General features: G+C 68.4%; 54 protein-coding genes, 1 tRNA gene, 1 pseudogene and 1 riboswitch (2 of these 57 cut by a window edge). Of the genes and pseudogenes, 35 read left to right on the top strand and 21 right to left on the bottom strand.

The window, feature by feature from the left end; translation table 11 throughout:
- The 3 genes in view from sdhA to sdhC are tightly spaced (at most 60 nt apart) and all read right to left on the bottom strand, a layout consistent with a single transcriptional unit that may run on beyond the window.
- Positions 1-1,097: the 5' portion of a succinate dehydrogenase flavoprotein subunit gene (gene sdhA / locus AB4Y75_RS09620; protein WP_441435640.1), read on the bottom strand. The gene continues 691 nt to the left of window position 1, outside the view; 1,097 of the gene's 1,788 nt are visible here — the first part of the coding sequence; its start codon is at positions 1,095-1,097; its stop codon lies off the left edge, out of view.
- Positions 1,098-1,157: 60 nt separating this feature from the next.
- Entirely contained in the window at positions 1,158-1,631 is a 474-nt protein-coding gene (locus AB4Y75_RS09615; protein WP_441435639.1) for a succinate dehydrogenase hydrophobic membrane anchor subunit, read from the bottom strand.
- Positions 1,632-1,634: 3 nt separating this feature from the next.
- Complete coding sequence (gene sdhC / locus AB4Y75_RS09610) at positions 1,635-2,015, bottom strand: succinate dehydrogenase, cytochrome b556 subunit (protein WP_441435638.1); 381 nt, start codon at positions 2,013-2,015, stop codon at positions 1,635-1,637.
- A 290-nt stretch (positions 2,016-2,305) separates the two neighbouring features.
- On the opposite strand from sdhC, the gene AB4Y75_RS09605 reads away from it, so the two are divergent.
- The 9 genes from AB4Y75_RS09605 (at position 2,306) to AB4Y75_RS09565 (ending at position 13,005) form a co-directional block, all read left to right on the top strand.
- Entirely contained in the window at positions 2,306-3,403 is a 1,098-nt protein-coding gene (locus AB4Y75_RS09605) for a mannose-1-phosphate guanylyltransferase (protein WP_441435780.1), read from the top strand.
- A gap of 51 nt (positions 3,404-3,454) precedes the next feature.
- On the top strand, positions 3,455-4,663 hold the full coding sequence (locus AB4Y75_RS09600; protein WP_441435637.1) for an amidohydrolase: 1,209 nt from the start codon (positions 3,455-3,457) through the stop codon (positions 4,661-4,663).
- Positions 4,664-4,807: 144 nt separating this feature from the next.
- On the top strand, positions 4,808-5,929 hold the full coding sequence (locus AB4Y75_RS09595) for a BMP family lipoprotein (protein ID WP_441435636.1): 1,122 nt from the start codon (positions 4,808-4,810) through the stop codon (positions 5,927-5,929).
- A gap of 192 nt (positions 5,930-6,121) precedes the next feature.
- Positions 6,122-7,714, top strand: a complete 1,593-nt coding sequence (locus tag AB4Y75_RS09590) for an ABC transporter ATP-binding protein (protein WP_441435635.1) — start codon at positions 6,122-6,124, stop codon at positions 7,712-7,714.
- On the top strand, positions 7,707-8,918 hold the full coding sequence (locus tag AB4Y75_RS09585; protein ID WP_441435634.1) for an ABC transporter permease: 1,212 nt from the start codon (positions 7,707-7,709) through the stop codon (positions 8,916-8,918). Before AB4Y75_RS09590 ends, AB4Y75_RS09585 begins: the two co-directional genes overlap by 8 nt.
- Entirely contained in the window at positions 8,915-10,198 is a 1,284-nt protein-coding gene (locus AB4Y75_RS09580) for an ABC transporter permease (protein ID WP_441435633.1), read from the top strand. The genes AB4Y75_RS09585 and AB4Y75_RS09580 overlap by 4 nt, the downstream gene beginning before the upstream one ends.
- A gap of 2 nt (positions 10,199-10,200) precedes the next feature.
- A complete protein-coding gene (locus AB4Y75_RS09575) occupies positions 10,201-10,680 on the top strand; it encodes a cytidine deaminase (protein ID WP_441435632.1) in 480 nt (159 codons plus the stop codon).
- On the top strand, positions 10,677-12,008 hold the full coding sequence (locus AB4Y75_RS09570) for a thymidine phosphorylase (protein WP_441435631.1): 1,332 nt from the start codon (positions 10,677-10,679) through the stop codon (positions 12,006-12,008). Before AB4Y75_RS09575 ends, AB4Y75_RS09570 begins: the two co-directional genes overlap by 4 nt.
- A 274-nt stretch (positions 12,009-12,282) precedes the next feature.
- A complete protein-coding gene (locus tag AB4Y75_RS09565; RefSeq protein ID WP_441435630.1) occupies positions 12,283-13,005 on the top strand; it encodes a DedA family protein in 723 nt (240 codons plus the stop codon).
- A gap of 68 nt (positions 13,006-13,073) precedes the next feature.
- Here AB4Y75_RS09565 and AB4Y75_RS09560 read toward each other — a convergent pair whose 3' ends face one another.
- Positions 13,074-14,396 (bottom strand): hypothetical protein, encoded by a 1,323-nt coding sequence (locus tag AB4Y75_RS09560; RefSeq protein WP_441435629.1) that lies wholly within the window; start codon positions 14,394-14,396, stop codon positions 13,074-13,076.
- Between the two features lie 36 nt (positions 14,397-14,432).
- A complete protein-coding gene (locus AB4Y75_RS09555) occupies positions 14,433-15,164 on the bottom strand; it encodes a class I SAM-dependent methyltransferase (protein WP_441435628.1) in 732 nt (243 codons plus the stop codon).
- 174 nt (positions 15,165-15,338) lie between these two features.
- Between AB4Y75_RS09555 and AB4Y75_RS09550 the strand changes: the two genes are divergently transcribed.
- The 11 genes and pseudogenes from AB4Y75_RS09550 to AB4Y75_RS09500 all read left to right on the top strand — a co-directional run bounded on the left by AB4Y75_RS09550 (position 15,339) and on the right by AB4Y75_RS09500 (position 25,909).
- Positions 15,339-16,472, top strand: coding sequence for an adenosine deaminase (locus tag AB4Y75_RS09550; protein WP_441435627.1), 1,134 nt, complete (start codon positions 15,339-15,341; stop codon positions 16,470-16,472).
- 22 nt (positions 16,473-16,494) lie between these two features.
- Positions 16,495-17,172 (top strand): MazG nucleotide pyrophosphohydrolase domain-containing protein, encoded by a 678-nt coding sequence (locus AB4Y75_RS09545; RefSeq protein ID WP_441435626.1) that lies wholly within the window; start codon positions 16,495-16,497, stop codon positions 17,170-17,172.
- A gap of 170 nt (positions 17,173-17,342) precedes the next feature.
- Positions 17,343-18,623, top strand: a complete 1,281-nt coding sequence (gene eno, locus AB4Y75_RS09540) for a phosphopyruvate hydratase (protein WP_441435625.1) — start codon at positions 17,343-17,345, stop codon at positions 18,621-18,623.
- 146 nt (positions 18,624-18,769) lie between these two features.
- Entirely contained in the window at positions 18,770-19,537 is a 768-nt protein-coding gene (locus AB4Y75_RS09535; RefSeq protein WP_441435624.1) for an FtsB family cell division protein, read from the top strand.
- A gap of 59 nt (positions 19,538-19,596) precedes the next feature.
- Positions 19,597-20,247, top strand: a pseudogene (locus AB4Y75_RS09530) (DUF501 domain-containing protein); the annotation flags it as partial.
- 15 nt (positions 20,248-20,262) lie between these two features.
- On the top strand, positions 20,263-21,228 hold the full coding sequence (locus AB4Y75_RS09525) for a Ppx/GppA phosphatase family protein (protein WP_441435779.1): 966 nt from the start codon (positions 20,263-20,265) through the stop codon (positions 21,226-21,228).
- A 69-nt stretch (positions 21,229-21,297) separates the two neighbouring features.
- Positions 21,298-22,785, top strand: coding sequence for a S8 family serine peptidase (locus AB4Y75_RS09520; protein ID WP_441435623.1), 1,488 nt, complete (start codon positions 21,298-21,300; stop codon positions 22,783-22,785).
- Positions 22,786-22,839: 54 nt separating this feature from the next.
- The gene (locus AB4Y75_RS09515; RefSeq protein WP_441435622.1) at positions 22,840-24,252 is read left to right on the top strand and encodes an NAD(P)/FAD-dependent oxidoreductase; all 1,413 of its coding nucleotides are present in this window, start codon (positions 22,840-22,842) and stop codon (positions 24,250-24,252) included.
- A gap of 231 nt (positions 24,253-24,483) precedes the next feature.
- Positions 24,484-24,560 (top strand) — tRNA-Leu (locus AB4Y75_RS09510).
- Between the two features lie 29 nt (positions 24,561-24,589).
- A complete protein-coding gene (locus AB4Y75_RS09505) occupies positions 24,590-25,153 on the top strand; it encodes a pyridoxamine 5'-phosphate oxidase family protein (protein ID WP_441435621.1) in 564 nt (187 codons plus the stop codon).
- A 162-nt stretch (positions 25,154-25,315) separates the two neighbouring features.
- A complete protein-coding gene (locus AB4Y75_RS09500; protein ID WP_441435620.1) occupies positions 25,316-25,909 on the top strand; it encodes a dihydrofolate reductase family protein in 594 nt (197 codons plus the stop codon).
- A 70-nt stretch (positions 25,910-25,979) separates the two neighbouring features.
- Here AB4Y75_RS09500 and AB4Y75_RS09495 read toward each other — a convergent pair whose 3' ends face one another.
- Positions 25,980-26,807 carry an aldo/keto reductase gene (locus AB4Y75_RS09495; protein WP_441435619.1) on the bottom strand — a complete coding sequence of 276 codons (828 nt, stop codon included), beginning with the start codon at positions 26,805-26,807 and terminating at the stop codon, positions 25,980-25,982.
- A 37-nt stretch (positions 26,808-26,844) separates the two neighbouring features.
- The gene (locus tag AB4Y75_RS09490) at positions 26,845-28,041 is read right to left on the bottom strand and encodes an MFS transporter (RefSeq protein ID WP_441435618.1); all 1,197 of its coding nucleotides are present in this window, start codon (positions 28,039-28,041) and stop codon (positions 26,845-26,847) included.
- A gap of 116 nt (positions 28,042-28,157) precedes the next feature.
- Between AB4Y75_RS09490 and AB4Y75_RS09485 the strand changes: the two genes are divergently transcribed.
- Together AB4Y75_RS09485 and AB4Y75_RS09480 are read left to right on the top strand one after the other, a co-directional pair.
- The gene (locus AB4Y75_RS09485) at positions 28,158-28,610 is read left to right on the top strand and encodes a MarR family winged helix-turn-helix transcriptional regulator (RefSeq protein ID WP_441435617.1); all 453 of its coding nucleotides are present in this window, start codon (positions 28,158-28,160) and stop codon (positions 28,608-28,610) included.
- Positions 28,611-28,762: 152 nt separating this feature from the next.
- A complete protein-coding gene (locus tag AB4Y75_RS09480; protein WP_441435616.1) occupies positions 28,763-29,791 on the top strand; it encodes an FUSC family protein in 1,029 nt (342 codons plus the stop codon).
- Between the two features lie 3 nt (positions 29,792-29,794).
- Here AB4Y75_RS09480 and AB4Y75_RS09475 read toward each other — a convergent pair whose 3' ends face one another.
- Entirely contained in the window at positions 29,795-30,130 is a 336-nt protein-coding gene (locus AB4Y75_RS09475) for a DMT family transporter (RefSeq protein WP_441435615.1), read from the bottom strand.
- A complete protein-coding gene (locus AB4Y75_RS09470) occupies positions 30,131-30,445 on the bottom strand; it encodes a DMT family transporter (protein WP_441435614.1) in 315 nt (104 codons plus the stop codon).
- A 12-nt stretch (positions 30,446-30,457) separates the two neighbouring features.
- A riboswitch (guanidine-III (ykkC-III) riboswitch) is annotated at positions 30,458-30,521 on the bottom strand.
- Between the two features lie 122 nt (positions 30,522-30,643).
- Here AB4Y75_RS09470 and AB4Y75_RS09465 point away from each other — a divergent pair.
- Positions 30,644-31,570, top strand: coding sequence for a Bax inhibitor-1/YccA family protein (locus tag AB4Y75_RS09465; RefSeq protein WP_441435613.1), 927 nt, complete (start codon positions 30,644-30,646; stop codon positions 31,568-31,570).
- Positions 31,571-31,751: 181 nt separating this feature from the next.
- Here the strand turns inward: AB4Y75_RS09465 and galK are convergent, their stop codons facing one another.
- Entirely contained in the window at positions 31,752-32,957 is a 1,206-nt protein-coding gene (gene galK / locus AB4Y75_RS09460; protein WP_441435612.1) for a galactokinase, read from the bottom strand.
- Complete coding sequence (gene galT, locus AB4Y75_RS09455) at positions 32,954-34,141, bottom strand: galactose-1-phosphate uridylyltransferase (RefSeq protein ID WP_441435611.1); 1,188 nt, start codon at positions 34,139-34,141, stop codon at positions 32,954-32,956. Before galT ends, galK begins: the two co-directional genes overlap by 4 nt.
- 148 nt (positions 34,142-34,289) lie before the next feature.
- Between galT and AB4Y75_RS09450 the strand changes: the two genes are divergently transcribed.
- From AB4Y75_RS09450 to ilvA, 5 genes are all read left to right on the top strand, one after another.
- A complete protein-coding gene (locus tag AB4Y75_RS09450) occupies positions 34,290-35,222 on the top strand; it encodes an aldose 1-epimerase family protein (RefSeq protein ID WP_441435610.1) in 933 nt (310 codons plus the stop codon).
- A gap of 113 nt (positions 35,223-35,335) precedes the next feature.
- The gene (locus AB4Y75_RS09445) at positions 35,336-36,820 is read left to right on the top strand and encodes a WXG100 family type VII secretion target (RefSeq protein WP_441435609.1); all 1,485 of its coding nucleotides are present in this window, start codon (positions 35,336-35,338) and stop codon (positions 36,818-36,820) included.
- Between the two features lie 161 nt (positions 36,821-36,981).
- Positions 36,982-37,485 (top strand): hypothetical protein, encoded by a 504-nt coding sequence (locus tag AB4Y75_RS09440; protein ID WP_441435608.1) that lies wholly within the window; start codon positions 36,982-36,984, stop codon positions 37,483-37,485.
- A gap of 80 nt (positions 37,486-37,565) precedes the next feature.
- Positions 37,566-38,861: an AI-2E family transporter gene (locus AB4Y75_RS09435; protein ID WP_441435607.1), complete on the top strand. Its 1,296-nt coding sequence runs from the start codon at positions 37,566-37,568 to the stop codon at positions 38,859-38,861.
- Positions 38,851-40,089 carry a threonine ammonia-lyase gene (gene ilvA / locus AB4Y75_RS09430; protein ID WP_441435606.1) on the top strand — a complete coding sequence of 413 codons (1,239 nt, stop codon included), beginning with the start codon at positions 38,851-38,853 and terminating at the stop codon, positions 40,087-40,089. Before AB4Y75_RS09435 ends, ilvA begins: the two co-directional genes overlap by 11 nt.
- Positions 40,090-40,189: 100 nt before the next feature.
- Here the strand turns inward: ilvA and AB4Y75_RS09425 are convergent, their stop codons facing one another.
- Positions 40,190-40,723, bottom strand: a complete 534-nt coding sequence (locus AB4Y75_RS09425) for a hypothetical protein (RefSeq protein WP_441435605.1) — start codon at positions 40,721-40,723, stop codon at positions 40,190-40,192.
- 207 nt (positions 40,724-40,930) lie between these two features.
- Here AB4Y75_RS09425 and AB4Y75_RS09420 point away from each other — a divergent pair, with 207 nt between their 5' ends.
- Positions 40,931-41,503, top strand: coding sequence for a hypothetical protein (locus AB4Y75_RS09420; RefSeq protein WP_441435604.1), 573 nt, complete (start codon positions 40,931-40,933; stop codon positions 41,501-41,503).
- A gap of 165 nt (positions 41,504-41,668) precedes the next feature.
- Here the strand turns inward: AB4Y75_RS09420 and greA are convergent, their stop codons facing one another.
- Together greA and AB4Y75_RS09410 are read right to left on the bottom strand one after the other, a co-directional pair.
- On the bottom strand, positions 41,669-42,163 hold the full coding sequence (gene greA, locus AB4Y75_RS09415) for a transcription elongation factor GreA (protein WP_441435603.1): 495 nt from the start codon (positions 42,161-42,163) through the stop codon (positions 41,669-41,671).
- Between the two features lie 151 nt (positions 42,164-42,314).
- Complete coding sequence (locus AB4Y75_RS09410) at positions 42,315-42,755, bottom strand: DUF4307 domain-containing protein (RefSeq protein WP_441435602.1); 441 nt, start codon at positions 42,753-42,755, stop codon at positions 42,315-42,317.
- A 73-nt stretch (positions 42,756-42,828) separates the two neighbouring features.
- Between AB4Y75_RS09410 and mca the strand changes: the two genes are divergently transcribed.
- The 6 genes from mca (at position 42,829) to AB4Y75_RS09380 (ending at position 48,585) form a co-directional block, all read left to right on the top strand.
- Positions 42,829-43,740, top strand: a complete 912-nt coding sequence (gene mca / locus AB4Y75_RS09405) for a mycothiol conjugate amidase Mca (protein ID WP_441435601.1) — start codon at positions 42,829-42,831, stop codon at positions 43,738-43,740.
- Positions 43,741-43,845: 105 nt separating this feature from the next.
- Entirely contained in the window at positions 43,846-44,151 is a 306-nt protein-coding gene (locus AB4Y75_RS09400) for a hypothetical protein (protein ID WP_441435600.1), read from the top strand.
- 139 nt (positions 44,152-44,290) lie between these two features.
- Positions 44,291-44,770, top strand: a complete 480-nt coding sequence (locus AB4Y75_RS09395) for a hypothetical protein (protein WP_441435599.1) — start codon at positions 44,291-44,293, stop codon at positions 44,768-44,770.
- A gap of 117 nt (positions 44,771-44,887) precedes the next feature.
- Entirely contained in the window at positions 44,888-45,430 is a 543-nt protein-coding gene (locus AB4Y75_RS09390) for a type IV toxin-antitoxin system AbiEi family antitoxin domain-containing protein (RefSeq protein WP_441435598.1), read from the top strand.
- Positions 45,427-46,341 (top strand): nucleotidyl transferase AbiEii/AbiGii toxin family protein, encoded by a 915-nt coding sequence (locus tag AB4Y75_RS09385; protein WP_441435597.1) that lies wholly within the window; start codon positions 45,427-45,429, stop codon positions 46,339-46,341. Before AB4Y75_RS09390 ends, AB4Y75_RS09385 begins: the two co-directional genes overlap by 4 nt.
- 75 nt (positions 46,342-46,416) lie before the next feature.
- Complete coding sequence (locus AB4Y75_RS09380) at positions 46,417-48,585, top strand: thioredoxin domain-containing protein (protein WP_441435596.1); 2,169 nt, start codon at positions 46,417-46,419, stop codon at positions 48,583-48,585.
- A 49-nt stretch (positions 48,586-48,634) separates the two neighbouring features.
- Here AB4Y75_RS09380 and AB4Y75_RS09375 read toward each other — a convergent pair whose 3' ends face one another.
- From AB4Y75_RS09375 to AB4Y75_RS09345, 7 genes are all read right to left on the bottom strand, one after another.
- The gene (locus AB4Y75_RS09375; protein ID WP_441435595.1) at positions 48,635-48,964 is read right to left on the bottom strand and encodes a branched-chain amino acid transporter permease; all 330 of its coding nucleotides are present in this window, start codon (positions 48,962-48,964) and stop codon (positions 48,635-48,637) included.
- On the bottom strand, positions 48,957-49,733 hold the full coding sequence (locus AB4Y75_RS09370) for an AzlC family ABC transporter permease (protein WP_441435594.1): 777 nt from the start codon (positions 49,731-49,733) through the stop codon (positions 48,957-48,959). Before AB4Y75_RS09370 ends, AB4Y75_RS09375 begins: the two co-directional genes overlap by 8 nt.
- Positions 49,734-49,878: 145 nt before the next feature.
- A complete protein-coding gene (locus AB4Y75_RS09365; RefSeq protein ID WP_441435593.1) occupies positions 49,879-51,405 on the bottom strand; it encodes an amino acid permease in 1,527 nt (508 codons plus the stop codon).
- Between the two features lie 97 nt (positions 51,406-51,502).
- On the bottom strand, positions 51,503-52,939 hold the full coding sequence (locus tag AB4Y75_RS09360; protein WP_441435592.1) for an aspartate ammonia-lyase: 1,437 nt from the start codon (positions 52,937-52,939) through the stop codon (positions 51,503-51,505).
- Positions 52,940-52,947: 8 nt separating this feature from the next.
- Entirely contained in the window at positions 52,948-54,021 is a 1,074-nt protein-coding gene (locus AB4Y75_RS09355; protein ID WP_441435591.1) for an asparaginase, read from the bottom strand.
- A gap of 86 nt (positions 54,022-54,107) precedes the next feature.
- A complete protein-coding gene (locus AB4Y75_RS09350; RefSeq protein WP_441435590.1) occupies positions 54,108-54,827 on the bottom strand; it encodes a FadR/GntR family transcriptional regulator in 720 nt (239 codons plus the stop codon).
- 352 nt (positions 54,828-55,179) lie between these two features.
- Positions 55,180-56,434 carry the 3' portion of an MFS transporter gene (locus AB4Y75_RS09345; protein WP_441435589.1) on the bottom strand. The gene runs 2 nt beyond the window's last position, so the window shows 1,255 of its 1,257 coding nt (coding positions 3-1,257); its start codon straddles the right edge of the window (only 1 of its three bases is visible, at position 56,434); it ends in the stop codon at positions 55,180-55,182.

Raw genomic sequence — 56,434 nt, 5'->3', positions numbered from 1 at the left:
CCCATGGCGTAGTGCGCCGTGGGGAACACCGGGACGGGCTCGGTGTACGGTTCCACGCCCAGGTAGGTGCGGGCGAACTCGGTGATGTCCGGGAGCTTGGCGTCGATGTGCGCCGGCTCCAGGTGCGTCAGGTCGAGCAGCACGTAGTCCTTGTTCGGGCCGCAGCCGCGGCCCTCACGGACCTCGTTGGCCATGGAACGGGCCACGATGTCGCGGGGCGCCAGGTCCTTGATGGTGGGGGCGTAGCGCTCCATGAAGCGCTCACCCTCGGAGTTGCGCAGGATGGCGCCTTCACCGCGGGCGGCCTCGGAGAGAAGGATGCCCAGACCGGCCAGGCCGGTCGGATGGAACTGGAAGAACTCCATGTCCTCCAGCGGGATGCCGCGGCGGAAGGCGATGCCCATGCCGTCACCGGTGAGGGTGTGGGCGTTGGACGTGGTCTTGAAGACCTTGCCGGCGCCGCCGGAGGCGAACACCACGCTCTTGGCCTGGAAGACGTGCAGTTCGCCGGTCGCGAGGTCGTAGGAGACCACGCCGGCCACGCGCTTCTGCTTGTACGGGGTGCCGTCCTCACGCGTCGCGTCTTCCTCGACGGTCAGCAGGTCCAGGACGTAGTACTCGTTGTAGAACTCCACGTTGTGCTTGACGCAGTTCTGGTAGAGCGTCTGCAGGATCATGTGACCGGTGCGGTCCGCGGCGTAGCAGGCGCGGCGCACGGGCGCCTTGCCGTGGTCACGGGTGTGACCGCCGAAGCGGCGCTGGTCGATCCGGCCCTCGGGCGTGCGGTTGAACGGCAGACCCATCTTCTCGAGGTCGAGCACGGCGTCGATGGCTTCCTTCGCCATGACCTCCGCGGCGTCCTGATCCACCAGGTAGTCACCGCCCTTGACGGTGTCGAAGGTGTGCCACTCCCAGTTGTCCTCTTCGACATTGGCGAGTGCTGCGCACATGCCGCCCTGGGCGGCGCCCGTGTGGGAGCGGGTGGGGTAGAGCTTGGTCAGCACGGCCGTGCGGGCACGCTGGCCAGCTTCGATCGCTGCGCGCATTCCGGCGCCACCGGCGCCGATGATCACAACATCGTACTTGTGGACCTGCATTCTCAGATGCCTTCTCTCTTCCAGGAAAATCTTCTGCTCAGGCCGCGTGCGGCCTGGATGCTACGGGGCCGGGCAGAAGGACGGCGCGCCGTCCATGAGCTGGCCGTTGAGCACCGGGCACGGATCGAAGGTGAAGATCACCAGGGTGCCCAGGATCACGACGACGATGGACGCGACGTAGAGCAGCGTCTTCAGGACGCGACGGGTGCTGTCCTTCTCGGCGTAGTCGTTGATGATGGTGCGGACGCCGTTGCTGCCGTGCAGGAAGGCCAGCCACAGCATGGCCAGGTCCCAGAACTGCCAGAACGGGTCGGCCCACTTGCCGGCCACGAAGCCGAAGTCGATGGCGTGGATGCCCTGGCCCACCATGAGGTTCACGAAGAGGTGCCCGAAGATGAGCACCACCAGGACGACACCGGAGAGCCGCATGAAGAGCCATGCGAACATTTCGAAGTTGCCCTTGGAGCCGGACGTGCGGCGGTACTGCGGGGCGATGCGGCTGTTGCCGCTGCGAGGAGCCTGAATCGTGCTCATGGCTTAGTGACCTCCCAGTGCCAGGCTGAGGTGACGGATGGCGAAGGCTGCGAAGACCACGACCCAGATGATGAGCACGGCCCACAGCATCTGGCGCTGGTACTTGGCGCCCTTCTTCCAGAAATCGATCGCGATGACACGCAGACCATTGAAAGCGTGGAACAGGATCGCGGCCACGAGGCCGGTCTCGCCGATGGCCATGAGGGGGTTCTTATAAGCCCCGATGACGCTGGTGTAGACCTCCGGGGACACGCGGACCAGCGACGTGTCCAGGACGTGCACCAACAAGAAGAAGAAGATCACAACACCGGTGATGCGGTGCCCAACCCAAGACCACATGCCCTCCCGGCCGCGGTACAAGGTGCCAGCTGGTTTCGTCGGCACTGAATAAACCTCCCTGGAACACGGCAGCGCTGGCATGTAGTCCATGCGGGGGAACGCATGCTGTGTGAGCCTGATGGCCCAAGCCAAATCTAGGCTTCGCTCACAGCTTATTCAATTTAGCTTCGCCTTGCCCCCATAGTGCGGGCGCGGAATTCGGGCAAATGCGACTGGGTATGAGATTAATGCCACAAACCGCCGGTGCGCCCGGGCACGCCTCCTCCGTCTTCGGGCGTTGTGTCACCTACCATGTGGGGGTGAGTAACGACAATGTGGACGCCCGCAGCCAGGCGATGTCCCGCTTTTTCGCGGTCATCCCTGCCGGTGGCGTAGGAACCCGTCTGTGGCCCCTCTCGCGGGCGGCCGCTCCCAAGTTCCTGCATGATCTGACCGGCTCGGGAAGCACCCTCATCCGGGCGACGTACGACCGGCTGGAGCCGCTGGCGGAAGGCCGCGTGCTCGTGGTCACCGGCGACGCCCACCGCGCCGCGGTATGCCGGCAGCTGCCCGAGCTCTCGGACCGGGACCTCGTGCTGGAGAGCGAGCCGAAGGACTCGGCCGCTGCGATCGGCCTGGCCGCCGCCATCCTGCACGAACGGGATCCGGAGACCATCATGGGCTCCTTCGCCGCCGACCAGGTCATCAGCCCCACCCACGTCTTCCAGGCCGCCGTGCGCGAAGCGATCCACACGGCCGCCACGGGCAAGATCGTCACCATCGGCATCAAGCCCACCCACCCGTCCACGGGCTTCGGCTACATCCGCGTCGGTGAGCTGCTGAACGTGGAGGAGGCCCCGAACGCCCACGCCGTGGTGGAGTTCGTGGAGAAGCCCAACGAGACCGTGGCCCGCCAGTACCTCGACAGTGGCGACTACGTCTGGAACGCCGGCATGTTCGTGGCGCCTGTGGCCCTCATGCTCAAGCACCTGGAGATCAACCAGCCCGAGCTGCACGCGGGTCTCCTGGAGATCGCCCGCGCGTGGGACACCCCGGAGCGTGACGCCGTCACGGCGCGCATCTGGCCGACCCTGCCGAAGATCGCGATCGACTACGCGGTGGCCGAGCCCGCCGCCGCAGCCGGCGACGTCGCCGTCGTGCCCGGGGAGTTCGGCTGGGACGACGTCGGGGACTTCGCGGCGATCGGCCGTCTGAACAGCGCGCGCGAGGTCGACGACGTCACCGTCCTGGGCGATGACCCCCGCGTCTTCACCGAGGACGCGAGCGGCGTCGTCGTGGCGGACACCAAGCGCGTGATCGCGCTGATCGGCATCAAGGACGTCGTGATCGTGGACACTCCGGACGCCTTGCTGGTGACCACCACGGAGCATGCGCAGCGCGTGAAGAGCGCCGTGGACGCCTTCAAGGCCAGCGGCGATACGGACGTTCTGTAACTCCGCGTGACCTTTTGAGGTTTTTCCGCACGCCCGCTCTAAAGTGTCAGGGTGCGCAACTACTCCAGCGAATCGAACCCGCCGCAGCTTGCCGGACCCTGGCTGGAACCGCTTCTGCCTGAGCTGATCGAGTTCCGCCGGGACCTGCATGCGCACCCTGAACTCTCCTTCAAGGAGTTCCGCACCACGGACCGTCTCGTGGCCCGTCTGGAGGCCGCGGGACTGACGCCGCGGCGCCTGGAGGGCACCGGCGTCGTGGTCGACGTGGGGGAGGGGCCCATCGCCACCGCACTGCGTGGCGACATCGACGCCCTGCCCATCATCGAGGAGACGGGCCTGCCCTTCGCGAGCACCAATCACGGGGTGACGCACGCCTGCGGGCACGATGTGCACACCACCACGATGCTCGGCGTCGCGCTCGTCCTGCACGCGATGCACCAGTCGGAGCCGCTCGGCGGATCCGTCCGGATCATCTTCCAGCCGGCCGAGGAGACCATGCCGGGCGGCGCGCTGTCGTGCATCGCCCAGGGCGTCCTGGACGGCGTGCCGCGCATCATGGCGCTGCACTGCGATCCCAAGATCGACGTCGGGCACATCGGCACGCGCATCGGGGCGATCACCTCGGCGTCGGACACCATCAAGATCGAGCTGACCGGGCGCGGCGGCCACACCTCGCGGCCGCACCTGACCGAGGACCTGGTGTTCGCGCTCGCCCAGATCGCGGTGAACGTCCCGGCCGTGCTGTCCCGCCGCATCGACGTGCGGAGCGCCGTCTCCGTGGTATGGGGCCAGATCAGTGCCGGATCCGCGCCCAACGCCATCCCGGCGAACGGGTACATGGCCGGGACCATGCGCTGTCTGGACCGCGACGCCTGGCACGGCGCCGGCGAGCTCCTGGACGCCGTGGTGCAGCAGGTCGCCGCCCCCTATGGCGTGGACGTCCACCTGGAGCACACCCGCGGCGTGCCGCCCGTGGTGAACTCGGAGCATGAGACCGCCCTGATCGAGGCCGCGGCCCGCGCGGAACTCGGCGAGAGCGCCGTCGTGCTCACCCCCCAGTCCATGGGCGGCGAGGACTTCGCCTGGTTCCTGGCCGATGTTCCCGGCGCGATGATGCGTCTGGGCACCCGCACCCCCGGGGGCGAGGAATACGATCTGCACCGCGGCGACTACATCCTCGACGAGCGCGCTCTCGGGTACGGGATCAGGGTCCTGGCCGGGGCCGCGCTGCGCACCATCCGGGATCTCGACGAGGCCTAGGCCTACCCATAGGTAACAAATATTCAACGATCAGTGCATATCCAGCCGTCCGTGGTAGCGGGCGGTGTGGATCACTGAGTAATGTTGCCTTCATCACCGCCCGGGCCATGGATGCTTGGGCATTTCGAGTTTTCTGGAGGATCCTTGAAGATTTCCAAGCAGGCGCGCGCCCTCAGCGCAGCCAAGCGCGGTTCGCTGGTCGGCGTCGCAGGCATGAGCGCCGCAGCCCTGCTGCTCTCCGCCTGTGGCGCAGCCCCAGAGGAGAAGTCCGGCTCCGCGGCCGGCAGCAGCGACTACAAGGCGTGCATCGTCTCCGATTCCGGTGGCTTTGACGACCAGTCCTTCAACCAGTCCTCCTACGAGGGCCTGAAGAAGTCCGAGAAGGACCTGGGCATCAAGACCAACCAGATCGAGTCCAAGTCCAACAACGACTTCGAACCGAACCTGCGCGCCATGGTCAGCGCCGGCTGCAACCTGACCGTCACGGTCGGCTTCCTTCTGGGTGACGCCACCAAGGCGCAGGCCACCGCCAACCCCGGCAAGCACTTCACCATCATCGACTTCGCGTACGACAAGGAAATCGCGAACGTGAAGCCGATCATCTATGACACGGCTCAGGCCGCGTTCCTGGCCGGTTACACCGCTGCCGCCACCACCAAGACCGGCAAGGTGGGCACCTTCGGTGGCATCAAGATCCCCACCGTCACCATCTTCATGGACGGCTTCGCGGATGGCGTGAAGTACTTCAACGAGAAGAAGGGCAAGAACGTCCAGGTCCTCGGCTGGGACAAGGACAAGCAGGACGGCACCTTCACCGGTGACTTCGAGAAGCAGGACAAGGGCAAGCAGGTCACCAAGTCCCTGCTCGACGGCGGAGCGGACATCATCATGCCCGTCGCCGGCCCGGTGGGCAAGGGTGCCGCCAGCGCTCTGAAGGAAGCCAAGGCCGCCGGCAAGGACGTCAAGCTCGTGTGGGTCGACTCCGACGGTTACCTGACCGCCCCGGACTACAAGGGCCTCATGCTGACCTCCGTCATCAAGAAGATGGACGAGGCCGTGGAGACCGTGATCAAGGACGACAAGGACGGCAAATTCACTGCCAAGCCGTACGTCGGCACCCTCGCGAACGGCGGCGTCGACGTGGCACCGTTCCACGATCTCGCTTCCGCGGTCCCGGCCGATCTTCAGGGCGAGCTGGTTTCCCTGAAGAAGGACATCATCGACGGCAAGATCAAGGTCGAGTCCAAGGCAAGCCCCAAGCAGTAGGGCTTCCGGCGTGAGTGCCGCCGCCCCCGTCGTCCGGTGACTCCCATCGGGCCGGGGGCGGCGGCGCTTTGCGTGAGCGAAGACCTGCACCGCGGGCCCGCTGCTGGGATAGCCTGCTGGGTAGTCGATGCAGGCTGCCGGGGCACCAGGGCGACCGCACAGGGCATCATCTGATGGAACGGAAATAACAGCGTGAAACTTGAGCTTCGGGGGATCACCAAGACCTTCGGCACTTTCGTGGCCAACGATCACATCGATGTGGTGGTTGAGCCGGGGCAGATCCACTGCCTCCTCGGTGAGAACGGCGCGGGGAAGTCGACTCTCATGAACGTCCTCTATGGCCTCTACGAGCCCACTGAGGGCGAGATCGTGGTGGACGGGAAGCCCATGAGCTTCCGCGGCCCGGGCGATGCGATGGCGGCGGGCATCGGCATGGTGCACCAGCACTTCATGCTGGTTCCTGTGTTCACCGTCGCCGAGAACGTCGCCCTGGGTGGCGAGACCACCAAGACCGGCGGCTTCCTGGACCTGGAGTCCACCAAGACCAGGATCCGCCAGATCTCGGATCAGTACGGCTTCAACGTGGACCCGGACGCCCTGGTGGAGGACCTCCCCGTGGGCGTGCAGCAGCGCGTGGAGATCATCAAGGCCCTGGTGCGCGAGGCGAAGGTCCTGATCCTGGATGAGCCCACCGCCGTGCTGACCCCGCAGGAGACCGATGAGCTCCTGGACATCATGCGTCAGCTCAAGGCGTCCGGGACCTCCATCCTCTTCATCTCCCACAAGCTCCGCGAGGTGAGGGCCGTTTCCGACACCATCACCGTGATCCGTCGCGGCAAGGTGGTGGGCAACGCCGATCCGAGCGCGTCCACCACGGAGCTCGCCGCCCTCATGGTGGGCCGTCCCGTCAGCCTGACGCTGAACAAGGAACCAGCGAAACCCGGCAAGACGACGTTCTCGATCCGCGATCTGACGGTTCTGGCCCCGAACGGCCAGCGTGTGGTGGACGGCATCGACCTGGACATCGCCGAAGGTGAGATCCTCGCCGTCGCAGGTGTGCAGGGGAACGGCCAGACCGAGCTGACCGAGGCCATCCTGGGTCTTCAGGACCACGTGGCCGGCTCGATCACCCTGGACGGCAAGGAACTCCTGGGCCGCAACGTCAAGGAGGTCCTGCACTCCGGTGTGGGCTTCGTCCCCGAGGACCGCAAGGAGGACGGCCTGGTGGGTCCGTTCTCCGTCGCGGAGAACCTTGTGCTGGACCTGTACGACCAGGCGCCCTTCGCCCGTGGCGTCGCGATGGATCCGGGCAAGGTGGCCGCCAACGCCACCGCGAAGATCGACGAGTTCGACATCCGCACCCCGTCCGGTGCGACCCCGGTGGGGTCTCTTTCGGGCGGCAACCAGCAGAAGGTGGTCATGGCCCGGGAGCTGGCCCGGCCGCTGCGGCTCTTCATCGCGTCCCAGCCCACCCGTGGTGTGGATGTCGGCTCCATCGAGTTCCTGCACCGCCGGATCGTGTCGGAGAGGGACAAGGGCATCCCGGTGATGATCGTGTCCACCGAACTCGACGAGGTGGTGGAGCTCGCGGACCGGATCGCCGTCCTCTACAAGGGCAAGGTGGTGGGCATCGTCCCCTCGGACACCCCACGCGACGTGCTCGGCCTCATGATGGCGGGCCTCTCGCCGGAGGACGCCGCGCACAACACCGCCACGCAGCATCAGCCCGGCCGCCACGAGGCCGGGGACATTCAGACGGATCAGGCAGGAGAAGCCGGTGAGTAAGCAAGAACAGCCACGGCTGGACGGCCAGGAGATCGTGAAGAAGATCTTCACGGGCAACGCGATGGTCTCCTTCCTGGCCGTGTTCCTGGCCCTGGTGCTGGGCGGCCTGCTCATCGCGGCCACGGACAAGGATGTCGCCACCACAGCGGGATACCTGTTCGCCCGTCCCACGGACTTCCTGAGCGCTCTCTGGAAGGCCGCAACCAACTCGTACGTCGCGCTGTTCCAGGGAGCCGTGTACTCCCCGGAGGCCACAGGTCCACTGGGTCACTTCGGTCCCTTCATGGAGACCCTGACCATCGCGACCCCGCTCATCACGGCCGCCCTGGGCGTGGCCCTGGCCTTCCGCGCGGGCCTGTTCAACATCGGCGCCCAGGGCCAGATCATCGTGTCCGGCACGCTCGCCGCGTACGTCGGTTTCACCTGGCACCTGCCGCCGTTCCTGCACCTGCTGCTGGTGATCATCGCCGGTGTCCTGGGCGGCGCGGTCTGGGGTGGCCTGGTGGGTTACCTGAAGGCGCGCACCGGCGCCCATGAGGTCATCCTGACCATCATGTTCAACTACGTGGCGCTCTACTTCCTGCGGTACCTCCTGACCACGCCGGAATTCCAGCGGCCGGGGGAGAGCAACCCGATCTCGCCGACCCTCGACCCGAACGCGGTCTACCCGTTGATCGCCGGAAGCCAGTACCGTCTCCACGCCGGCTTCCTCCTGGCGATCGCCGCCACCGTGTTCGTCTGGTGGCTCCTGAACCGTTCCACCTGGGGCTTCGAGTTCCGCGCCGTGGGCGCCAACCCGAAGGCCGCACAGACCGCGGGTGTCAACGTCTCCCGCGCCACCGTGCTGGTGATGGCCTTCGCCGGCGCACTGTCCGGCCTGGGCGGCGTCGCTCAGGTGGCCGGCACGGAGAAGGTGCTGACCGACGGCGTGGCGGCGAGCTACGGCTTCGACGCCATCACCGTGGCTCTCCTGGGCCGTTCCACCCCGTGGGGCACCTTCGCCGCGGGCCTCCTCTTCGGAGCGTTCCGCGCCGGTGCGGTCCAGATGCAGATCCAGACCGGAACCCCCATCGACATCGTCCTGATCGTCCAGTCCCTCATCGTGTTGTTCATCGCGGCCCCGCCGCTGGTCAAGGCGGTCTTCGGGATGAACCGTAAGAAGAAGGCCACCAAGGCCGTCCCGCTCACCGGAGGTGCCGTATGAGCACAGCAGTTGCAAGTCCCGCCCCGGTGGAGGCCGGTCTCAAGCCCGTCGGGTGGAAGATCCCCGTCATGCTCGGCGTCGTGGCCGTGGTCACCTTCCTGTTCTGCGGCATCCTCGGCCCGGATTCGACCGCGGGCTTCGAGATCTCCCAGGACGGTGACTTCTTCCAGCTCCCCGTCGTGACGCTCCCGGCGAAGGTCACCGGTCTGGTGCTGGGCGTCATCATGCTCGGCATCGCGGCCTGGTCCGTCATGCTGCGGAACCGCGGCCGCTCGGTGCCCATCTGGGCAGTGGCCGTCTTCGCGGCCGCCTTCGTGATCGCCTTCCTGACCGCCGTGGTCGGTGGCGCACGGCTCCACGAGATCTCCCTGGCCGGCCTGCTGGCCGGCTCGGTCACCCTCGCGGTGCCGCTCGTGTTCGGTTCCCTCTCCGGCGTGCTCTGCGAACGCGTCGGCGTCGTGAACATCGCGATCGAAGGCCAGCTACTGGGTGGCGCGTTCACCGCGGCCCTGGTGGGCAGCGTGACCCACAACGCCTTCGCGGGCCTGCTGGCCGCCGCGGTGGCCGGAGCTCTCGTCTCGATGGTCCTGGCCGTGTTCAGCATCCGTTACCTGGTCAACCAGATCATCGTGGGCGTGGTGCTGAACGTGCTCGTCTCCGGCCTGACGGGCTTCTTCTTCTCCACGCTCCTGCAGTCCGACCCGGAGAAGCTGAACTCCCCGGCGCACCTGCCTGTGATCGAGATCCCGGTGCTGTCCAGCATCCCGCTGATCGGCCCGATCCTCTTCAAGCAGTCGATCATCGGCTACCTCATGTACGTGGCCGTATTCGTCGTGTGGGTGGGCCTGTTCAAGACCAAGTGGGGCCTGCGGGTCCGCGCCGTGGGCGAACACCCGCAGGCCGCAGACACCCTGGGCATCAACGTGAACGCCACCCGGTTCTGGAATGTCACCCTGGGCGGCGCCATCGCGGGCATCGGCGGCTCGTACTTCACCCTCGTGGCGGTGGACTCCTTCACCAAGGAGATCTCCGGCGGTCGCGGCTTCATCGCCCTGGCCGCGCTGATCTTCGGCCGCTGGAACCCGATCGGCGCCTTCCTGGCCGCGCTCCTCTTCGGCTTCGCGGACAATCTGCAGTCGCTCGTGACGATCATCGGCACCCCCGTACCGAGCCAGTTCATGGCCATGCTGCCGTACCTGGTGACCATCCTGGCGGTGGCCGGTCTGGTGGGCCGTTCGCGGCCACCGGCGGCCAGCGGCGTCCCCTACGTGAAGGAATAGGCGTGGGGAGCACGACGACGGACGCGGCCACCGCGTCACTCGACTGGGACGCTCTGAGGCAGGCCGCCGTCGTCGCCATGGAGAAGGCCTACGCGCCGTACTCGCGGTACCCCGTGGGTGCGGCGGCCCTCCTGGACGATGGCCGCGTGGTGTCGGGCTGCAATGTGGAGAATGCCAGCTACGGGCTGACCCTCTGCGCGGAATGCACCCTGCTGGGGCAGATCCGCATGGGCGGCGGTGGCCTGATCCGGGCGTTCTACTGCGTGGACGGGGCGGGCTCGGTGCTGATGCCGTGCGGCCGGTGCCGGCAGCTGCTGTACGAATTCCGCGCGCCGGACATGGTTCTCATGACCAGCCACGGAGTGAAGACCATGGACGAGGTGCTGCCGGACGCCTTCGGGCCCCAGCACCTCGAGGAGGACCGTCCGGCAGCTCCGGACGGTCAGGAAAGCCGGCAGGGCAAGCCAGGAGGGGAAGCATGAGCGAGTCATTCGACGCCGTGGACGTGATCCGTACCAAGCGTGATCGCGGGGCGCTCAGCCCCGGTCAGATCGACTGGGTCATCGACGCCTACACCCGCGGCGTGGTGGCGGAGGAGCAGATGGCCGCCCTGAACATGGCGATCCTGCTCAACGGCATGAGCCGCGAGGAGATCGCCCGCTGGACCGCGGCGATGATCGCCTCCGGCGAGCGGATGGACTTCTCCTCGCTCCGTCCGCGTGCGGGCGGACCGGTCAACGCCCACGGGTCCATGCCCACCACGGACAAGCACTCCACCGGGGGCGTGGGCGACAAGATCACCCTGCCGCTGGCGCCGCTCGTCGCCGTGTACGGCGTGGCCGTGCCGCAGCTGTCCGGCCGCGGCCTCGGTCACACGGGCGGCACCCTGGACAAGCTCGAGTCCATTCCGGGCTGGCGTGCGGACCTCAGCAACGAGGAGATGCTGGCCCAGCTTCAGGACGTCGGCGCCGTGATCTGCGCCGCCGGTTCGGGCCTGGCCCCCGCGGATAAGAAGCTCTACGCGCTCCGCGACGTCACCGGCACGGTGGAGGCCATTCCGCTCATCGCGTCCTCGATCATGAGCAAGAAGATCGCCGAGGGCACGGGCTCGCTGGTGCTGGACGTCAAGGTGGGCAGTGGCGCATTCATGAAGAACGTGGAGCAGGCCCGCGAGCTGGCCCGCACCATGGTGGACCTCGGGCACGACGCCGGGGTGAACACGGTGGCGCTGCTGACCGACATGTCCACGCCGCTCGGCCTCACGGCGGGCAACGCCATCGAGGTCGAGGAATCCGTGGAGGTCCTGGCGGGTGGGGGCCCCGAGGACGTGGTGGAGCTGACGGTCCGCCTCGCCGAGGAGATGCTCGAGGCCGCCGGCGTGCGCGACGCCGATCCCGCCGCCGCCCTCAAGGACGGCCGCGCCATGGATGTGTGGCGCCGGATGATCTCCGCTCAGGGCGGTGACCCGGACGCCGCACTCCCGGTGGCCAAGGAGAGCGAGACCATCCTGGCCCCGGCCGACGGTGTCGTGGTGGAACTGGACGCCCTCAAGGTCGGTGTGGCCGCCTGGCGGCTGGGCGCCGGGCGTGCCCGCAAGGAGGACGTGGTCCAGGCCGGGGCCGGTGTGCGTCTGCACGCCAAGCCGGGGGCCGTGGTCCGCGCAGGCGAGCCACTCATGACGCTGCTGACGGACACTCCGGAGCGGTTCGACCGCGCCAAGGAGGCGCTGGAAGGCGCCACCTTGATCGCGCCGGAGGGATCCCGGGCCGGCAATCGCCTCGTCCTGGACCGCATCGCCGTCGACCAGTGACTCGATGACCTCCGGGACGGGCCGCGGGAGCGGCTCGCCCCGGGCACCGGTGCTTCCGCTCCACACAGCCCCGCTCTCCGTCCTGGGACCGGCTCGTCTCCATCCTGGGTATGAGAGCGGGGCTGCAGCATTTCGGCCGTGAGGCTGACGCCGGGGGCCCGTGGGAGGCCTACAGTTGAACATGTGACTTTCACGGTGGCCGTGTAGCGAACGGCACGGCCACCGTGGGACACTTTCCCCATCCTTTCGGACTCATTCAGGAGACACGGCCCGCGTGGAATTCATTGATCAGGCGATCCTCCATGCCGCTGGCCAGTGGTGGATCTATCCTGTGCTCCTGGTCTTCTTCTTCGTGGACGGCTTCGCCATGGTCGTCCCCAGTGAGACCCTCATCGTGGCTCTGGCCGCGTACTCCCGGCACGCCGGCGAACCCAACCTCTGGATCCTCGGCCTGACGGCGCTCATCGGCGCCATGGCCGGCGACAACATGGCGTACATGCTGGGCCGCAAGATCGGTCTCGACCGGTGGGCTTGGATGCGCCGGCCGAAGGTGCGCAAGGTCTTCGAATGGGCCGACTACGAATTGCAGAAGCGCGGTGCGGTGCTGATCTTCACGGCCCGGTACATCCCGTGGGGCCGCGTGGCCGTCAACTACGTGGCGGGCACCACCCGCTTCCCCCACCGCCGGTTCTTCGCCCTCGACGCACTCGCCTGCTTCACCTGGGTGGTGTATTCCCTGGTCATCGGTCTCGTGGCGAGTTCAATCCCGTGGCTCCACCACAATCCGCTCGCCAGCGCCGGCATCGCCGTGGCGTTCGCGATCGTGCTGGGCTACGTGATCGATCACGTCCTGCGCTGGTGGCACAAGCGCCTGGGCCGCCACGACGTCCCGGAGCGCCCCGTGAGCCTGAAGAAGGAGCGGGCCCTGGAATCCGGCGTCGACGGCGCCCTGGAACCGCCGGTGTCCAAGCCGGCCGAGACGCCGCCGACCCCCTGATCCCTGCGTTCAGAACGACAGAGGCCCCCGCTCCGGCGGGGGCCTCTGCTGTTTCAGCATGTGCCGATTCAGCCCGACGACGCCGGCCACCACTCGCGCTGCCCGTCGCTTTCCCAGCCGGTCCCGGAAGCGGGGTCCACGCGCGCGTCCACCAGCCAGTAGGTGCTCAGCGGTGCCCAGCCCGCGATGACCGAATGAGCCACGGGCGGACGGGTGGGGAGGCCCGCGTCCAGGACCTCGGGCCCGTCGCCCGGTTCCGTCAGGCGGGGCACCGGGATGGCGTTCCCCGCCGAGCTGAGATATCCGCGCAACGAGAGGTGCACGGCGTCGAACTCCGCGGCCATGGCGTCGAAATCCGGGATGAGCCAGGGCTCCACCTCACCCGTGATCCGGTGCCAGTCATGGCGCTTCGTGGCGCTGACCTCGAACGGGAACCGGGCGCACAGCCAGGCCCAGTCCCTCGGACCGTCGATCACGAAGAGCCGCAGCTCTTCGGGCGGCCGGGGGTTCACCAGGCGGTGAGCCGTGGCGCGTCTCCAACCGTGCGGGTCCTCCACGAGTCGCAGACCTGTCGGCTCAGCGGGGTGCGGTCCGTGCTGTGGGTCAGTCGTCGCGGCAGGCCAGGCGGGGGAGGAGACCACAAGGTCCGACGGCGGGGTCGACCACCATTCCCCTGTGTGGTGCCTCGAAGGGTCGGCGGGGACCTCGAGGATCATCCGGCTCTCCCAGGCCGTGGTGCGGTCCCACCACTGTTCGAGGACGTGGGCGGCGTGGACAGGTGGCGGTGGCGCGCCGAAGGGAAGGCCTGCGGCGCTGTTGTCGAAATCCACCACCCACTGGGGGCCTGAGCCCGGGGAGGAGTCCAGCCCGGACCGGAGGATGGCCCGCGCCGCCTCCCGGGCGAACGGGAACAGCGCACGGCGGATCGGCGCCTGCGAGGCGAGGATCTCTTCGCCGTGCACATCGCCCCAGTAGGACGCTTCGTTGACCGCGACCACCAGAGCGTTGAGGAGCTCCGAGCCGTTCAAGGGTGTGGGTTCGTAGCCCCGGATCCGGTCCGCCAGGGCCTCAAAGGGCAGGGGAGCCGGCATCTGTGGTTCGGCGGGTTCGTGGACTCCCGGTCCGATGAGCCGCGGCAGTCCCGCCCAGCCCCGTTCCCCGGGGCCGCGGCGGTCCAGGACGGTTCTCACGCTTTCGTCGTGGCAGGCGTGGAAGAAGGCCGAGTGGTCCTCCCAGACCGGGCCGGAGTAGTCGCCGTCCATGAGTTTCACCATGTGGTTCTGAAAGCACGTGAAGGCCAGCCGGAGGCCGCGCGGCGAGCCCAGCATGGCCCGGGCGAAGTCTTCCGCGAGATCGTGTGCTGGGCGTGCTGCGCCGTCGTCGTTCCCCATGACCGGAGCCTAGCCGAGAGGCAGGAGCCCGGCCATTCAGCGGCGGATCGCCTCGACGACGAGAAGCCGGGAGCGCTCCCGGACCGGCGCCCGGTGCCAATCGCCCCAGACCGCGCGCACGTCGAAGCCCGCGTGGTCGAGCTGCTCGACCAGCGTGGACTCCGAGCGGAAGGCGAGCGGGAAGTCGTGGGACAGGTCCTCGCCGTCCAGGAGATTCCGGGAGCGGAGGAGGACCGTGCCCTCGCCGGCCGGGTTCAGATCCGCCTGCAACAGCTCGAACGATTCGCGGAGCCTGCCGTGCGGAGTGTCCCTCTCGGTCGGGGCGGCGGATGTCCAGCCTTCCCAGGCGCGGTCGGAGGGATTGCGGCTCTCGAAGGCGAGCAGGCCGCCGGGACGGAGCGACGCGTGAAGATCGGCGAGCGTTCGCTCCCAGTCCCCGTCCGGGATGTGCTGCACGACATTGCCGCTCAGGACGGCCACGTCGTGCGCGCCCGGCGGGATGGAACGGCTGTCGCCGAGGATCCAGTCGACCTGTTCGGAACCGCGCCGTCCCCGCGCGAAATGGAGCATCGCCGGTGAAGGGTCGATGCCCACCACCCGTCGGCCCGGTGCGGCGAACGTGACCGTTAGGATCCCGGTGCCGCAGCCGAGGTCCAGCACGGCGCGGGCTGCGGCGTGGTCCACGAGGGACCGGTAGTAGTCGTGGTCCGGGCCATCCGGATTGTCGATGTCGTACAGTTCGACGAGCAGAGGGTGGAGGTCGGCCATGACTTCACGCTAACAACGGGGCTGGATCGATGGAAGGGCAGCGTCCAGCCGACTACCGCGCAGTCGGCTCCCCACGCTCGTCCCTCGCATGGGGACCCCTCGCCGACTACCGCGCAGTCGGCTCCCCACGCTCGTCCCTCGCATGGGGACCCCTCGCCGACTACGCTTAGCACCGTGACTGAAGCGCTCAATGACTCCGCAACCGCCCCCGACTTCGACCTGAGGAACCTGCCCAAGGTCTCCCTCCACGATCACCTGGACGGAGGGCTGCGTCCCGCGACCATCATCGAGCTCGCCGCCGCCGTCGGGCATGAACTTCCCTCCACCGACCCGGTCGCCCTGGGCCAGTGGTTCCGCGACTCCGCGGACTCCGGCTCGCTGGTCCGCTACCTCGAGACCTTCGACCACACCATCGCCGTGATGCAGACCCGCGAGGGCCTGATCCGCGTGGCGAAGGAGTTCGTGGAGGATCTGGCCGAGGACGGCGTCGTCTACGGCGAGGTGCGATGGGCCCCCGAGCAGCACCTGCAGAAGGGCCTGAGCCTGGATGAGGTCGTCGAGGCGGTCCAGGAAGGTCTGGAAGCCGGCATGGCCGCCGTCGAGGAGACCGGCCGTGAGATCCAGGTGGGCCAGCTGATCACCGCCATGCGTCACGCCGACCGTGGCCAGGAGATCGCCGAACTCGCCGTCCGTCACCGTGACAACGGCGCGGTCGGCTTCGACATCGCCGGCGCCGAGCTGGGCTTCCCGGCCTCCCGCTTCCGCGACGCCTTCACCTACCTGGCCGAGAACAACTTCCCGGCGACCGTCCACGCCGGTGAGGCCGACGGCCTGGCCAGCATCCAGTCCGCACTGGTCGACGGCCGCGCCCTGCGCCTGGGCCACGGCGTCCGCATCGCGGAAGACGTCACCGTGGACTTCGAGGCCGACGACGACGGCGAGCAGGTCGGCATGGTGTCCTTCGGCACCCTGGCCGCCTGGGTCCGCGACCGCCAGATCGCGCTGGAGGTCTGCCCGTCCTCCAACCTCCAGACCGGCGCCATCGCGGGCTTCGGCGAGGACATCTCCGCGCACCCGATCGACATGCTGTACCAGACCGGCTTCAACGTCACCATCAACACGGACAACCGCCTCATGAGCGGCGTGACCCTGACGGACGAGTTCGAACTCCTGGTCGAGACCTTCGACTACGACCTGGACGACCTTCTGGAACTGACCCTGAACGCCGCCGAGGCCGCCTTCCTTCCGCTGGAGGAGAAGGAAGCCCTGGTGGAGTACATCAACGAGGCCTACGCCAACCTCGCCTGAGGACCTGAGGAAGGCACGGACCATGGAGACGACAGTGGGTGCGGGGGAGAGGACCGAACGGCTCCTCGACTGCGTCGCAGCCCTCCGCGCCCACTGCCCGTGGACCCGTGCCCTCACGCATGAAAGCCTCCTCGAGTACCTTCTCGAGGAGGCTCATGAGGTGGTCGAGACCGTGGAGGGCGGCGCGGCGTCGCCGGAGGAGCTGGCCCAGGAACTCGGGGACGTGCTGCTGCAGGTGGTGCTGCACTCCCGGATCGCCGAGGAGGACGGCCGGTTCGCCTTCGCGGACGTCGCCGAGGGCCTCCGTCTCAAGTTGGTGCGGCGCAACCCGCACGTGTTCCACCCGGACGGCAGCCTCCGTGACAGTTTCCCGGCCACGGTGGAGGAGATCGAGGCCCGCTGGGACGCCGTGAAAAAGGCGGAGAAACCCCAGCGGGAGTCCGTCTTCGAGGGTGTCCCGGAATCGCTCCCGGCCCTCGCCCGCGCGGCCAAACTGCTGTCCCGCGCCCGGCGGGACGGCGGCGCGCTGGTGCCTCCGCCGTCGTCGTCGCCCGTGGAATTCGAGGACGAGGAAAGCCTCGGCGAGGTGCTTCTCGCACTGGTCGCGGACGCCCAGGAATGCGGGCTCGACGCCGAACGCGCCCTCCGTGCCGCACTGCGCCGCCGGGAGCCCAGGAAGTCCGTGTCTGAACAGCGCTGATCAGCAGCCTGCGACGGCCGCGTTAATAGTCCCGTCCCGGGAGGAATGCGCCGGAGCCCTGCGCTAGGCTTGAGGCGGGACGAGGCCGTCCTGCACCGCACGGCCCATCCACGACTGAGTGAGCGATGTGTCACACGGTGATACGTCAGCTGAAGAACAGGAGCTTTTCCATGGCGCTCATTGATGCCATCCACGCCCGCGAGATCCTCGATTCCCGTGGCAACCCGACCGTTGAAGTTGAAGTCCTCCTGAGCGATGGCTCCCTGGGCCGCGCCGCGGTTCCCTCCGGCGCCTCCACCGGCGAGCACGAAGCCGTGGAACTGCGCGACGGCGACAAGGACCGCTACCTCGGCAAGGGCGTCCAGCTGGCCGTCGACGCCGTGATCGACCAGATCGGCCCGGCCCTGGAGGGCTTCGACGCCACTGACCAGCGCAGCATCGACGCCGCCATGATCGAACTGGACGGCACCCCGAACAAGGGCAAGCTCGGCGCCAACGCGATCCTGGGCGTCTCCCTGGCCGTCGCCAACGCCGCCGCGGCTTCCGCGGACCTCCCGCTGTACAAGTACCTGGGCGGCCCGAACGCCCACGTGCTGCCCGTGCCGCTCATGAACATCCTCAACGGCGGCTCCCACGCCGACTCCGATGTGGACATCCAGGAATTCATGGTGGTCCCGCTCGGCGCCGAGACCTTCTCCGAGGGCCTCCGCTGGGGCGTCGAGGTCTACCACAACCTCAAGTCCGTGCTGAAGGAGAAGGGCCTGGCCACCGGCCTGGGCGACGAGGGCGGCTTCGCCCCGAACCTCCCCAGCAACCGTGCCGCTCTGGACCTGATCCAGGAAGCGATCGTCCGCGCCGGCTACACCCCGGGCAAGGACATCGCCCTGGCCCTGGACGTCGCCTCCTCCGAGTTCTTCGAGAACGGCACCTACCAGTTCGAGGGCAAGTCCCTCACCGGCGAGGAGATGAGCGCCTACTACGCGGAGCTCGTCGACGCCTACCCGCTGGTCTCCATCGAGGACCCGCTGGACGAGAACGACTGGGACGGCTGGAAGCACCTCACCGACACCCTCGGCGACAAGGTCCAGCTGGTGGGTGACGACCTCTTCGTCACCAACCCGGTCCGTCTGCTCGAAGGCATCGAGAAGGGCACCGCGAACTCCCTGCTCGTCAAGGTGAACCAGATCGGTTCCCTCACCGAGACCCTGGACGCCGTCTCCCTGGCCCAGCGCTCCGGCTACACCACGATCACCTCCCACCGCTCCGGCGAGACCGAGGACACCACGATCGCGGACATCGCCGTCGCCACCAATGCCGGCCAGATCAAGACCGGTGCTCCGGCCCGCTCCGAGCGCGTCGCCAAGTACAACCAGCTGCTGCGCATCGAGGAGGAGCTCGCCGACGCCGCCGTCTACGCCGGCCGTGCCGCCTTCCCGCGTTTCAAGGGCTAAAGCCCGGACGCTGAACGGAACGGCGGTTATGGTTGAGGAACCATGACCGCCGTTCCGGCGTTTAACCCCTGGCAGGCGCCCTTCCCTGCCGTGGTGCGGGCACCGGCCGGCACCACGCCCCCGACCTGACTTTCGAGGTGATCACCGTGGCGACCCGCCGCCCCAAGGTTCCGCGCGCGACACTGCTCGACGGCGGCGCCTCCACGACGCGCAAGCCGGCATCCCGCGCCGGGGCCGCCGGCTCGGAGGAGAACCGGGCGCACGGCACCCGCGCGGAGGGTTCCCGGATTGAAGCCGAACGCACGGTCGCGGACTTCACCGCCAAAGCCCGGGAGAAGAACGCCGCAGGACACGGTTCCGCCGCCTCAGGGGCCGCCCCGAGGACTCCAGGAAAGCCGAAGCCGTCCGGTGGCGCCTCCGGGGGGACCGCCGCGGCCAAGGCTTCGCCCGGCTCCGGCGCCAAGACCTCCGGCACGGCGAAGGCGGGTGGGAAGGCCGATGGCAAGGCCGCAGCCGAACCCACTCCGGTTCCCGCGCGCGCCTTCTCCGGCCGGCTGCTGGCGCTGGGCCTGGTCATGCTGGCGATCACGGTGCTTCTGGCGCCCACGGTCAAGAACTGGTGGGATCAGCGCCAGCAGATCGCGCAGCTGCAGGAGGACATCCGGACCAAGCAGGCGGACCAGGAGGATCTGCAGAAGCAGATCGTCCGCTGGCATGATCCGGCCTACGTCCAGCAGCAGGCCCGAGACCGCATTAACATGGTGATGCCCGGTGAGATCGGGTACTGGGTCTTCGGGAAGGAAGGCGGCACGGCCGGGATGAGCGCTCCGGAAGGTTCCGCCACCACCCCGGTGCCTGGAGACACCCCCTGGACCCAGAAGTTCCTGGAATCCGTCCGGGAAGCCACCAAGTAGCACGACCTTCCTGGGCCTTGAGCCCCAGGCCTGAACAGTCGCAGTGAGGATTGACGAAGATGAGCGCAACGGCGCACCAGCCCACGGGCGGCGAGGACCGGACGGTCACCGGACAGGACCTGGACACGCTGAGCCGCCAGCTGGGCCGGCCGGTTCGCGACGTCGTGGAGATCTCCGCACGCTGCGTGTGCGGCAATCCGCTGGTGGCCGCCACGGCACCGCGCCTGGGCAACGGCACGCCGTTCCCCACCACGTTCTACCTGACGCACCCCGTCATCACCTCCGCCATCTCGCGGCTCGAGGCGACGGGCCGGATGAACGAGATGAACGAACGCCTCGCGCAGGATCCCGAGCTGGCAGCTTCCCACCGCGCCGCCCACGAGGCCTACCTGGCGGCCCGCCGGGAGATCGGCCGGATCAGCGGAGTGGGCGAGGTCCCGGAGATCGACGGGATCTCCGCCGGCGGCATGCCCGAGCGCGTGAAGTGCCTCCACGTCCTGGCCGGACACTCTCTGGCCGCGGGCCCCGGCGTCAACGTCCTGGGCGATGAGGCTCTGGAGGGCATCTCCGAGTGGTGGACCGTGGACCGCTGCTACTGCGACGGCGCCTGGGACACGAGCGGCCAGGCACCCGAGAAGGACCTGAGCCGCCACGGACCGCAGGGCCGTCCCGATCTGGTGGGCCGCCCCGCGCCGCGCCGCTCCACCACCCGCCGTGTCGCCGCCATCGACTGCGGCACCAACTCCATCCGGCTCCTGGTGGCGGATCGTGATTCCAAGGGCCGCCTGAAAGACGTGGTCCGTGAGATGCGTGTCGTGCGCCTGGGCCAGGATGTGGACAAGACCGGTGAATTCGCGCCGGATGCCCTGGAACGCACCTTCGCCGCGGCCGGGGAATACGCCCGGCTGATCGCCGAGCACCCGGTGCCCGCAAGCGAATCCGCCGACGGTGAGACCACGCCCCTGACATCTGCGGACCTCCGCTTCGTCGCCACCTCCGCAAGCCGCGACGCCCGCAACCGCCAGGTGTTCGTGGACGGCATCCGGGAGCGTCTCGGCGTGGAACTCGAAGTCATCAGCGGTGACGAGGAGGCCTCGCTGTCCTTCGCCGGCGCCGCGAGCGTCCTGCCCCCGCGCGGTGAGGAGCTGACCCTCGTGGTCGACCTGGGCGGCGGCAGCACCGAGTTCGTCCTGGGCAACGACGACGGCGTGCAGGCCGCACGCAGCGTCGACGTCGGCTGCGTGCGCCTCACGGAGCGCCACCTCCGCAGCGACCCGCCCACCGCCGAGGAGATCGCCTCCGCGGAAGCCGATGTGAACGCGGCCCTCGACCTCGCCGTCGAGACGGTTCCGCTCGGCCGCGCGAGTGCCGTGGTCGGCGTCGCCGGCTCCATCACCACCATCACCGCTCACGCCCTGGGGCTGGAGCAGTACGACTCCTCCCGGATCCACGGCTCCCGACTGAGTTTCGACGCACTGCGCCGGGCCTGCGACAGTCTGCTGGGGATGACCCGGGACGAACGCGCCGCCCTGGGGTTCATGCACCCCGGCCGGGTGGACGTCATCGGGGCCGGGGCTCTCGTCTGGCGCACCGTGCTGAATCGGCTGGAAGAACTGAGCGACGGACGCCTCCAGGAGGCCGTGACCAGCGAACACGATATTCTGGACGGAATCGCCCTCAGCATCGCCTGAGGGGCTTCGCCCGGGACGGCCGGTTGCGGGAGTGACTGGACGGACCCCGAGACGGAACGACGGGAGCACATGAGGGCACAAGACGCGAACCGCGCACGAGGACGGGGCCGGTGTGTCCGAAGCCTGACGACGGCACTGGTGCTGACCATCGCCGCCTCGCTCTCCCTGGCCGGGCCCGCGCAGGCGGACAGCATCCGGTCCGGCGAATACTGGCTGGACGGATACGGCGTCACCAAGGCCTGGAAGGAGAGCCGCGGAGCCGGGGTCAAGGTGGCGATCATCGACTCCGGCATCGACACGGCTCATCCGGATCTCAAGGGTTCCGTGGTGGAGGGGACGGACGTCTCCGGCGCCGGGAACGCCGGGGGCACCAAGAGCATCGGGGCCAAGCCGGAGCACGGCACGCTGGTGGCCAGCCTGCTGGCGGGCCGCGGCCATGGCACCCGGCCCAAGCCGACGTCGTCGCCCACCCCCGGCAAGGCCGCGCCCACCGTGCAGAACATGGGCACCGGGCCGGACGGCATGGTGGGTGTGGCCCCGGAGGCGCAGCTCCTCTCCGTCTCCACGTGGCTCGGCTCGCCGAACCCCGCCGGCAAGTCGGACGAGGACCAGATCCCGGAGGCGGTGCGCTGGGCGGTCGACCACGGCGCCAAGGTCATCAACATCTCCCTGGGCAGTTCCTCGCCGGACTGGCCGCAGAGCTGGGACGCCGCCTTCCTCTACGCGGAACAGAAGGACGTGGTGGTGGTCGCGGCCGCCGGTAACCGGGGGAGCGGCAACATCCAGGTGGGCGCGCCCGCGACCATCCCCGGCGTCGTGACGGTGGCCGGACTGGACCGGAAGAACACGGCCAGCCAGGATTCGTCCTCGCAGGGCATCAGCATCGCCGTGGCGGCTCCGGCCGAGGAACTGGAAGGCGCGCTGCCCGGCGGCGGCTACGCCACCTGGAGCGGGACCTCCGGCGCCGCCCCCATCGTGGCGGGCGTGGCCGCGCTGATCCGCTCCAAGTACCCGGAGATGAGTGCCAAGCAGGTCATCAATCGGATCGTCACCACGGCCAAGGACGTGGGGGAGCCGGGCCGTGATCCGCTGTACGGCTTCGGCATCCTGGACGCGGAGAAGGCCCTCACCGCCGACGTCCCCGAGGCGCAGAGCAATCCGCTGGGAACCATCTCGGATTGGATCCGGGTGCACCGTCGGGGTGGCGAGCCGAGCCAGAAGCCCCCGGCGGGCGCCGGCAACCTCATGCCGCAGCAGCCCGTGTCCGACCCCGCCCCGCCCGTGGCGAAGGCCGCGGACGGTCTGGATTCGGCCCTTCCGGGGACTCTGGTGGTGGGCTTCTCGGTGCTCCTGCTGGCGATGCTCGTGGGCGCGGTGCTGCACGTCAGGGCGGTCGCACGCAGGGAGGCCGGCGAGTCCGCGTCCGCCCCGTCCGCAGAGGCGACGGCTGGTGAGGTGCCTGCCGGGGCGCCAGCCGGCACTGCCGTCCCGGCCCGTGAGGAGGCCTCGGATGCGGCCTCCGAAAAGGCGTCCGGGGGCACCGCCGCGGGGGGCTGATCGGACGCGTTCACACTATGTGAATGTTTTCACAAACTGCGCTATCCTGGGTGTATGGCAATCACTCAGCAGCCCCTTGCTCCCCAATTGCAGGACCGCCCGCGCGTTCTCGTCGTCGGCGGCGGCTACGTCGGACTGTACGTAGCGCTCAAGCTTCAGAAGAAGATCGCGAAGGCCGGTGGCATCGTCACCGTCGTCGATCCGCTTCCCTACATGACCTACCAGCCGTTCCTCCCCGAGGTGGCCGGTGGCAACATCGAGGCCCGCCACGCCGTGGTCTCCCACCGTCAGCACCTCAAGGAGACCGAGCTCATCCAGGGCCGCGTCACCGCGATCGACCACGCCAACCGCAAGGCCGTCGTGGCCCCCGCGGACGGCGGCGCTCCGTTCGAGATCCCGTACTTCGACGTCGTGCTGGCCGCCGGCGCCATCACCCGCACCTTCCCGATCCCGGGTCTGGCGGACAAGGGCATCGGCCTGAAGACCATCGAAGAGGCTGTGGCCCTGCGCAACCAGGTCCTCAGCAAGATCGAGCTGGCCTCCACCATGACCGATCCGGAGAAGCGCAAGGCCGCTCTGACCTTCGTGGTCGTCGGTGGCGGCTTCGCCGGCATCGAGGCGATCACCGAGCTCGAGGACATGGCCCGCCAGGCCGTCCGCGAGAACCCGCGCGTCGACCAGAGCGAGATCCGCTTCGTGCTCGTCGAGGCCATGGGCCGCATCATGCCCGAGGTCACCGCCGAGCAGGCCGAGTGGGTCGTCGAGCACCTGCGCAGCCGCGGCATCGAGGTGCTGCTGAACACCTCCCTGGCCGACGCCGAGGACAAGCTCAAGCTCATCAACATGGCGGACAAGTCCCCGTCCGGCGAGTTCGCCGCGGACACCCTCATCTGGGCCGCCGGTGTGCAGGCCAACCCGATGGTCCGTTCCACCGACTTCCCGCTGGAACCGCGTGGCCGCGTCCGCGTGCTGCCGGACCTCCGCATCGCCGGTGATGAAGGCATCATCGACAACGCCTGGGCCGCCGGTGACGTCGCCGCTGTTCCGGACCTCACGGGCAAGGGCCTGCCGGACGGCACCTGCGTGCCGAACGCCCAGCACGCTCTGCGTCAGGCCAAGGTTCTCGCCAAGAACCTGTGGGCTTCCCGCTGGGACAAGCCGATGCACGATTACAAGCACAAGAACCTCGGCGCCGTGGCCGGTTTCGGCTCCTGGAAGGGTGTCGCGAACATCAACCTGCTCGGCCGCATCGGCCTCAAGGGCTGGCCGGCCTGGCTCGCCCACCGTGGTTACCACGGCATGGCGATGCCCACCTTCGAGCGCAAGTTCCGCGTGGTCGGTGGCTGGTTCCTGAGCCTGTTCGCAGGCCGCGACGCCACCCAGCTCGTGGATCTGGACAACCCGCGCGCCGCCTTCGAGGCTGCCGCCCGTCCGGCCCCGAAGCCGGCGGAACCGGCCGCCAAGTAAGCCTTCGGCCTCCGGGAGGAGGCACGGCTGCCGCTTGCCAGCGCCCGACGGCGCCGCTCACCGTTTCGGTGAGCGGCGCCGTCGTCGTTTCCGGGGGTTTTTCGGCTTGCGTGCTCAGTTGTTGCGGGTCCGGGGCTTCAGAACCCGCAACAACTGAGCACACAAGGAGCGACGACGGCGGAGGCACCGGATGTGCCATGGTGAGGGGCCGCACGGATAGGATGGATCCGCGCCCCAATAGCCCAATTGGCAGAGGCAGCGGACTTAAAATCCGCTCAGTCAGGGTTCGAGTCCCTGTTGGGGCACCAGTGTCCGCCCCCCGTGCGACCATGAGGTCATGGCGAAGCAGTATGAACAGCTCAACGACCGGCTGACGGACTTCATCCGTGAGCAGCAGATGTTCTTCGTCGGGACGGCCGCCCGGGACGGGCGGGTCAACGTCTCGCCCAAGGGCCTGGATTCCCTGAGGGTTCTGAGCCCGGAGCGGCTGGTCTGGCTCAACGGCACCGGCAGCGGCAACGAGACCGCAGCCCATCTGCTGGATACGCCGCGGATGACCGTGATGTTCTGTGCATTCACTGGGAAGCCGAACATCCTGCGCGTCTATGGAACGGCCCGGGCCGTGCATCCCGGCGAGCACGAATGGGACGGCTTGGTGAGTCTTTTCCCGTCCCTGCCGGGCGCGCGGAACCTGTTCGTCCTGGACATCGACCTGGTCCAGACGTCCTGCGGCTTCGGGGTGCCGCTCTACGAATTCCAGGAACAGCGGACACTGATGGACTCCTGGGCCGAGAAGAAGGGTGAAGAGGGGCTGCTCGCCTATCAGCAGGAGCGGAACCGCGTCAGCATCGACGGCTTCCCGACCGGTCTTCCCGAGGCGGAGGTGATGCGGGAGGGGTGACTCGGCCGGGTCCAAGGGCCAACCGCACCGGCTCTGGTTTTCCGGAGCGGGCCGGCCTTACGATGACAGTCCCTGGGCCGACGCGAACAGACGCTCGTTCCGGCTGAGGACACCATCGCCGCGTCGTCGGCACCATCCATCCGATCTGCCGGAGGTGAGGGCATGGCCGCCCGATTCGTGTACTGGATGAACGTTTCGCTGGACCTGATGATCGAGGGCGAACCAGGGGAGCAGGGCGGTGGCGACTGGATGCGCATCGGTGAGTCCCTGCACCGCGAGTTCAATGCACGGGCGCGTGCTCTCAGCATGGACGTCTCCGGCCGGGTGATCTACGAGACGATGGAGTCGTTCTGGCCGGACGCGCGCACCGACACCTCGCTGCCCGACTTCCTGCGCGAATACGGTGAGATCTGGACCGACGTCCCGAAGGTGCTCGTCTCCCGGACCCGCACGAGCGCCGACCACAACACCAGGATCATCGGCGGGGACGACGCGATCGCGCAGCTCGCCGCGCTCCGGGCCGAGGAGAGCGGCGACATCGGCGTGGGCGGCGCGAACCTCGCCACCCAATTGCTGAACGCCCGGCTCCTGGATGAGCTGATGATCTTCACCCATCCGGCGATCCTGGGCCGCGGGCGCCCGCTCTTCGACCACCTGGACGAACCGCTGCAGCTGGAGCTGCTGGAGCAGGCGTCCTTCGAAGCGGGCGTGACCCTGCACCGGTACGCCGTGCGCGGGGCGATTCAGGCGGACTAGGGGACTTTGGACGTCCCCCGTGCAGGAGACGGCGATCACCGCTGCCCCCGCACGGAGTTCACATGGGGAATCAGCCGTTGAACGTGGCCGGGTGCGGCCCGGTGCGGCCGTCCTTCTCCAGGGCGTCGACCGCGCGGAGTTCCTCGGCGCTCAGCTCGAAACCGAAGACGTCCAGGTTCTCCGCGATGCGCGACGGCGTGACGGACTTCGGGATGACGACGCGTCCCTGCTGCAGATGCCAGCGCAGGATCACCTGGGCCGGGGTGCGGCCGTGGGCCTCCGCGATCGCCAGCACGGACGGATCCTTCAAGGCCGCCCCCTGGGCCAGCGGGCTCCACGCTTCCGTGACGATGCCGTGTGCGGCGTCGAAGTCCTGAACGGCGAGGTTCTGCAGTGCGGGATGCAGTTCGACCTGGTTGACGGCGGGCACCACGGCGGCTTCGGTGAGCAGCTGCTCCAGGTGGCCTGGCTCGAAGTTGGAGACGCCGATCGCCCGGACACGGCCGTCGGCGTAAAGCTTCTCCAGAGCCTTCCAGGTCTCGATGAAACGGCCGTTCGCGGGCGCCGGCCAGTGGATCAGGTAGAGGTCCAGGTACTCCAGGCCGAGCTTCTCCAGGCTGGCGTCGTACGCCGCAAGGGTCTCCTCGAAACCCTGGTCCGCGTTCCAGACCTTGCTGGTGATGAAGAGTTCGTCCCGGGTGATGCCGGACTCGGCGATCGCCTGACCCACGCCGCGCTCGTTGCCGTAGATGGCAGCGGTGTCGATGCTGCGGTAGCCGGCCTTGAGCGCTTCGGCGACGGCCGCCGTCGTCTCCGCATCCGGGACCTGGAAGACGCCGAAGCCGAGCTGCGGCATCTCGACACCGTTGTTCAGGGTGACGGTGGGGGTGGTGGTCATCGTGTGTTCCTCCTGGGGATGGGGTGGTGTGGCGAGCTCAGGCGGTGGCCTGGGCCCGATCGGAATCGGCAGGGAGCACGGCGGGCTGTTCCCTGCGGGCTTTCAGGGTGGCGATGATCATGATGACCAGCGCCGGGACGGTGATCAGCGCACCGGTCCAGACGGGGGAGGCGTATCCGAGACCCGCTGAGATCGCCAGGCCACCGGCCCACGCTCCCAGCGCGTTGCCGACGTTGAAGGCGCCGATGTTGGCGCCGGAGGCCAGGGTGGGCGCCCCTCCTGCGTACTGCATGATGCGGGACTGCAGGCCGGGGACGGTGCCGAAGCCGAAGCCGCCCATGACGAAGAGCGCGACGGCGGCGACCCACGGAATCGACGCGAGCAGCCCGAAGAGGATCAGGGTCACGAGGAGGCCGGCGATGAAGAAGGTCAGGGTCCGGTCGATGTCATGATCGGCGAGACGCCCGCCGATCCAGTTGCCCACGAACAGCCCGAGCCCGGAGAGCACGAGCAGCCACGGCACGGCGCTGCTCGGGTAGCCGGAGACTCCCGTGAGGGTGTACGCCATGTAGGTGAAGGCGCCGAACATGCCGCCGTAGGCGAGGATCGTCACGATGAGGGAGAGCCAGACCTGTCCGTTGCGGAAGGCGGTGAGTTCGTGGCGCAGGCTGGGCGCCTCGCCGTCGCGGTGCAGGGCGGGAACCAGCAACGCGATGCCGACGAACGCGACGACGCCGGTGGCGGAGATGACCCAGAAGGTCGAGCGCCAGCCGAACTGCTGGCCCAGCAGGGTGCCGAAGGGGACTCCGAGCACATTGGCCGCGGTCAGCCCGGTGAACATGATGGCCACGGCCTGGGCCTTCTTGGCGGGTGCGACGAGACCGGACGCGACCACCGATCCGATGCCGAAGAACGCTCCGTGGCAGAGGGCCGCGAGAATACGCCCCGCGAGCATGACCTCGTAGCCGGGGGCGATCGCGGAGAGCGTGTTGCCGATGATGAACAGGCCGAGCAACCCGAGCAGCACGGGCTTGCGGGGGAGTCGGGTGGTTGCTGCGGTGAGCAGCAGAGCGCCGACGGTGACGGCGAGGGCGTATCCGGAGATCAGCCATCCGGCGGTTGCCTCGGAGACCACGAAGTCGCTGGCGACCTCGGGCAGCAGCCCCATGATGACGAACTCGGTCAGCCCGATCCCGAAGGCGCCGACGGAGAGCGCGAGAAGACCGATAGGCATGGTGGTGAACACTCCTGCTAGACTGAATTTTAGTTGCGCACGCTGGTTATTGCGTTTGCAGATGCAATAGTTGCACACGCAAGCAATTGGCGCAAGCCGAGTCTTCAGGAGGTCCCATGAGCATCGACGACGACGCCGTCGAGGTGCGTGCCCAGGGCTGGCGCACCCTCGCCGCGCTGCACGGTGTGATCGAGACGGGACTGGAACGCGCCCTCAGTGCCGAGGTGAAGCTGTCCGTGGTCGAATACACCGTCCTGGACGCCCTCAGCCGCCAGGACGGCTGGCACATGCGGATGCAGCAGCTCGCCCGCGCCACCGCCCTCAGCGCCAGCGCGACCACCCGCCTGGTGACGCGTCTGGAGGACCGCGGCCTGCTGACCCGGATCCTCTGCGCCGACGACCGCCGGGGGATCTACACCGAGCTCACGGCGGCCGGGCGGGACCTGTACGAAAAGGCGAAACCCGTTCATGACGAAGCGCTCGAGCGCATTCTCGACGACGCCGGCGAGCACCGGGAACTCGCGGCGCTCGTGGCCGCGCTGCACGAGGTCTCCCGGGCAAGCGCCTAGTCCACATCCGGCCGCGCCGTGACCGGTTCGCCCGCCGCGCCGCGAGAGCCCTAGGATTTCCCTGACGGGGATCGTGAGGATCCCCGAGGTGCAGGGCGGGGCCGGCACGGCCGGGGTGGAACCGGCGGGCGGTCTCAGCAGGAAAGGCTTCGGTGGGCACACTCCTCAGTTCGGGCCGTGGATTCTTCGCCACAGGGCCGGCCGGAAACCACGGGGTCGCCGCGGTGCGCGTGGCACTCAGTGTGGCGATCCCCATGCTCACGCTCCTGGCGATCGGCCACACCGAATGGTCCATCTATGCGGTGTTCGGCGCCTTCACCAGCATGTACGGACGGGGCGAGCCGCACCTGTGGCGAGTGGTCCATCAGCTGGAAGCATCGGCCCTCCTGGTCTCAGCCGTCCTGATCGGCACGGTGCTGGCCCACCTGCATGCCCCCACGGCCGTCCTCGTGCTGGTCGAAGCCTGTTTCGCGGCGCTCGGCTCGGTGGCCGCGGATGCCGCGGACCTCAATCCCGTGGGACCGTTCTGGGCCCTTTTCGCCCTCGGAGCCTCGGCCTCCGTCACGCATCCGATGCCGCTCTGGGTGCCGTTCGTCGTGGGAGGAGCCTCCTCGGCCGTAAGCCTCGCGCTGAGCCTGCTGGTCTGGCGTCTGGCCCCGGACGCCGCCGTGGGCGGCCGACGCTTCAGGATTTCCAGTCCCTGGCGCGACGGCGTGATCCTGCGTCAGGCTCTCCGGTACTTCGTGGCGGTCGGTGTCGCAGGCGTGATCGGCATCGCGAGCGGCTGGGGACACCCCTACTGGGCCATGGCGTCGGCCGCGATCCCGCTGGCCGCGGGCGCGCTGAGCGCCCGGCTGCGGCGCGGCGTGCACCGGATTCTGGGAACCCTGGTGGGCATCGGGCTGACGGCGCTGATCCTCTGGCCGCAGCCGTCCACCCTGCTGCTGGTTCTGCTCATCCCGCTCCTGCAATTCCCGTCGGAGCTGTTCATGAGGAGGAATTTCGGCCTGGCGCAGACCTTCCTCACCCCCGTGGTCCTGCTGGTGACGCTGCTCTCCAACCCGGGCGATCCGGTTCCCGTGCTTGCCGACCGTGCGCTGGAAACGCTGCTGGGCGCCGTCGTCGGCATGACGGTGGCGGTGCTGCTGCGCGAACGGCCGCAGCCCGCCCCCGACGCCTGACCGTCAGTGGCCGTCCGGTGAGCTGGACGGCAGCAGCTTGAGGCCTCCCACCGCCGCGATGATCCCTCCGATGAACAGCAGCTTCAGCGGGCTGGCGCTCTCGGCGCCCGTGGCCATGGCATACCCGACGGTCAGGGCCGCCCCGACGCCCGTCCAGACCGCATAGGCGGTGCCCATCGGGATGTGTTTGGCGGCCCAGCCCAGGCCGATCATGCTCAGCACGAGGGCGACGGCGAAGACGGCGGTCGGCCCCGGCTGCGTGAAACCATGGGACAGGCCGAGAGCCGTGGCCCAGACGGCTTCCATCAGGGCGCTGGCCAGCAGGACGATCCACGGCATTCAGCTCACCGCCTTGAGTCCGACGACGCTGCCGACCAGAAGCGCGAGCAACGCGATCCGCGCCACCGTGGCCTTCTCCTGGCGGGTGATCATGGCCCAGACGGCCGTCAGGCAGGCGCCGATCCCCACCCAGACGGCGTAGGCGGTGCCCACGGGCAGTTCCCGCATGGCGTAGGCGAGGCCCACCATGCTGGCGATCGAGGTGATGACGAACAGGGCCGCCGGCTTCCATTTGCGGAACCCCTGGGACGCCGCGAGGGCCGAGGCCCACACCGCCTCCAGGACTCCGGAGATGATCAAGACAATCCATGCCATGGCAGGGTTCTTCCTGAGTCAGTCTTGTCCTGTGCGGGTACTGCTCCCTCGTCCGCAGGCCGGTCAGGGCCTCCCGACCAGTCTAGTCAGAGCGGGTTCACGGGCAAGCCAGGACAGGTCCGGGAACTTTTCCACCGGCCGGTCGTTGGACTTGGTAGCTTGGAACTACTCGCACTGAACGTCCAGGAGGGATGAGAGATGGCTGCCGGAGGCAACCCGATCTTCAACGGCAAGAACTTCCGTGGCGCGCTGCAGGCGCCGCCACCCCCGAACATGATGAACCCGTATGGCCAGCAGGCCCCGGGTCAGAACGGCTATGGCCAAACCGGTTATGCCCAGACCGGTTACGCACAGCCCGGCCAGGCGCAGTACGGCCAGCAGCAGCTCTCCGCCGAGCAGCTTCAGCAGATGTACTCGCAACCGTCCGCCGGCCCCGCGCAGACCGGCCGGATGACCTTCGACGATGTGATCGTCAAGACCCTCCTGTGCCTCGGCGCGGTCCTGGTCGGCGCTGCGATCACCTGGTTCACCAGCCCCGGCCTGGCCCTCGGCCTCATGGTCCTGGGCGCGCTGGGCGGCTTCGCCCTCGCGATGGTGAACACCTTCAAGAAGGAACCGGTCCCGGCCCTCATCCTGGCGTACGCCGGCTTCGAGGGCCTGTTCCTCGGCGGCATCACCAAGGTCCTGGAGATGCGACTGCCCGGCATCGGCCTCCAGGCCGTCCTGGCCACGCTGGCCGTCTTCGGCGTGACGCTGCTCCTCTTCACCTCGGGCAAGGTCCGCGCGACCCCCAAGATGATGCGCTTCTTCCTCATCGCGATGATCGGCTACGCGGCGTTCAGCCTGATCAACTTCTTCCTCATGATCTTCGGCGTGGTGAAGGATCCGTGGGGTCTGCGCGGCATGACGATCGGTGGCATCCCGCTGGGTCTGATCATCGGAGTGGTGGCCGTGATCCTGGCGGCGTTCTCCCTGATCATGGACTTCACGAACATCGAGGCCGGCGTTCACAACGGCGCTCCGGCCCGGTACTCCTGGACTGCGGCGTTCGGCCTGACGGTCACCCTGGTGTGGCTGTACGTCGAGCTGCTGCGTCTGATCGCGATCCTCAGAGGCAACGACTAGTTCCCTCCGCGGGTCCCGGCAGGGACCTGGCCGGCAGACGACGACGGCGCCGTTCACCCGGAAGGGGAGCGGCGCCGTCGTCGTTGGCGGGCCGAGTCCGCTATTCAGGGCGTGAATCCGCTACATCGTGTAGCGACCTCACACCGTGGACAGCGGACTCGGTGGGCAGGGGCGCACCTGGTCAGGCCAGTCGGCGAGCACCCTCCGCCGGCGTCACTGTGAAGAGGCGGGGTTCCCCGAAGCCCGCGGAAGCAAAGGCGTCGAGGACCGCCTGACGCACGTGGTCTTCGAGGGCACGGGGCGTGAGGGCGATGGCCGAGCCGCCGAAGCCGCCCCCGGTCATCCGGGCGCCGATCGCGCCGGCGGTCCGGGCGGAGTCCACGGCCAGGTCAAGCTCCGGGCAGGAGATCTCGAAGTCGTCCCGCATGGAGACATGGCTGGCATCCAGGAGCGGGCCGATGGCCTTGGCGCCGTCGGACGTCAGCACCGCGACGGTTTCGAGCACGCGGGCGTCCTCCGTGACCACGTGCCGGACCCGCCGGAATGTCAGATCGTCCAGCAGGTCCTCGGCGCCGGCCAGGTCCTCCGGACCGAGATCGCGGAGCGCGGGCACCCCGAGGGCCGCGGCTCCCGCCTCGCAGGCCGCGCGGCGACTGGCGTACCCGCCGTCGCTGTGGGAATGAGCCACGCGGGTGTCGATGACGAGCATGACCAGATCGTCCGCTTCGGCGTCGAAGGGGATGAGCTCGGCATGCTGATCGCGGCAGTCCAGAAAGACGGCATGACCGCGCTCGCCGCGGAGGGACGCCGATTGGTCCAGGATGCCGGTGGGTGCCCCCACGAAGTCGTTCTCGCCGCGCTGCGTCAGCAGCACGAGGTCCTGGGCCGTGAGGGACGCTCCGGACAGCTCAGTCAGGGCGGTGATGGTGGCGCACTCGATGGCGTGGGAGGAGGAGAGCCCGGAGCCGAGCGGGACGGTGGAATCCAGGTACAGCTCGAAACCCGGAACGGTCACGCCGGACTGTTCCAGGGCCCACGCGACGCCGAGTGGATAGCTCGCCCAGCCGTACTCGCCGCCCGGCTCGAGGTGGTCCAGATCGAATTCGAGGGCGCCACCCGAACCCTGTGACCCCGAACCCTGTGCGGAGAGCAGCCGGACCGTGCGGGACTCCGGGAGGGCGCGCACCGCCACGCGGGCCTTGAGGTCGATGGCGAAGGGCAGGACGAAGCCTTCGTTGTAGTCCGTGTGCTCGCCGATGAGGTTCACCCGGCCGGGCGCCATCCACACGCCGTCGGCATCGTGGCCGAACGCCTGGCGGAAGGCTGCCAGGATGTCCTGCTGCCCTGCCGTCTGCTGCCCGGGGGACTCCGTGCTCTGCGAGGTCATGAACGGGCTCCTTCGGGGATGATGGCGGGCGCGGGAACGAGCGGGGCGGAGACCTGTCTCGCAGGCCGGGGTGCGGCGCGGTATGGGGAGACGGACTCCCGGAGCCGCGCGGCCACGGATTCCGGAGTGACGTCGTTGATGAAGGCGCCCATGGCGGCCTCGGACCCCGCGAGGTACTTCAGCTTGTCCGCGGCGCGGCGCGGCGAAGTCAGCTGGAGGTGGAAACCCATGGACTCACGATAGCCACGGAGCAGCGGGGCCTGATGCCACGCCGCGATGTACGGGGTGGGGGAGTCGTACAGGCCGTCCACCCGGCCCAGCAGATCCAGGTAGAGCGTGGTCAGTTCGTCACGTTCCGCTCCGGTGAGGTCGGCGAAGTCCGGCACGTGCCGGTGCGGCGCCAGGTGGATCTCGAGAGGCCAGCGTGCGGCGAACGGAACATAGGCGCTGAAGAGTTCGCCTTCCAGGACCATGCGTGAGCCCGCCTCACGCTCCCGGCGGACCACGCCCTCCAGGAGCGTTTCGCCTCCGGGCCGCCCGGAGCGGTACTCCACCGCGGTCCGCGCCATGGCTTCGGCCCGTGGCGTGACATACGGATAGGCGTAGATCTGGCCGTGGGGGTGGTGCAGGGTGACCCCGATGTCCGCGCCGCGGTTCTCGAACGGGAACACCTGCCGGACGCCGCTGAGCGCCGACAGTTCTCGGGTGCGATGGGACCAGGCTTCCACGACCGTGCGGGCGCGCTCCCAGGGCAGTTCCGCGAAGGAACCGCTGTGTTCGGGGGTGAAGGTGACCACTTCGCAGCGCCCGCTGGCCGGAGCCAGTGTTCCCCAGCCGGGGCTCGAGGGGATGTCCCCCAGCACGGGACCCAGGGAGGGGAAGCGGTTCTCGAACGCCACCACTTCGTAATCCTCCGCAGGGATCTCCGTGGCGCGCCCGGGGGTGCTGGGACAGATGGGGCATTCGTGGGCCGGGGGGAGGTGCGTGCGGCTCTGGCGGTGCGCGGCGACGGCCACCCATTCGCCGCTCAACGCGTCGTAGCGGACCTCTCCGGAACCGTCGGGGCCCAGGTCCCGCTGAGGAAGGTCACGGGCGTCCGGGACGTCCGCGGTGCGGCCCGGAGCGGCATCGAAATAGATGATTTCGCGGCCGTCGGCCAGATGTGAACGTGTCACCGATGTCATGGCTGCCCTCGCTTCCATCGCCCGCTCTCTCGGGCACTGATCAGACTCTAGCAAAGAACGAATAATTTCTAACAAAAAGGAACATTAATGATCGCGTCACCTGGGAGAAGTCATTTGCCCGGGGCCGCTCTGCCGGTACGGTGTTGCCATGCCTGAAACTCCCAGCAGCCCTGTCCTCCGGTGCGCCAGCGGCACCCAGTACCGCCTGCAGCGCGGGCGGGCGACCGCCGTCGTCACGGAACTCGCGGCGGCCCTTCGCGAGTACACCGTGGACGGGGTCCTCCTCACCGAGACCTTCGGCGACCATCAGATCCCGCCCGGAGCCTCCGGCATCACCCTGGCGCCCTGGGCCAACCGGGTGGAGGACGGGACATGGACGCTGAACGGCAGCGTCCAGCAGCTGGACATCACCGAAGTCTCCCGCAACAACGCCAGCCACGGCCTCCTGCGCAACGCCTCCTACTCCTGCCTGGAACAGAGCGGGACGCGGGTGGTCCTCGAAGCGACGGTCTTCCCGCAGCACGGCTACCCGTTCCTCGTGCGGCACCGTGTGGCCTACGAACTGGAGGAGACCGGAGCGCTGCGCGTCACCCAGACGCTCCTCAACGACGCCGACGCCGCGGCCCCGGTCGTCCTGGGCGCCCACCCCTACCTCCGGCTGGGCGAGCTCCCGGCCGGTGATCTGACGGTCACCGTGCGTGCGGACAGCTGGCTGGAGACCGACGAGCGGCTGATTCCGCGAGCCCAGCGGCCCGTGAGCGGCGGCACCGACCTGCGGGCCGGCGTCGTGCTCGCCGATCTGGACACGGACACCGCGTACACCGGACTGGAGCGGGACGAGGCGGGCGTGGCCCGTACCGTGCTGAGCGGTTCCGACGGCCGGTCCGTCACGCTGTGGCAGGACCGCGCCTGCGGCTATGTGCACATCTACGCCACGGGAGGCTTCGACGGACGGGCGAAGGCGCTCGCCGTCGAACCGATGACCGGCCCCGCCAACGCCTTCAATTCGGGGGATGGCCTGCATTGGGTCCAGCCGGGCGAGGAGTTCAGCATGAGCTGGGGGATCGAAGCGTCCTGGTGAGCCGGTCCTCGTGACCGCCGCCGCGATGGGGAGCCGTCCCCATCGCGGCGGCGATGATCGATCCCTAGGATGGTCACAACGGCCACGGCGGCCGTTCAGGACGGGGAAGACTGATGGGTGGAGGGTTCTACGGCGCGGATGTGGCGCAGCTTCGTGCGTTGGCCAAGGCGATGTCCTCGGCATCCCAGAAGCTGCAGCTGTCCGCTCAGCAGCTGGGGTCCGAAGTGAATACCGCAGCCCATACCGGTCCCGATGCCGCGCGTTTCCGGCAGCAGTGGCAGAGCGACCACCTGCCGTTGCTCCAGCGGACGATCGTCGCGCTCAAGGCCTCCGCGCAGCTTCTCCAGGTTCAGGCGGACGAGCAGGAGACCGCCAGCACCTCGCCGGGCGGAACCGGTGGTGGCGGCGCGCCCGGCTACGACGCCACGGCCGCGCAGGACCTTCAGGACCGGCTGAAGGGGATGACCCCTGCCGAACGCGAGGCTTATCTGGCGAGCGACGAGTTCAAGCGCTGGGCCCTGGAACACCCCGAGGAGGCCAAACGGGTTCTGGACGCCGCCGCGGATTCCGGGCTGATCGACAAGCAGGCGCCGGGATACAGCACCTTCCTGAGCGACTACTGGAACCAGCAGGCCATGCGTGAGATGGGCATCGACCCGTCCAAGTGGGATCCTTCCAAGGGCACCGCCTACAACTGGGAGATCATCAAGAAGGTCTATGAGTACTACGGCAAGGCGTTCCTTGCCGACCCCCGTCTGCAATGGGCGGGTATGGCCAACATGATCGGGCCGTCCTTCGCCGGCGGCTTCCATGACATGGCGATGATGCGTTCCGTGGCGCAGGAACTTCTCAAGAACATCCCGGCCGGATTCCCCTCGCAGGAGCTCCAGTCCCTCCGCACGGTGGCGGCGCTGAGCGATGCCGAGGTGAAGGCCTACGAGACCCAGATGCTCTCCATGAACAAGGAGATCTTCCTGGACCAGGCCCGGCAGCATCAAGCGTTCATGAACGGCGGGCTGGACGAGATCCATCGGCTCAGGGACGCCGGTGTCATCGACCCGAGGACTTCGCAGGCGTGGGATCAGATCGCCTCCGGTGATCCGGAGCAGCTGAAAGCCGGCAACGGTTTCCTGCTCTACCGTGAGCAGAACACGATCATCGCCGACGACTACGACACCATGAGGAGCAAGGCCACCGGCCCGGCGGTGACCTGGTTGATCACCCTTGCCGGTGAGCCGTCCATCCCGGGGGCGAAGAGCTACCCCGAGGTGTTCCCGTACAAAGTGCACATCGAAAGCCCGGGACCCCACCACATCCCGTTCACCCCATTGGACAACCCTCTCCAGGGGTCGGTCGACTTCACCACGGGATTGCCGGACGGAAACATCTCCATCCGGGAGGACCGCTGGAATCTCATCAGCAAGGACACCCTTCCCGCCTATCAGGAACTGCTGGCCTCCAATCCCGAGAAGGCCCGCGAGATCATCGCCTCCGACTTCGACCAGCGGACGCAGGACGCTCGCCCGACCCACAACATTCCTCAGATCGCCGAACGGATCGCCAAGGGATTCGTTCATCTGCCGGAGTTCAGCCAATGAGACCATTCCCGGAGCGGCGTCCCCATCCCGTCCCGCCCAGGATTCGTCGAGCGGTACTGGGTGCTGTGGCTTCGCTCAGCCTCGCCCTCGTCCTTCCGGCCTGCGGTGTCACGATCGACACCCCTGGCCACGACCACACCTCATCCACCCAAGGAGCTCCGGTGACTGGAAATTCCACTCTCGACCAGGCGGGGATCGCCAAGATCAAGGCCGACCGTGTCGCCACGTTCGACCTCTCTTCGGGTCACCTGAGCCGGAGTGCTGCCGGGCTGCCCGAGGGAATGCAGTCGCCGATGGTCGATCTTGCGGGCCAGGGCAAGATGCGCCTGACCATCAAGGCGCCGCGCGGCACGATCGAGGCGCAGACGGACGTCCTGAGGGCACTGATCTTCGAGGGCCAGTCGGACGTCGACACCGTGACCTACTTCCTGACCGCCGAGACGAAAGATGATTTCCTGGCGCTGGCCCGGTCCGGGACGGCCTATGGGATCGATGGCGCTGCCATCGACAAGTGGGCCAAATCGGTGGAGGACTCACCCACGGGACGCCACTATTTCGTTCTTCCGGCAGGGGAGTCGACCGGATTGCGCGTGGTCTACGATCTCCGTTTCGACTTCGACAAGAAGACCCAGGTCATCATCGTCACGGTCAACCCGCTGCCTTGACGGCGAATGTCACGCGGCCCACACCGCCCGGCATGCGAACCTGATTTCCAAATAGGGGGCGCCTGCGCCACGATTGATTCATGTCAGGAGAAGCCAAGAACGGTCAGTCAGTGGTGCCCCGTCCGACGCGCGGCAGGGAACTCGATGAGGACATCCCGTACGGCATCCGGATCGCCGCGGCCTGGTCATGGCGTGTGGGGGTCATCCTCCTCGCCACCGGCGCACTCATCTGGCTGCTGTCCAAGGTCAGCTTCCTGATCATCCCGCTTCTTCTGGCGGCGCTCCTCACCGCCCTGCTGAACCCGGTGGTCGGCTGGCTGAGCAGGCACAAGATCCATCGCGGGCTGTCCGTCGCGGTGACGCTCGTGGGCCTGATCGGCATCGTCACCGTCACCCTGATCTTCGTGGGCCGCCAGGCCACGGTGGGCTTCAAGGAGCTCTGGGGCCAGGCCCTTGAGGGCATCAAACAGATCCAGGGATGGCTTCAGGACGGGCCGTTGCATCTCACCGCTGACCAGCTGGACGGCTACATCCGCAACGTCGTGGACGCCGTGCAGAACCAGAGCAGCACCATCCTCACGGGCGCCCTGAGCGTGGGCAGCGGCGCCGGGCACATCGCCGCCGGGCTGCTCCTCACCCTGTTCATCCTGATCTTCTTCCTCCTCGAAGGCCGCCAGATCTGGGGCTTCATCAGCCGCTTGGCTCCCCGGAAGGCCCGTCCGGCCATTTACGGCGCCGGCAACAAGGCCTGGATCTCGGTCGGGAACTACGTGCGGATCCAGGTGTTCGTGGCCGCCGTCGACGCGATCGGCATCGGCGTCGGCGCGGCCGTGATCGGCGTGCCGCTGGCGCTGCCCCTGGGCCTGGCCGTGTTCCTCGGCTCCTTCATCCCCGTGGTGGGCGCGCTCGTCACCGGTGCGGTGGCCGTGCTCCTGGCCCTCGTGGCCAATGGCCTGGTGAACGCCATCATCATGCTGGCGATCGTCCTCGCCGTGCAGCAGCTCGAGAGCCACGTGCTGCAGCCGCTCGTGATGGGCAAGGCCGTCTCACTCCACCCGGTGGGCGTCATCCTGGCCGTCGCCGCAGGCTCCTTCCTGGCGGGCATCCCCGGCGCCCTGTTCGCGGTGCCGATCCTCGCCGCCCTGAACACCGCCATCCGGTACATCGCCGGGCGCGGGTGGGACGACGACCCCGGGCTCAGCAGCCTGGACCGCACGACGACGCCGGCCACCTCCGACGAGGAGATCGCCGACGCCGCGGGGGAGACGTTGTCGTCGTCCGCTGAAGAGCACACTGAACTTCCGGCCCCCGTGAGCGGGCCGGAGACGCAAGAGAAACCGAACAATTCCAAGGAGGCGGCCAGTGATGACCACTGAGGCCCTACCCGTCACGCTCCAGGACGTAGTCCGCGCACAGGAATTGCTCGACGGCGTCATTACCGTCACGCCCATCGAGAAGTCGCGGGCGCTGTCCCGGATGGTGGGCGGCGACGTGGTCTTCAAGTGCGAGAACCTGCAGCGCGCGGGGTCGTTCAAGGTCCGTGGCGCCTACGTGCGCATGGCCCGCCTGAGCCCGGAGGAGAAGGCCCGAGGCGTCGTCGCGGCGTCGGCCGGCAATCACGCTCAGGGCGTCGCCTCCGCAGCCAAGGCCCTCGGGATCAAGGCCCGCATCTACATGCCGCTCGGCGTGGCCCTGCCCAAGCTGGCGGCCACCCGTGGCCACGGTGCCGAGGTCATCCTGCACGGCCACAACGTGGATGAGGCCCTCGCTGAGGCTCAGCGTTACGCGGAGGCCTCCGGAGCCGTGTTCGTGCACCCGTTCGACAACGTGGACGTCGTGGCCGGCCAGGGGACCATCGGCCTGGAGATCCTGGACCAGGTGCCCGACGTCGACACGATCATCATGGGCGTCGGCGGCGGCGGTCTGCTGGCCGGCGTCTCCGTGGCGATCAAGGAGCGCGCCCGCCAGCTGGGCCGCGAGATCCGGGTGATCGGGGTGCAGGCGGAGAACGCCGCCGCCTACCCGCCGTCGCTCGCCGCGGACGCCCTGGTGCCGCTGAAGAAGGTGTCCACCATGGCCGACGGCATCGCCGTGGGCCGTCCGGGGCAGCTCCCGTTCAGCATCATCCGCGAACTGGTCGATGACGTGGTCACGGTCAGCGAGGATGCCCTCGCCCGCGCGCTCATCTTCCTGCTGGAACGCGCCAAGATGGTCGTTGAACCGGCCGGCGCCGTGGGCGTGGCCGCGCTCATGGAGGGCCGGATCGAGAATCCGGGCAAGGTGGCCGTGATCCTCTCGGGCGGCAACATCGACCCGATGCTCATGCTCAAAGTGATCCAGCGCGGTCTCTACGCGGCGGGCCGCTTCCTGACCGTGCGAATCCTGCTGGATGACCGCCCCGGCTCCCTGGCCACCATCTCCCGCATCATCGCCGAGCACGACGCCAACGTCACGGGTGTGGACCACACCCGCGTGGGCGGCTCGATCAGCATGGGCGACGTGTCCATCACCGTGGACCTCGAGACCAAGGGCCACGAGCACTCCGAGGTGGTGCTCAACGCCCTGCGGGCCGAGGGTTTCCAGCCGATCGTGGTGCACTTCTAGCCCCACCTTCAATCGACTGCTCCGTAGATGTCGTTTTGGCCGCTCAAAACGACATCTACGGAGCAGTCGACGGGGGAGTGGGGTGGCGCGGTCGCGCGATTCAGTCCAGCAGGGTCCCGGGCGGAGCCTCGGTCACGACGAGTGCCCACTCCGAACCCGCGGGTGCCGTGACTTCGAGCCCCATGGTTCCACTGGTCGGGGCTGGCATCGCGAAGTCCAACGACCCGGTGCGCCCCGGCGGCAGGCAGGCTCCGGTCGAGCCCCAGGCCCCCATCTGCGCGCCGGTCGGAACGACCCTGACGTTCCCCTCGCCGCGGCATTGGACGGTGACCATCAGTGCGCGTGCCCCGATTCCGGGAACGCTTCCCCTCCACGAGGTCGCGGTCATGTGCTCCACCTTCAGGAACACCTTGGCCGTCGGGCCTGGAGTGCCGATGACCACGGGCTCCGTGGACGGCGTTCCGGGGCGCGACGGGGACGCGGCCGGAGCCGGGTCCGTGAAGGTGGCTGTCCGGCGCGGAATGGCCGTCGCATCCGGCGACGCCACGCATCCCGCAAGCAGCGGCACCAGCAGCAGTATCACCGTCACCAGCCCGCGCCGCATGTTCCTCATCGCGGTATTCGCCCCCACCATGACCCGAGTGTAGAGGCGCCGGAGTACGCCGTCGAGGGCTCCAGCCGATCGTGGTGAGCTTCCAGCCCACGCCCTCCTCTCATCGACTGCTCCGTAGATGTCGTTTTGGCCGCTCAATACGACATCTACGGAGCAGTCGATATTCGGAGGAGGCGTTTCGGGGCGGGGGTGCTCGACGGCGGGTGGCCAGGCGTCTAGGCTCAGGGCATGTTGGGGGAACATACTGTTGCGGGCGCCAAGCGGCTGCTGATCCTTGCTTTGGTCGTGCCACTGCTGGCCGGCTGCACATCCTATGCCGCACCTCCGGACAAGTCGTCCTTGCCGTGGTGGACGGCCGAGCCGGCTCCGGTGGCGACCTCCGAGATTTCGGTCTCCGTCCCGATCGTTCCTGCGCCGGACATGGCGCCTCCTGAACCACCGATGCTGCCCCCTCCGCCGACGTCCGGCCCATTGACCCTGGACACCTCCAAGGTGACGCAGTACGTGGTCCTCAAGGTCGACCGCATGACGCAGACGTCGTGGACGGTCCACATCCGCGACATGCTGAAGGGGATGGGGATGTACACAGTACAGTGCCGGGGGAAGGGTGACATCACGCTGGCGCTGCACCCCACCGTCGGGAGTGATTACAGCAGCAGCGGGCTTTGCGAAGGGCCGGGGACCGTGTTCACCTTCGCCGTAGGGGTTCCCGCACCGGCCGACGGCAGCATGGACGTGACGATCACCGCGCCGCGCGGGGCCCAATGGGCACTCCTGGTGACTCAGCCCCGGGGGTCCTGACCGCCGTCGTCGCCCCACACCCATCGACTGCTCCGTAGATGTCGTTTTGGCCACTCAAAACGACATCTACGGAGCAGTCGATGGGGGGAGAGCCCGAAAGAACAGTTGAGGCCGCCACCCATACCGGGTGACGGCCTCAACTGTTCCCTCGCGAGGGGGAAGTGATCAGCCGGTGAACGGCTTGGCGGAGAGGATCTCCACCGAGATCTCCTTGCCGTTCGGGGCGGTGTAGGAGAGCGTGTCGCCCTCCTTGTGGCCGATGATGGCCGAGCCCAGGGGCGACTTCTCGCTGAAGACGTCCAGGTCGGAGCTGCCCGCGATCTCGCGGGAGCCGAGGAGGAACTTCTCCTCGTCGCCGGCGATCTTCGCGACCACGAGCATGCCGGGCTCGACGACGCCGTCGTCCGCGGGAGCGGCGCCCACCTGGGCGTCGCGGAGCAGGACGGTCAGCTGGCGGATGCGGGCCTCGATCTTGCCCTGCTCCTCCTTGGCGGCGTGGTAGCCGCCATTCTCCTTCAGATCGCCTTCCTGGCGAGCGGCCTCGATCTTCTGAACGATCTCGGCTCGGCCCGGACCGGACAGGTGCTCCAGCTCAGCCTTGAGACGGTCGTAGGCTTCCTGGGTCAGCCACGCGGCGGATGCGCTATTGGTGCTGGACACGTGAGAACTCCTCTTGATCAACTGCCACAAAGAACCCCGCTGACTGGCCGCTGGATGACGGGCAAACCAGTTCAACGGGGCAAAGGTATTCGCCTAGTGTAGGCAAAGCGGTGGACAAACCAAAGTCACAGGCGGCACTGTGCCGGACTGGTCAGCGTTTCAGCCAGCAACTGTCGACGACGCCGGACACCGCCAGCGATTCGGTACGCACCGTGACACGGCGCTGAGTGGTCTGGCCGTTCTCCGCGCCGAAGTCCGCCGCATTGGGCGGCACGTCCACGTACTTCCAGCCGACCACCGCGTAGTGATCGTCGAGGGCCTTGATGGCGCACACCGCGGCGCGGTCGCGGTCCTTGGAGACCTGGAAGTCGACCTCCGCGAAGGAGGGGTCATTGGCGCTGAAGCTCACGGTCTTGAAATCGACGGTGCTGACGGAGTTCCGGATGGCCAGGAATCCGGCCGCGCCCACGGCTAGCACCAGGGCCGCCACGACGATCAACAGCTTGGTACGCCGCGTGACCGGCCGCTTCTGGCGGCCGTAGCGATTGGATAGGCTGGACTCCATCGGCGTTGGGCTCTGGCTCGGCGTCACCACACCAGTCTAGTTCCTCGCCACCCGCGCGCTGTCCGCCGCCGGTGCCGGGCCGTTTCATCAGGAGGCCGCCATGAGCGCCGCTGCTCCCGCCAACCCGGAGCGGGTCTTCGACGACGGGGAGACCCTCCGCGTCCTGTTCGTCCACGCCCACCCGGACGACGAGTCGAGCAAGGGCGCCGCCACCATGGCCAAGTACGTCGACGAAGGGGCCGAGGTCCTGGTCGCCACGTGCACCGACGGCTCCCGTGGCGACATCCAGAACCCCCACGTGGTGGATGAGGCGCACCCCAAGCGCGACATGGCCGGTGCCCGTCGCATCGAAATGGACAACGCCGCGCGCGTCCTGGGTGTGCAGCAGACCTGGCTCGGCTTCGTGGACTCCGGTCTGCCGGAAGGGGAGCCGCTTCCCGCCCTGCCCGACGGCTGCTTCGCGCTGCAGCCGCTCGACGTCGCGGCCGCACCGCTCGTGAGTCTCATCCGGTCCTTCCGCCCGCACGTGGTGGTGGCCTATGACGAGAACGGGGGCTACCCGCACCCGGACCACATCATGTCCCACAAGGTGGCGGTGGAGGCTTACCGTGCCGCCGGCGATCCGGAGCAGTATCCGGGAACCGGCCCCGCCTGGGAGCCGTCCAAGCTCTACTACGACTGCGGACTCGGTCTGGAGCGCATGCGTGCCCTGCGCGACGCAGCCCGCGCCGAAGGACTGGACATCCAGGGCCTGGAGTGGATCGACAGCTGGCTGGAGTCCAAGGCCGAGCCTCTGCACATCCCCACCACCCGGATCGAGGCCGGCGCGTGGTTCGAGCGGCGCGATGCGGCCCTCAAGGCACACCGCACCCAGATCGATCCGGACGGCTTCTTCTTCGCCTTCCCCGATGAGCTCCAGCGGCGCGTCTGGCCGTACGAGGAATTCGCGCTCATCGACTCGAAGGTGGGGGACACCGTCCCGGAGACGGATCTGTTCGCCGGGCTGCGCTGACGCCGGTCCCGTCCTTGAGGCGCATGCCGGCCCCGGGGCCGGTCTCCGCGCAGTTCTATCCAGCGTAGAATTGGGGAAGTCCCCCAGAACCTGAAGGTGTGAAGCGTGTACCAGCTGCTTGTGCAACTTGCCAACGACCCGAGCCCCAGCCCCCTCCCGGGCCTGAAGCCGGGCCTGACGCAGGACATGGTCACCCCGGGTCTGCTGGGCTTCCTCGCCACCGCGTTCATCGTCATCATCATGGCGTTCCTGATCGTCGACATGGTGCGCCGCATCCGCCGGGTCCGCTACCGCGGCGAACTCGCCGAGGCAGCGGAGCAGGAGAGTGCCGAACAGGAGGGGAGCGGCGCGCAGGCTGACGTCGATCCTCAGGCCGACGACGGCGAGAACGGCCCGCGCGCAGCCCGCTGAGCCGTGGGACTCCGCTGAGCCGAGGTCTGCGACAGGCACAGCTTCGCCGCCCTCCGCCGTCGCGCGTGAATCAGACTCTCGGGCCCCAGTCGGGACACCGTCCGAGTCACCAGGGTCTCCGCCGACTACGATGAACCGCGTGAAGAGCCGAGCCCCGAAGACGAAGACCGCGAGTGCTCCTGCCGCGCAGAAGCCGACCCCGGCGACGGTGTTCTGGGGCTGGCTGCTCACGGTCGGGCTGACGGCGGCCCTGACGTTCGCCGTGCTGTTCGACCCTCCGAGTCGGAAGAACACCTACCTCAAGGCCGAGGACAGTGCCCCGGTGGCGCTGGTCGCAGGCGTCGTTGCGATCGCGCTGCTCCTGGTGGCTCTTCTCATGGTGCAGGCGGTCTCATCCTCCGGGGCTCGGGTCGGTGAGGTCTGTGTGATCACTGTGTCGTTGTTCGTCACCGCGATCGGCGTCTACCGGGCGCTCGTGGGGACCGGCGACAGCCGCGGCTTCACCGCGGGAGACCTGAGCTGGTGGCTGCCGATGGAAGCCGTGATCGTGCTGCTTCTGATCGGCTTGGCGGTCAGATCCGACCGACGACGGCGGGCGGCCGGGCCTACCCGGAAGTGATCGTGAAGAGTGGTTCCGCGAGGTAAGTCAGCGGATTGACTTCAATCACCTCTTACTCCCGCGATGTCAAAAGAGTACTGAAAATGGTACTCTTTTGACACCGCCTAGGAGGTGTGCATGAGCTATCGACGGGATCTGTGGGAGATCGCCGCGGAGAACCACGGAGTGGTGACGGTGCCCGAGGCCGAAGACGCGGGAGTCCCTGCCGTGGAAGTGCGCAAGCTTGCGCACCGTGGCGCGCTGCGGGCTTACGGCAAAGGTGTCTATGTGCACCGGGACGTTCCGGTCGACGACCTCACTCAGCCCGCAGTAGCCACCGCGCTAGCCGGAAACGGCGCCTTCCTGCAACGGGAAGCCGTTCTGGACCTGCTGGGACTCGGTCAATTCAACCCGCACCGCATCCGGGTGGCCAGCCGTCGCCGGGTACGGAGAATGCTCCCGGATTGGATCGAGCTCGAGATCCGGGTGGATATCGAGGATGGCGATCTGACCCGGTATGAGGGCATTCCTGCCACCACCGTCCGGCGCGCCCTGGATGATGTGTACGGCCGGATCCCGGTGGAGCGCTGGGCAACCATCGTCGACCAGGCATGGACCCGGGACCTGATCGACGATCGTGAGCTGGCCGAGCTGAACGCCCGGGAAAGGCCGGTACGGTGAGTTCTCCGCTGCCTCCGCTGACGATCTCGCAGCTGAACGCACGCATCGACGAAGCGTCCGCGGAATGGGGTGTGCCCAGTGCGCGCGTGCGCAGGATGCTGTGCACTCTCGTCGTGTCGCAGATGCTTCCCGACGCTGTGGCTGTCAAAGGGGGCATGGGGCTCAAGCTTCGTCTCGGTGAGGCGGGCACCCGGGCGACGGCGGATCTGGATGTGTCCACCACCGATCGGGGAGTGGCCTTCGAAGAGGACTTCCGGATTCGGTTGGCCCAGGGCTGGGGGCAGGTGCCCGCATCCAAAGGAGCGTTGCGCAGGAATCCGGAGTCTCCGGGACGGGTGGCCTTCACGGGGACGCTGAAGGCGCTTCCCCTCCATGATCCAGGGCTTTCGCGGCCTTCCTACGTGATGCACCCCTACAAAGTCTCTTTGTCCTTCCTGGGTAAGGAATGGGCTGCTCTCGAAGTCGAGGTCTCCGACCCTGAGATCGATCCCCATGCTCATCACCGGCGCGCCCTCGAGGGGGACCTCGCGGAGCTGAGCCGGCTCTTCGGATTCGGAATGCCTGCGCCCGTGGAGCTGATCGACCTGGAGTACCAGATCGCCCAGAAGATCCATGCGGTGACAGATCCCGCCTACCAGCGGGCTCACGACCTGGTGGACCTTCAACTGCTGTGGAACGCAGGCCCGGACCTTCGGTCCGTACGCGAATTCTGCCTCAGGACTTTTACTTTTCGGAGCACACAGCACTGGCCGCCTTTGCCCTTGCGGTCCATGGATGGCTGGGAAGCCGCCTACCTCGAATCCCGTGAGGAGACCGAGATCAGCGGAACATCCGTGGTGTCGGAGAGTCTTGATGCTGCGCGGACCTGGCTTCGGAGCGTGATCCTGGCCATCGACGCCGTCGGGCCGTGAGGTCATCCGCCAGGTGAGCCGCACCGGCGTCACCCCCCGTCGCCACCTGCACCCCGCCCGGGCTACGGTGGCTGCATGGCCAATCACCTCGCCGGACAGAGCAGCCTCTACCTCCGCCAGCATGCCGACCAGCCCGTGGACTGGCACGTCTTCGGTTCGGTGGCCTTCGCCGAGGCCGCCGAGCGGGACGTCCCCGTCTTCCTCTCCGTGGGCTACGCGGCGTGCCATTGGTGTCACGTCATGGCCCACGAGTCCTTCGACGATCCGGCGGTGGCCGCGTACCTCAACGCGCATTTCGTCCCCGTGAAAGTGGACCGTGAGGAGCGGCCCGACGTGGACGCCGTCTACATGAGCGCCACCCAGGCCATGACGGGCCAGGGAGGCTGGCCGATGAGCGTCTTCCTGCTCCCGGACGGCCGCGCCTTCCACGCCGGCACCTACTTCCCGCCGCGCCCCGCGCGTGGCATGCCCGCCTTCAGCCAGGTGCTGGCCGCCGTCGTCGAGGCCTGGACCGAGCGGCGCGACGCCGTCGAGCAGCAGGCCTCCCGCCTGGCCCACGGACTCGGCGAGATCACCTCGGCGGTCCGCGTCGACGTTCCCGCCGCGGAGGGGGACCGGACGGCGGAGCGGCTGGCGGCCGCCGTCGGGCGTCTCGAAGAGCTGGAGTCCTCGGAAGGGGGCTTCGGCGCCGCGCCCAAGTTCCCGCCCGGTCCGCTCCTGCCCTTCCTGACCGACCACGCGGCGAGCGGCCTGCCGCATGCCGAGGAGGCCGGAGCGCTGGCGGGCCGGACGCTCGCCGCCATGGCCCGCGCGGCGCTCCGGGATCAGCTGGACGGAGGCTTCTGCCGGTACTCGGTGACGGGGGACTGGTCGGTCCCGCATTTCGAGAAGATGCTCTACGACAACGCGCTGCTTCTGCGCGCCTACACCCGCTGGGTCCGGCTGCTGCGTTCCCCCGAGGGCATCGCATCCCGTGAGGCCTGGGAGAACGTCCTCCCCGAGGCTGAGGCAGTGGCCGTGGTGGAGGCGCTGGCCGGGTTCCTGCTCACCCCGGCGGCGCGGGGCGGCCTGGCTGCGGAGGATGGCACCGCATTCCTCTCAGCCCTGGACGCGGATTCCCAGCCGTCCGTGGAGCAGCTGCGTCGGGCCGGACTGACGGACGTGGGGCTGCATGAGCGGGAAGGAGCCTTCGCGCTCTGGACCCCCGAGGAGCTGCTGGAACTTCTGGGCGAGGACGGCCTGGACCTGGCCCGCCTTATGAACGTCACCGAGCGCGGGAGCGTCTCGGCGCTCGGCTCGCCTCTGCATCCGGCCCGTGCGCTCGACGACGCCAGCCGGGACCTGCTCGACCGCTCCCGGCCCGTGCTGCTCGCCGCGCGCGCCACCCGTCCCCGTCCATCGGTGGATGACAAGGTGGTCGCCTCCTGGAACGCCATGGCGGTGACGGCCCTCGCCGAAGCGGGCCGCGTCCTGGGGCGGGCGGAATGGATCGATCGCGCAGCAGCGGCCGCCCGGTATCTGCGGCAGACGCACTGGGACCCCGCAGCCCGGACCCTGGCCCGGGTGTCTCACCAAGGCCGTCCCGGCGCGGTGGCCGGCGTGCTGGAGGACTACGCCCACGTCCTGGAAGCAGCCCTGGTGCTCTACCAGCTGACGGGCGACGCCGAGTGGTACGAGTGGGCGGGCAAGCTCTCTTCCGCGGTCGAGGAGGGCTTCCTGAGCGACGGCCAGGTCCTGAACGAGGATCAACGGCAGAGCGGCGGGGACCTGGAGCCGTTGCGGGCCGCCTCCGGGGGAAGCTCGGCGGTGGACCTCTTCGACGGCGCCACCCCGGCGCCGGTGTCGGTGCTGGCCCAGGGCTGGCTCACGCTCTCCGCCCTGAACGGCGACAGCGCTCTCCGGGACCGGGGCTTCGGTCTAGCCCGCGCGGCATCCGACGCGGCGGCTTCGCATCCGCGCGTCGCGGGGGCGGCGCTCGCGGTCGAGCTGGCCGGGTTGCTCGGCGTCCTCGAAGTCGCGGTGGTGGGGGAGACCGGGCCGGAGCGGGACAGCCTGCTCGACGCGGCATTCGGCAGCGCGCGGCCGGGGGTGGTCATCGCCGCCGGTCAGGATCCGGGACGGGTGCCGCTCCTCGACGGCCGGACACCGGGACCGGACGGACGGCCGCTGGCCTACGTCTGCCGGGAGATGGTCTGCCACGCGCCGGTGGGCTCAGCGGAGGAGTTACGCGCGGAGCTGCGCTGATCACGGGAACTGCGCTGATCACGGGACCTGCGCTGGGAGGCGGGCAGCCTCAGACGAACACCAGATTCGCCAGGACCAGGCACACGGCGGTGCCCGTCGCCATGCTCAGGATGGCGTTGCGGCGCCACCAATGCGTCAGGGCGGTCACCACGATCCCGGCCATCTCCGGGATGCCATGCCCCGAACCGCCGAAGTCCACTCCGCTCACGGCGTAGAAGAGCAGGATGAGGATGGCGCCCAGCGGCATCCACACGCGGAGGTCGGCCAGGAGCGGGGAGTCCTTGAGCGCGCCCTTGAGGGCGAAGGGGATGGCGCGCAACGTGAAGGTGACCGCGGCTGCGGCGCCCACCGCGAGCAGCAGGTAGGGGACGTCAGTCATCGGAGCCTCCCGTGGAGCCGGAGGTGCCGCCGTCGGAGTCTCCGGGCCGCTTGCCGGTCCAGCGCGATTCCCTCCAGTGCCGCAGCAGCAGCCCGGCGAAGAGGAGGCTGAGGGCCACCAGGAGCATCTGGCCCGGGGCGAGCAGCAGAGCCAGCACCGCCGACCCGGCCGCCAGGGCCACCAGCGCGACGTCGGGCCGGGCGCGGAAGGCATCGATGGTCAGCACCACGAACAGCGCCACCATCAGGAACCCCAGGCCCTTGATGCTGCCCAGGAACCCGGAACCGAGCAGCGCGCCCAGCACCGAACCGGTCACCCAGGACACTTGCAGCAGGACCTGCGTCCAGAGGATCTGCGAGGAACCCGCGCGTTCGCCGCGCCGCCCCGACAGCAGCGCGAAGGCCTCGTCACAGAGGGCGAAGATGCTGTAGGTCTTGGCCAGCCGGCCCCGCACGCGGTCCAGCGGGAACGAGAAACCGTAGAACAGGTGCCGGGAGTTCACCAGGAACGTGGTCGCCGCGATGCTCAGCACCGGCGTGGCCGAGGCCAGCAGCCCCACCAGGATGAACTCGACCGAACCCGCGAACACCGCTCCGGAGAGCAGCGGGGCCACCCACCATGGGAGCCCGTGATTCGTGACCAGGACACCCAGGCCCATGCCCAGCGGAACGAAACCCAGGCAGACCATCCCCGCTTCGGACAGCGCGGCACGCAGGCCGGCGAACCGCTCGGGCGGGGAGGTTTCGGATCCGGAGTTCTGCACAGGCACCAAACCATCCTAGAGAATCGTCCGGCGAGCTGCGGCGGCAGCTCGGCCGGACGGCGCCGGGAACAGCACAGCGCACGACGACGGCGGCCGGGTGGCCGCCGTCGTCGTGCGCCGGAAAGGGTGCTTCAGAGAGCTCCGGTCCGGCTCAGCTGCGAGGGCCGGGCCGGTTGGCGATCACCGGAGCGGCGCCCGTGAAGCCCTTCCGGGCCTCGGCGATGTCGCGGATCCGGTCGCGGCAGACGAACCAGCCGACGACCATGAGGCCACAGGCCACCACGGTTGCGAGCAGGGTCCACGGGGAGTCGATGAACACCATGATGAGCACCAGTGCCAGGAACACCAGGGTCACGTAGCCGGAGTACGGGGCGCCCGGCATGCGGAACGACGGCCGTTCCAGCCAGCCCTTGGCCGCCCAGCGCTGCAGCTGGATCTGGCACAGGATGATCGTGGCCCAGGACGCGAGGATGCCCACGGACGCGACGTTCAGGACGATCTCGAACGCCTCACCCGGAACCAGGTAGTTCAGGGGGACGCCCAGGAGCGACACGACGGCCGTGATGGCGATGCCGCCGTACGGCACACCGGCCTTGTTCATGCGGAGCGCGAACTTGGGCGCGGAACCGGCCGCCGCCATGGACCGCAGGATACGGCCGGTCGAGTAGAGGCCGGCGTTGAGGGACGAGAGGGCCGCGGTCAGGACCACGAGGTTCATGATCGAGTCCATGCCCTGCACCCCGATGGAGCCGAAGAACGTGACGAACGGGCTGACGCCCTTCTGGTACGCCGTGTACGGCAGCAGGAGGGAGAGCAGGATGACGGAGCCGACGTAGAACACCGCGATGCGGAACACCACCGAGTTGATGGCCTTCGGCATGATCTTCTGCGGGTTCTCGGTCTCGCCCGCGGCGGTGCCCACCAGTTCCACGGAGGCGTACGCGAACACCACGCCCTGCATCAGAAGGATCATCGGCATCATGCCGTTCGGGAAGATCCCGCCGTTGTCCGTGATGAGGGAGAAGCCCGTGGGCGCACCCGTGGGGGTGCCGAAGATGACCAGCCAGATGCCCACCAGCAGGAAGGAGACCAGCGCCACGACCTTGATGAGGGCGAACCAGAACTCCAGCTCGCCGAACACCTTCACCGAGACGAGATTCAGGGAAAGGACCACCACCAGGGCGATCAGGGCCCAGGCCCACTGCGGGACGGCCGCGATCCACGGCACGTACTTGCCGAAGAAGTTCATGTAGAGGGCGGCCGCCGTGGTGTCCACGATCGTGGTCATGGCCCAGTTGATCCAGTAGAACCAGCCGGAGACGAACGCCGCTTTCTCGCCGAAGAACTCACGGGCGTACGAGACGAACGAGCCCGACGACGGGCGGTGCAGCACCAGCTCGCCGAGGGCACGGAGGATCAGGAAGACGAACGCGCCGCAGATGGCGTAAGCGAACACCAGGGACGGACCCGCCGCGGCCAGGCGCCCACCGGCGCCCATGAAGAGGCCGGTTCCGATGGCGCCGCCGATGGCGATCATCTGGACCTGACGGTTCTTGAGGCCCTTGTGGTAGCCGGCGTCCTCGGCGTGCAGGACGTGGTCGGTCGAGTGGGCGTGCCCGCCGTCCTCGAGATGGTCGGGGACCTTCTGTGGACTGGGGGAGTTTCCGGAGGAGGACATCAGGGGTCCTTTCGGTGATGGGTGGGGAGATCAGTATTCATGAGGTGCGTTTCGCCGGAGTTTCCTCAAGATTGCGCGGAACGCTCCCGGGGAGGGGTCAGGAGGACAGGTTCGCGAGGCGTTCCGGCCGGAGGAGTTCCTCCAGGCGCTCGGCCGAGAGCAGGCCGCGCTCCAGCACGAGCTCCGCCACGCCGCGTCCGCTGGCGAGTGCTTCCTGAGCGATCGAGGTGGCCGCCGCATAGCCCAGCTGGGGGTTGAGCGCGGTGACCAGGCCGATCGAGTGCTCCACGGTGGAGCGCAGATGTGCGGTGTTGGCGGTGATGCCCTGAACGCAGCGTGCCGTCAGGGTCCGGCAGGCCGCTTCCAGGTGCGTGATGCTCTTGTGGAGGCTGTGCACGATCACGGGTTCGAAGGCGTTGAGCTGCAACTGCCCGGCCTCCGCGGCCATGGTGACGGTGACGTCGTTGCCGATCACCTCGTAGGCCACCTGGCTGACCACTTCCGGGATCACCGGGTTGATCTTGCCGGGCATGATCGACGAGCCGGACTGCACGGCCGGCAGATTGATCTCGCCGAGACCGGCGCGCGGACCGCTGGAGAGCAGCCGCAGGTCGTTGCAGATCTTGGAGAGCTTCACGGCCACACGCTTGAGCACACCGGACAGGTGCACGAACGCGCCCATGTCCGAGGTGGCCTCGATCAGGTCCACGGCCGTCACGAGGGGCAGCCCGGTGGCCTCTGCGACGTGGCGGCAGGCGGACTCGGCGTAACCCTTCGGCGCGTTGAGCCCGGTGCCGATCGCCGTGGCACCGAGGTTGATCTCGTACATGAGCCGCGCCGATTCGCGCAGGCGCTCGCGGTCCTCGCCGATGGTGACGGCGAAGCTGCCGAACTCCTGGCCCAGGGTCATGGGCACGGCGTCCTGCAGCTGGGTGCGGCCCATCTTGACCACGGTGCGGAACTCCTCGGACTTGACCCGGAAGGCTTCCTGCAATTCCTCGAGCGCGCTCAGCAGGCCGTCGATCCCGCGGGCCGTCGCGATGCGCACCGCGGTGGGGTACACGTCGTTGGTGGACTGGCAGAGGTTCACGTCGTCGTTGGGGTGCAGGTGGACGTAGTCGCCGCGCGGGAAGCCGAGGATCTCCAGCCCGCGGTTGGCGATGACTTCGTTGGCATTCATGTTGGACGACGTCCCGGCGCCGCCCTGGATGACGTCCACCACGAACTGGTCATCCAGCTGGCCCGCCATGATGTCGAGGCATGCGGCCTCGATCGCGGCGCCCTTCTCGGTGTCGAGGAGGCCGAGCTCGCGGTTGGCGCGGGAAGCGGCGAGCTTCACAGCCGCAAGGGCATGAATCAGATGGGGGTTGCTGGAGAGCCGCTGGCCGGTGATCGGGAAGTTCTCCACGGCGCGCAGGGTGTGGACACCCCAGTAGGCGTTCTGGGGGATGTTGCGGTTGCCGAGGAGGTCGTGCTCGCTGCGGAAACCGTCGGCGACCGCTTCATCGGCGATGGGGGTGGGGGCGATGGTCATGGGTGGTCCTATCGGGTCTGGGCTGTGCGAGCCCGGTCGGGGGAGGCGGGGGCGGGGAAAGCGGAGTCGAGGGCTTCGAGGTGGCCGCGGACCACTCCTCCGCCGAGTACGGGCGGGGCCGCCAGTGCGGTCAGAGGCTCGACGTCGACGCCGAGGGACGCCAGCGCGCGAATGGCCACCGGCATGCGGGCGCGGTCGCCGCCGTCGGAGATCTTCACGGCCACGGCGTGGCCGCTGGGCAGACCGACGAGCTGGACGCCTTCGAACCCGTCCTTGGCGAGGACGCCCGGCAGCGTGCGCATGAGCGCCGTGACGTCGCGGCCTTCACCGGCGACCATCTCCGGGTGCCGCATCATGGCCCGTCCGACGGCGGCGGCCGCCGCGTCGATGCCGGCGCGGTCGGCGGAAGGTGAGGCTGCGCCGTCGGTGGCTCCGGCGTTCTCGGCTGCTTCCGCGGCGAGGCGAGCCAGACGCCCGTAGCCGCGGGCCATCGCCGTGAGGCTGATCGCCGGGAGGGGGGTGCCGCAGCCGTCGGTGGACCACTGGGCGGGCTCTTCCCCGGTGAGCTCGGTGACCGTTTCGGCGACGAGGCGCTGGAGCGGGTGCTCCGGGTTCAGATAACCCTCCACCGCCCAGCCGTTCAGCGTGCAGACACCGGCCATGGCGGCGTGCTTCCCGGAGCAGTTCTGGCAGATCTGATCCGCCGTGCCGCCGTCGCGGAGCCACTGCTCGCGCTCGGCGACGCCGTAGGGAAGGTCGCGGGAATTGGCCAGCGCGTCCTCGGTCAGTCCGTGGATCTCCAGGATGCGGCGCGCACCGTCGCGGTGTTCCGGGCCTCCGCTGTGGCTCGCCGAGGCCAGCGCCAGGAGGTCGTCCGGAAGCTCGAGCCCGGCCCGGAGCATGGCGACGGCCTGGAACGGCTTGAGCGCGGAGCGGGGGTAGAACGGCGTCAGGGGGTCGCCGGCGCTGAAGAGCAGCTCCCCGTCCGGGGAAACGACCGCGAAGGAGCCGTAGTGGACCCCCTCGACGCGCTGGTCACGGCTCAGCGTGGCCAGGGGGACGTGGGACGGGATGTCGGGCATGGGTGGCGCCTTCCTTGCGGTGGGGGGTGGGTCTTGCGGGGGCGGCGGGCCGTTCCGGGAGCGGTCCGCTGTGAATTCCGGTGGGGTCAGGTCTCGTCGAGAGAGTCAACGGCAGCGGTCACCGCGGCGAGATGCTCCCTCATGGCGCGGGCCGCGTCTTCCGGGGAGCCGGATTCGATGGCCGCCAGGATCGCGCTGTGCTCCTCGTCCGAGACGCTTTGCCGGGCTGCCAGGAGGTTCAGGGTGCCGGACTGCTTCACGAGCGCTTCGCGGAGGTCGCTCACCACGGTCTCGAAGACCTTGTTCCCACTGGCCCGTGCGATCTGGAGGTGGAAGGCCGAGTCCAGGACCACCCAGGCTTCGGGATCGTCCTCGGTGAGCATGTCGGTGAGGATGCCCCGGAGGGTTTCGAGGTCGTCCTCGCTACGGCGTTCCGCGGCCAGGGAGGCCGCGGGGACTTCGATGTGGGGGCGGGCCTCGGTGAGGTCCCGGGCGGAGTAGCGCCCGAGCACCAGATCCGTGGAGACGCGGGAGGAGACGACGAATGTCCCTTTGCCGGTGTGGGTCTCGGTCAGACCGAGTGCCGCGCAGGACCGCAGGGCTTCCCGGATCACGGAACGGCTGACGCCGTACCCTGCGGCGAGTGCGGCCTCGGAGGGGAGTTTGCTGCCGACGGCGAGCGTGCCGTCCTCGATGCTCTCCCGGAGCCGCGCGAGCACGGCTTCCTGGGCGCTGACACGGCCCAGAGGAGAAGGCGGCGCTGCCTTCGTGCTCTGTCCGGCTGTCATGCTGTCTGACAGGTTCATGATTTGAGTATGGCCCGGGTCACAGGGGGCTGTCAATCAGGGAAGCGAGGAAGTCCGGGTAGGCGGGCCAGGTTCGCCAACGTTGATGTCAGGACGCCCCCTGCGCTGACGCGAATGACGACCGCTCGCCGCCGATCCTCCGTGGCCCTTGACTGGACTCTTCGAGGTCCTAGACGGTGACGCACTTGTGGAGCACTGGGAGGCGGTCATGGATCGAGTAGATCGACGTTGGGTGTGCCCGGTTCAGCGCTTTCATCGCCCTGGCCGCCGTGGAGTGCCTATTTGTTCGACGCTGTGGTCGGGCTGCACGGCCACTTGCTCTGGCGTCACGGAGCGTGGTGATCAGCATCGGCTACGGCTCTTTCGTGCCTGCGGCTGCGGTCTGTCCGGATGCTGGGGCAGGGGCGGGCTCCGTGCTGGGTGCGAGGTTCAATTGCCAGAGGCGGCGGGTCGCGGCCAGGGTGCTGGCAAGGGTGCCTGCCCCTGCGATGATCAGGGTCAGGGCGCCGCCGGCGAGGCTGACCAAGGGTGCTGCTGCCAGGGAGCCGAGCAGGGTCGCCCCGTTGTTCAGTGCGCCGAGGGATGCGAAGGAGCGGCCTAGGGTTTCCGGTGCGGCTCGGGTGGTGACGATGGTTCGCAGGGCCAGGCCCTGGATGGTGTTCGCTGCGCCCGTGATGAGGAATCCGGCTCCGGCGATGAAGAGGTTGTGGCCCAGGCCGATGACGATCAAGGCTGCTCCCATGGCCATGCCGCCCAGGAACAGGGCCCTTGCCTGGCGGGTCGCGTGGATCCGGGGCGCGAGGAAGGTTGCGGCGAGGAACCGGCCGACGGCGTGCATGGAGACCACGAGCCCGTAGAGCGCGGGGGAGAGAGCGAGATCGGTGCGGAGGAAGTAGACCTGGCCCACGGTGAGCAGGGCTGTGAACACAATCGCGCCCGCCAGGGACAGCGAGGCCGCGGCGATCACCAGGTCCTGACCGAGAGAGACGGGTCCGGCCTTGATCTGCGCGAGCCAGCTGCGCCCGGCAGATCGGGCGTGCTCGGGAGGGTACCTGCGGACACGCAGGAGAGTGACGACGGCGGCCACGACCAGGAAGCTGCATGCGTCAAGGGTGAGCACGGTCCGGGCGCCGAAGGCGTCGATGAGGACGCCGGCGAGCATGGGACCGAAGATCGTTCCGAAGCTTCGGAATGACTCGACCCGGGCGAACGCGAAGCCCGGGTCTTTCACCTCAGGCGCCGTGCGGGGTGTGAGCAGTGACATCGTCGGGCCGACCAGGGCGGAGACTGCCGACCCGGTGAAGAGGAAGAGCAGGATCAACGGCACGTGGTCGGTGAAAGCCAGTGCCAGTCCCACGCCGAATCGTAGTGGCAGGAGGATCTGCAGGAGCCGGGAGGACTCCATGCGATCCACCAGTGGGGCAAGGACCGGGCCCAGCAGCACGCTGGGCAGGAGTCCCAGCACCAGCACGAGCGACACGAGCAGGGGGTCGGCCCCTGCGGACTGGAAGGCCAGCATCAGGGAGATCGGGGTCATTGCGTCGCCGGCGCTGGAGACTCCCTGGCCGGCGGCCAGGAGGTTGAGCTTCCACGTGCTGCGTGAGGGC

Source organism: Arthrobacter sp. RAF14 (assembly GCF_052114185.1).
Classification (GTDB): domain Bacteria; phylum Actinomycetota; class Actinomycetes; order Actinomycetales; family Micrococcaceae; genus Arthrobacter_E.
The sequence above is the reverse complement of the archived record's forward strand: the minus strand, read 5'-3'. Positions and strand labels throughout refer to the sequence as shown.

What these genes read in the sequence shown, in the direction of transcription:
- AB4Y75_RS09615 (WP_441435639.1), bottom strand. Translation starts at nt 1,631, where the DNA reads ATGAGCACGATTCAGGCTCCTCGCAGCGGCAACAGCCGCATCGCCCCG.
- AB4Y75_RS09605 (WP_441435780.1), top strand. Translation starts at nt 2,306, where the DNA reads ATGTCCCGCTTTTTCGCGGTCATCCCTGCCGGTGGCGTAGGAACCCGT.
- AB4Y75_RS09580 (WP_441435633.1), top strand. Translation starts at nt 8,915, where the DNA reads ATGAGCACAGCAGTTGCAAGTCCCGCCCCGGTGGAGGCCGGTCTCAAG.
- AB4Y75_RS09570 (WP_441435631.1), top strand. Translation starts at nt 10,677, where the DNA reads ATGAGCGAGTCATTCGACGCCGTGGACGTGATCCGTACCAAGCGTGAT.
- AB4Y75_RS09560 (WP_441435629.1), bottom strand. Translation starts at nt 14,396, where the DNA reads ATGGGGAACGACGACGGCGCAGCACGCCCAGCACACGATCTCGCGGAA.
- AB4Y75_RS09555 (WP_441435628.1), bottom strand. Translation starts at nt 15,164, where the DNA reads ATGGCCGACCTCCACCCTCTGCTCGTCGAACTGTACGACATCGACAAT.
- AB4Y75_RS09545 (WP_441435626.1), top strand. Translation starts at nt 16,495, where the DNA reads ATGGAGACGACAGTGGGTGCGGGGGAGAGGACCGAACGGCTCCTCGAC.
- eno (WP_441435625.1), top strand. Translation starts at nt 17,343, where the DNA reads ATGGCGCTCATTGATGCCATCCACGCCCGCGAGATCCTCGATTCCCGT.
- AB4Y75_RS09520 (WP_441435623.1), top strand. Translation starts at nt 21,298, where the DNA reads ATGAGGGCACAAGACGCGAACCGCGCACGAGGACGGGGCCGGTGTGTC.
- AB4Y75_RS09515 (WP_441435622.1), top strand. Translation starts at nt 22,840, where the DNA reads ATGGCAATCACTCAGCAGCCCCTTGCTCCCCAATTGCAGGACCGCCCG.
- AB4Y75_RS09505 (WP_441435621.1), top strand. Translation starts at nt 24,590, where the DNA reads ATGGCGAAGCAGTATGAACAGCTCAACGACCGGCTGACGGACTTCATC.
- AB4Y75_RS09500 (WP_441435620.1), top strand. Translation starts at nt 25,316, where the DNA reads ATGGCCGCCCGATTCGTGTACTGGATGAACGTTTCGCTGGACCTGATG.
- AB4Y75_RS09495 (WP_441435619.1), bottom strand. Translation starts at nt 26,807, where the DNA reads ATGACCACCACCCCCACCGTCACCCTGAACAACGGTGTCGAGATGCCG.
- AB4Y75_RS09490 (WP_441435618.1), bottom strand. Translation starts at nt 28,041, where the DNA reads ATGCCTATCGGTCTTCTCGCGCTCTCCGTCGGCGCCTTCGGGATCGGG.
- AB4Y75_RS09485 (WP_441435617.1), top strand. Translation starts at nt 28,158, where the DNA reads ATGAGCATCGACGACGACGCCGTCGAGGTGCGTGCCCAGGGCTGGCGC.
- AB4Y75_RS09475 (WP_441435615.1), bottom strand. Translation starts at nt 30,130, where the DNA reads ATGCCGTGGATCGTCCTGCTGGCCAGCGCCCTGATGGAAGCCGTCTGG.
- AB4Y75_RS09470 (WP_441435614.1), bottom strand. Translation starts at nt 30,445, where the DNA reads ATGGCATGGATTGTCTTGATCATCTCCGGAGTCCTGGAGGCGGTGTGG.
- AB4Y75_RS09465 (WP_441435613.1), top strand. Translation starts at nt 30,644, where the DNA reads ATGGCTGCCGGAGGCAACCCGATCTTCAACGGCAAGAACTTCCGTGGC.
- galK (WP_441435612.1), bottom strand. Translation starts at nt 32,957, where the DNA reads ATGACCTCGCAGAGCACGGAGTCCCCCGGGCAGCAGACGGCAGGGCAG.
- galT (WP_441435611.1), bottom strand. Translation starts at nt 34,141, where the DNA reads ATGACATCGGTGACACGTTCACATCTGGCCGACGGCCGCGAAATCATC.
- AB4Y75_RS09450 (WP_441435610.1), top strand. Translation starts at nt 34,290, where the DNA reads ATGCCTGAAACTCCCAGCAGCCCTGTCCTCCGGTGCGCCAGCGGCACC.
- AB4Y75_RS09445 (WP_441435609.1), top strand. Translation starts at nt 35,336, where the DNA reads ATGGGTGGAGGGTTCTACGGCGCGGATGTGGCGCAGCTTCGTGCGTTG.
- AB4Y75_RS09435 (WP_441435607.1), top strand. Translation starts at nt 37,566, where the DNA reads ATGTCAGGAGAAGCCAAGAACGGTCAGTCAGTGGTGCCCCGTCCGACG.
- ilvA (WP_441435606.1), top strand. Translation starts at nt 38,851, where the DNA reads ATGACCACTGAGGCCCTACCCGTCACGCTCCAGGACGTAGTCCGCGCA.
- AB4Y75_RS09425 (WP_441435605.1), bottom strand. Translation starts at nt 40,723, where the DNA reads ATGGTGGGGGCGAATACCGCGATGAGGAACATGCGGCGCGGGCTGGTG.
- AB4Y75_RS09420 (WP_441435604.1), top strand. Translation starts at nt 40,931, where the DNA reads ATGTTGGGGGAACATACTGTTGCGGGCGCCAAGCGGCTGCTGATCCTT.
- mca (WP_441435601.1), top strand. Translation starts at nt 42,829, where the DNA reads ATGAGCGCCGCTGCTCCCGCCAACCCGGAGCGGGTCTTCGACGACGGG.
- AB4Y75_RS09390 (WP_441435598.1), top strand. Translation starts at nt 44,888, where the DNA reads ATGAGCTATCGACGGGATCTGTGGGAGATCGCCGCGGAGAACCACGGA.
- AB4Y75_RS09380 (WP_441435596.1), top strand. Translation starts at nt 46,417, where the DNA reads ATGGCCAATCACCTCGCCGGACAGAGCAGCCTCTACCTCCGCCAGCAT.
- AB4Y75_RS09375 (WP_441435595.1), bottom strand. Translation starts at nt 48,964, where the DNA reads ATGACTGACGTCCCCTACCTGCTGCTCGCGGTGGGCGCCGCAGCCGCG.
- AB4Y75_RS09365 (WP_441435593.1), bottom strand. Translation starts at nt 51,405, where the DNA reads ATGTCCTCCTCCGGAAACTCCCCCAGTCCACAGAAGGTCCCCGACCAT.
- AB4Y75_RS09360 (WP_441435592.1), bottom strand. Translation starts at nt 52,939, where the DNA reads ATGACCATCGCCCCCACCCCCATCGCCGATGAAGCGGTCGCCGACGGT.
- AB4Y75_RS09355 (WP_441435591.1), bottom strand. Translation starts at nt 54,021, where the DNA reads ATGCCCGACATCCCGTCCCACGTCCCCCTGGCCACGCTGAGCCGTGAC.
- AB4Y75_RS09350 (WP_441435590.1), bottom strand. Translation starts at nt 54,827, where the DNA reads ATGAACCTGTCAGACAGCATGACAGCCGGACAGAGCACGAAGGCAGCG.